Origin of the sequence: Roseospira visakhapatnamensis, from assembly GCF_014197915.1 — a bacterium.
GTDB classification, from domain to species: Bacteria; Pseudomonadota; Alphaproteobacteria; order Rhodospirillales; family Rhodospirillaceae; genus Rhodospira; species Rhodospira visakhapatnamensis.
The window spans coordinates 57,672-115,342 of the sequence record NZ_JACIGK010000002.1 but is presented as its reverse complement, the minus strand read 5'-3'; the positions used below and the strand labels follow the sequence as shown (position 1 = coordinate 115,342).

The window sequence follows — 57,671 nt, the reverse complement described above, 5'->3', positions numbered from 1 at the left end:
ATCGCCCCGCCGGGCCGGGAAAACCCATGGCGCCTCGGTGCGCCGCTCCCGCAGGGCGGCCAGCATGTCCACTGCGGGCAACGCCAGCACCACCACCTTCTGTCCGGTCTTTGAATCAGGCAGATTTAAGAGTCCACGTTCAAGGTCAATGTAATCCCACCGCAAAGATGCAATTTCTTCCTTTCGGCAACCTGTTAGCATTAGCATTCGAAAGCAATCTGCGGATGCGGGACGGAGCATGTCCAGGTCATTAACCAGGGATACCATGGCCCGGTTCAGGCGGGAGACTTCCGACTCGGACAGGAAGCGGTCTTTTTTATTTCCCTTGTAGGTCTCCACCCCCCGAACGGGGTTTTCCGCAACATGCTTGCGTTCCACGGCCCATGTCATCATGGCGCCGAACGCGGCCAACGCGCGGGCAGCGGTGCCCTGTCCGCCCCGAACGATGGATCGGGACCGGGGACCGACCATGGCATCAGCCGCCGACTTGCCGGCGGCCACGTCGTTGCGCCAGCGCGCCACCTGGTCCCGGGTCAGGGTGCGGGCCGACTGGTCCCCCAGCAGGGGCACCACATGCCGGCCGAGGTTCGATATGTCCTGTTTCCAGGAGGAGGGCTTCTTGTTCGGTCTGTCGGCCGGCCCCTCGGTCAGATACAGGTCTACCAACTGCCCGATGGTGATGGCGTTCCTTGCCTCTCTCTTCTCTTCCCTGGGGTCCCGACCCTCCGCCACGGCGCGTTGCATTTGCGCGGCCCGATCGCGGGCCATGTCCACCGTCCAGGGTTGCCCAAACTCACCGATGGTCACCCGCTTACTGGCGCCCGTGGCATCTCGGTACTGGAAGACGAAGGCCACCTTGCCGGTTTCGGTCACCCTGATCCCAAACCCCCGGGTTTCCGATTCCCAGATCAGCAACCGCTTGTCCGGCAGCTCCTTCCTCAACGGATCAATTATTGACTTCTTGGTGATTCTCTGAACGCGCATATAGCCGCCTCCCTGCTTTCCGGTAAGCAGATGGTAAACAATCATCATCAATTCAGGGATGCGATCCGCAGGCAAGCGCAAAGCGGAGCAATGGACATATGCTTGGAATAACAGGCTCTTACAGCCTCTCTCAATGAGCGTCAAAATTCGTCAAAGCTATAGAAATACCAATCGCACTGCTGAGGTCAGGGGTTCGATTCCCCTCGGCTCCACCAAACCCCACTCCGTGCCGTTTGGACCGGCTAAGGCCTTGAAGGGTAAGGTCAGAATCGCGGTTCGAAAACCCTCCGAACGGCTGTAGGGCAACGGCCCGCCGAAGACCAGCCGGAGCACCATTCTCTTGTGCTCCAGGCGGTCGGAAAGCCAGAGTTTGCCCAGAGGTTCTTGGGGTTTGCCAGGAACGCGCAGGCGGTTCGAAAGGTCTCATCGAAGCTCCGCTGCGGTTTGCCGCAAGTTCGGTCCTTCTCGATCAGCACCAGCTTCTCCTCCTCCAGCGTGCGCAGGCGAGTCTCGTAGGCGTTGATGAGCGCCGGGCTGTCCGTCTGACGATCCGGTCCATGAGCTGCGCGCTCTGCTGTTCGAGCCGCCTGATCACGCCCTCACTCAAAATCGGGCATAGCTTGATGGTGAGAAGGCGGGTCTCCAACGGAGGCTCCCATGGGCAGTGTTTCCACCCGAAGGTGAATCGACCTCACCATCCACCGCCACACAAAAATGCGCCCAGTCGTGTAGTGTGCGCCATGTCGGTCAGATGGACGAAGAAGTCAGGTCTTTGGGCGAGCGTCCAGGGCCCAATGATGCGGGCGCCTGACCCGTCACTGCCCCAAGGTCAGCGCCCATTATCGTACGAAGCGGCCTATCCGGCGTATCTCGCGATCCGATGCCTGCCCGGGGGGCTCATCCGGCCGGTCCGCGCCGAACCGCGTTGGCGTTGACAGCGTCACAAAACTGATAGACACTCACTTGTCTGATGAGTCGTCAAGTTCGTGATGCCCTGCCCCCAGGCGTTTGTCGGCTCGGGTCCGCGCGATGCAGGATCGCTGAAGGGTCAGTTAGTTGGGGGGGGGCGTGCACGGACCGTCGAACGGGATTGCCCCGGGAGAGACACGGTGGGACCTGTCAGGAAGTCGAGGCTCTCCGAAGGTGTGGTGGATGCGATCCGCCGCATGATTGCCGACGAGGGTTTCGCGCCGGGGGACAAGTTCTATTCCGAAAACAAGCTCACCACCCAATTACAAGTCAGCCGATCATCCTTGCGTGAGGCCATCCGTATTCTGGAGGTCACGGGCATGCTGTCGGTCCGCCACGGCAAGGGGATCTTCGTGGAGGCGCCGAGTATTCGGCCCCAGGACGGTTTCCTGGACTGGCTGAAGCGCAACGATCAGTCGCTTCAGGAGCATTTTGAGGTTCGTCTGATCATCGAGCCTCAGGTCGCGCGGCTGGCCGCCCTCGCCGCAACACCCGATGAAATCGACGCCCTGGCCGATAACCATGAGCGGTTCGCGCGCAATTCGCTGCTCGGCCGGACGACCGAAACGATCGACTGTGACCGCGAATTCCACACGCGCCTGGCCAAAGCCACGCACAACAAGATGCTGTACGCGCTGATCAAGTCCTTGGCCACGTCGTTGTTCGACGACTGGATCTCGAGCTTCCACACCCCCGGTCGAATGGACAAGACAGTGTTTGAACACGGTCAGATCCTGGAGGCGATCCGCAACCGCGATGCCGAGGCGGCCATGGATAGCATGACCACTCATCTGCGCAACGCCATCCGCGAAATCAGCGGCACGTCATCGCCATGACACCCTGTCGCCGTTCCAAGGAAGCACCATGCTGAGAATCACTACGGTGGTGGAGAATTCTCCCGGAGAGTTGAAAAGCCTGCTCCATGAACATGGTCTCTCCTTTCACATCGACACCGGCGCGCACAGCCTGCTGTTCGACACCGGCCAGGGCGACGCCCTCGTCCCTAACGCCCGGCACCTGCGCATCGACCTGAGTTCGGTGACCCGGGTGGTTTTGAGCCATGGGCACTATGACCATACTGGGGGGCTGCGTGCCTTCGCGGCCCAATCGCCGCAGTTTGAACTTGTGACCGGCCCCGGGTGCCTGGACGACAAGTATGCCGAAGTGGGCGCGGCGTGCGAGTTTCTCGGCAATGACTTCGATGCCGACTGGTTGGCCGAAAACGGCATCGACCATGTCACGCTGAACGAACCGATACGGGAATTGGTGCCGGGGGTCCATGCCCTGACGGATTTCCCGCGGGTCCACCCGGACGAGGTCATCAACCCGCGTTTCAAGGTTCTGAGGGACGGGAAGCTCGTCACAGACGACTTCGCCGACGAGGTGATGCTGGCCGTCGACATGCCCGAGGGATTGATCGCGATCCTCGGCTGCTCGCATCCCGGCGTGAAGAACATGCTGGACGCCGCCACCCAGCGACTGGGCAAACCGATCCATACCGTTATCGGCGGCACGCATATGGTCGAGGCAAGTCCCGAAAGTATCGCCCTGACCGCGGCGTACCTGCGGGAGAAAGAGATCAGCGTGATTGGCATGTCGCACTGCACCGGCAAGGCGGCCATGGAAACGCTGTCGGCCATGGACAGCGGCTATTACCACAACAGAACCGGAACCGCCCTGTTCATCAACTAGGCCGTAAAAGGCGGGTTACCCCGGGGATCGCCGGTCCCGGGTCTCAACAAGAATTTGTTCCTGCAACGGAGGACTTGGAAAATGCTGACGCGAAAGAGGTTTCTGGGACTGATGGGAGCCAGCGTGGCAGCCCCTGTCGCCGCGACGATGCCCTCGGCGGCGCGCGCCTCCGACAGACCCATTGTCTGGAAGTCTTCGGGCCACGGGCCGGCGTCCGACCCGTCGCAGATCTATCACGACATGCTCTGCAACGCGATCACCAAGGCCAGCGGTGGTCGGCTGGAGGTCAAGCCCTTCGTCGGTGGCTCCATCGTTCCCGCCTACAAGGAACTGGATGCCGTTGACCAGAACGTGCTTCAGATGGCCTACACCTGCCCGATGTACAACCTGGACAAGTGGTCGGCCGCGGGTCTCGTCAGCTCGCGCCCCGGGGGCCTGCCGGGCGAAGCCCTGCGCAGTTGGTTCAATTTCGGCGGCGGCGCCGAACTGCTGAACAAGATGATGGAAGGCTACAACGTCGTGACCTTCCCGGGCGCGCTGTCGCCCCTGCCGCAGGAAGTCTTCTTCCATTCCAAGGTCCGGCTCGACAGCCTGGACGACATCAAGGGACTGAAGGCCCGTTGCATGGGCGACGGCGGCGAGATCCTGAAGCGCATGGGCGCGGCCACCGTCATCATCCCGGGCGGCGAGTTGTACGAGGCGATGCAGCGCGGCACGATCGACGCCTTCGAATACTCGACGCTGGCGTCCAACTGGAGGATGCACTTCAACGAAGTGGCGAAGTATGTCTACATCTCGCCCACCCGCGCGCCCAGCGATCCGCAGGTGTTCTTCTTCAACAAGGATGCCTGGGACGAACTGCCCGAAGATCTCCAGACCATCGTGCAGGGGCAGGTCGCCAAGTTCACCCAGGATCAGCATGAATACCTGGTGGTCGAGTCCATCAAGGCCATGGATGAGTTCCGCAAGGCCGGCAACGAGGTTCTGCGCGTGCCCAAGGACATCGAGGTCGCGCTCAACGAAGAGGCGGACAAGTTCTACGCCGAGAAATCGGAATTCGAACCCCCGATCTTCGCGGAGATTTATGACTCCATGCGCAAGTTCGGACATGACTACGCCGAGAGCATGTAGTTCGTAGCACCTGCAGGATGGGGAGAAAGGCATGACCGCGCTGAAAAAAATCCTCAGCTTCGTTGACAGTCTGAGCGAATGGTCAGGCGCCATCGGCAAGTGGTTCGCCTTTCTTCTCGTCCTGGTCGGGACCTTCGAGACCGTGTCCCGGCACTTCTTCGACGCACCCACCATCTGGGCCTACGATACACTGTGCATGGCCGGCGGCGTGACATACCTGCTGGGCGCCTCCTATGTCTACCGGCACGACGCCCACACCCGGGTGGACATCTTCTACAGTCGGTGTTCTCCGCGGAGGAAGGCGCTGCTGGATGTCATTTGCGCGCTGATCTTCTTCTTCCCGTTGATGACCGTCATGTTCGAAATGGCCGTCTCCTGGGCGCTCCGCGCCTGGCGGATCAACGAGGTGATGTTCAACAGCTTCTGGTATCCGCCCGCCGCGCCCTACCGCACCATCTTTGCCTTGGGACTATTCCTGCTCCTGCTTCAAGCCCTGGCCAAGCTGATCAGGGACGTCCACCTCGTGCTGCGGGGGAAAGACCTTGATTGACCTCAGTCCGGAAGCCGTCGCCCTGCTCATGCTGGGTGGAGTCCTGTTCCTCGTCCTAACCGGCTATCCGATCGCCTTCGTCATCGGCTCGGTGGCGTTCTTCGTCGGCCTCATGGAATTCGGCGCCAATACCACCTTCCACATCCTGTACAGCCGGTTCTATGACCTGTCCCTGAACTACCCCTACCTGGCGGTGCCCCTGTTCACCTTCATGGGGGTTGTCCTCCAGCATTCGGGTATTACCAAGGATCTCTACCAGAACCTCTATGAGGTCTTGGGCAAGGTGCGCGGCGGTTTGCTGGTGGTGACCATCCTGTTCGGCACCGTTCTGGCCGCCTGCCTGGGAGTCATCGCGGCCTCGGTGACCATCCTGTCACTGATCGCCCTGGGTCCGATGGTCAGCCGCGGATATGACAAGTCCATGGCAGCCGGCACGATCGTTGCGACGGGAACCCTGGGCATCCTGGTTCCGCCCAGCATCATGCTTGTGGTTTATGCGCCGCAGGCCGGCCTGTCCATCGGCCAGATGTTCATGGGCGCCGTGTTCCCCGGCCTTATCCTGTCGTCGCTGTACATCGCCTACGTCGTTGTCCGCTGCAACCTGCGCCCGGAACTCGGCCCGCCCATTCCCGCCGACCAGATGCCAGCGTTCACGCCCCGCAAGCTGGTCCGCCTGCTGGCTTCGCTGCTGCCGCCGGTGTTGCTGATCGTCGCCGTGCTGGGCACCATCTTCGCTGGCATCTCGCCGCCGACCGAGGCGGCAGCGGTGGGATGTTTCGCCGCCATCCTGCTTGCGGTCGTCTATGGCAAATTCTCCTGGGGCTTGATCGGCAAGGCGTCCATCGAGACCCTGCGCGTGTCCACCTTCGTGGTGATGATCGCCGCCCTTTGCTATGCGTATGTCGGCATCTTCATGAACGCGGGGGCGGGCGACGTCGTGACGGAGATGATCCAGTCTGTGCCGGGCGGTCGCTGGGGCGCGTTCGCCACCATCATGCTGATCGTCTTCCTGCTCGGCCTGTTCATCGAGTGGATCGGCATCGTGTTCATCATCGTGCCCATCTTCTCGCCGATCCTGGCCGACCTGGGCTTCAACCCGCTCTGGGCCGGCATGATGATCTGCATCAATCTTCAAATGGCCTTCCAAACCCCGCCCATGGCGATGTCCATCTTCGTCCTCAAGGGCACCGCGTCGGCGGAGATCGGACTGACCATGGGCGAGATCATCCGGGGCGTCATTCCGTTCGTCTGCATCGTCATCCTGACCCTTGTCCTATGCACCGTCTTTCCAGAGATCATCACCTGGCTGCCGGAGAAGATGATCGGTCCGTCGATCTAGCCGGGATCATTCATGACGGGCCCGAGGCGGTCTGAAGTTGAACGTTGGCTCAACCGGGGCGAGTCCGGGCGCGGCCAAGGGCGCGTCGCCCTTGGCGGGGCGGCGTGATCGGGGGGCGGAGGTTTGCGGTTGAGGACTTTGGGCGGGCGGGCACGTCTGTTGGGACGATGGCCTATCCCGGTGCGAGGCTGGGCAGACGGTCGAGCGCGAGGCGCATCAGGGTCTCGGCCGGCGATCTCGCGGCCCTTCGGGCGCTTCGCCGGGCGCAGCACCGCGCCGACAAGGTGCCCGTCGCCGTCGAAGACGACGATGGACTGGAAGCCATAGTCGTCGTCATGGGCGTTGAACAGCCGCGGTTGCTGGCCGCCGTGGACGGCGTCGAAGGTGTCGTCGATGTCCAGCACGATGCGCCTCGGCGCATCAGCGTCACCACCGTGTCGCGGCCGACCATGAAGCCCTCCGCCACCAGCATGTCCCGATGCGGCGCGTCGATCCGGTGCATCAGCGCCAGATCCGCCTCCGAAACCGGCCGAGGGCGATAGCACAGGCCACTCCGGCTGATCCCCAGCATCTCGGCCTGGCGCATCACCGGCAGAGTATGGTCGCGGTCCATCATCGCCTTGCGCTCGGCAGATCGGCCTTGCCGAGCGCATCCGACAAAAAGTCCCGCTCCAGCATCAACGGGCCGATCTTCGCGTGCAGCTCCTTGACGTCCACGGCCGGGCCGGAGCCGCCCGGCGCCGGGTCACCGAACACCCCCGTGGCCCCTTCCAGAAGCTGGGCGCGCCACGCCGTGATCTGGTTCGGGTGAACGTCGAACCGCGGCGCCAACTCGGCCAGCGTCTTCTCACCCTTGATGGCTGCAAGAGCCACTGTCGCCTTGAAGGCCGGTGCGCCCCGGCACCGCTCCGCAGTGCCGCATGTATTCAAGGCGGCGGCGCGGTCGTCTCGCCATAAAAGGCCCTCCTGTCTCGGCATCCTCGCCGGTCTCAGGCAGGAGATCCCCTTATCGCCCTGTCCAGATTTCCCCGGCCGGCTCTCTCGCCCGCCTGAACGAAAAGCTGGCATTGACCAACCGGTCTGAAAGGTTAGTCACGTTCCCGAACAAAGCTTTGAGATGATTGCCAAATTTCGAGAAGGTGGTGACCCCGGCAGGGCTTGAACCTGCAACCCCCGGTTTAGGAAACCGGTGCTCTATCCAGTTGAGCTACGGGGCCGTCGCAAGCGGCTCTCGATCACGGGCCACGGGCCTGATTAGCAGATCCGCGCGCACCTGACCACCCCGGCCGCCCGGCGTCACTCCGGCGGCGGGTGAAAGCTGACCGCGCCGCGCCGCAGACCCTGGACGATGTCGCAGTACTCGGGCTCGGCATCGGCGGTCAGCAGCCCGTGGCGGATCGCGAAGTCCAGGATCACCAGCGGTACGTTGAACTTGAACGCCTCGGTGACGCGCACGGTCTCCAGCACCTTGTCCACCGACCACAGCATGAAGTCACTGATTTCCCCGTCGGTGTTGCGCGGCTCGACGTCGGCCGGCACCTCCAGGTCGAACACGAACAGGGTGTCGGGCCGCAATCCCGGACTGGTCTCCCGGCAGTAGGAGACCAGTCCGGCCGGTCGCGCCCGGCGGACCAGGGCCGGGCCGATGCCGGCCTCCTCGGCGCACTCCTTCTCCAGGGTCCGCCACAGGGTCAGGCCGGCCGCATGGCCGCCGGCGACCATGTTGTCGAGCTTGCCGGGCGCCACCCCACGGCCGGCGGCCCGTCGCGCCACCCACAGAAACAGGCCGTCCGGCCGCCGCACATACCCGTTGAGGTGCACCCCGTAGGCCCGAACCCCCAGGGCCGCCACATGCGCGCGATCGAGGGTGAACAGCGCCGGCTCGCCCCAGGAGGCGGCGACGGTATAGGACTCGCCGTTGCAGGGGGGCAGCACACCGTCGTCCACCAGGGGCGCCAGCGCGGCGGCGATGGCCTGGGTGCGGGCCTCGGCGTCGCCCAGGTCGGCCCGCAAGGCCACCCCGAACGGCCCCACCTCGAACACCGTCGCCGCCTCCGCCAGGCGCTCGGCCAGCGCGTGACGCACCCACCCCACCTCGCGTCCGGCCACGAAGAACGGCCGGAACCCGCCCATGTCGTGACGGTTCAGGGCATGGATGTGATTCATGTAACTCACGCGTGATCTCCCGGTCTGGCCCCCGCGCGCCGCGTCAACGCGGGGCGATGGACTCGATGACGGCGGCGTAGTGGCAGCCCGCCGCCACCAGCACGCAGCCATGCCAGATGGCGTTGTGGAACCGCAGGCTCCGCCACAGGTGAAACGCGACCCCGGTGGTGTAGATCAGCCCGCCCACCAGAATCAGCACCAGCGCCGAAAGCGGTAGCGCGGTGACCATCGACCCCACCACGGCCAGACCCGCCCATCCCAGCGCCAGATACAGCACCAGGGCCAGGCGCTCGAACCGGCGGGGCCAGGTCACCTTGAGGACCAGGCCAACCAGCGCCAGCGTCCAGACCACCGCCAGCAGGCCATAGCCGACGGTCCCCCCCATGGCGATGGCCGCGAACGGCGTGTAGGTCCCGGCGATCAGGAGGTAGATCGCCGCGTGGTCGAAGCGCCGCAGCACCGCCTTCACCCGAACCGCCCGCGTCATGTTGTAGGCCGCCGAAAACCCGAACGACGCCAGCAGACCCAGGCCGTAAATGGCGGCCGCCAGCACCCGGGGACCGTCGCCATCAATCAGGACCCACGCCAGCAGGGCGAGAACAGCCACCCCCACCACGGCCACGCCCAGGACGTGAACCACACCATCGATGCGTTGTTCCAGATGTGTGTACTGCATGTTGTAAACCGTGCCTCCGGGTTCGCGGTCTCCATCGCCGGCTTGCCGAGCCCGCATACTCTAGGCCGTCCGTCCGGACAGGGAAAGCCCACCCCGAGGCGAGACCGGCGAAGTCGGCGAGACCGGCCGTGCCCAGACCTTGCGCCCGCCCCGCGACACGCTACAGTCGGATGATCCACGACCGCGCGGCCCCCGTTGGAGGCCGCCCCCTCATCCGGATTCAGGATCGTGACCCTGCCCGACACGCCCTCACCGTTGCCCTCGCCCGATGACACACCGGCCAGTCCCGCCGATGGGCCGCATGACGACCGCCCCGGCCCGGGGGATCTGGCCGGCCTGGAAGCCTGGGTCCGCACCCGCGGCATCACCGAGGTGGAGTGCATGGTCTCCGACCTGTCTGGCGTGCCGCGCGGCAAGATCCTGCCGGCGCGCAAGTTCCTGAGCAGCCTGCGAAACAAGGGCCTGCGGCTGCCGGAATCGGTGTTCACGCAAACGGTCACCGGCGGCTATCCCGACGACGACCCGATCGGCATCGAGGACCAGGACGTACTGCTGGTGCCGGACCCGACCACCGTGCGCATGGTGCCCTGGTACGACGAGCCGACCGCCCAGGTCATCAGCGACTGCGTGTACCATGCCGGCGCGCCGGTCACCGTGGCGCCGCGCCATGTTCTCCAGCGGGTGCTGGCGCTGTACGCCGCGCGGGGCTGGCATCCGATCGTCGCCCCGGAACTGGAGTTCTTCCTGGTCAAGATCAACGACGACCCCGACTATCCCCTGGAGCCCCCGCCGGGGCGCTCGGGGCGGGCCGAGACCGGCAGTCAGGCCTACGGCATCGACGCGGTCAACGAGTTCGATCCGCTGTTCGAGGACATCTACGACCATTGCGAGGCCCAGGGCCTGGACGTGGACACGCTGCATCACGAGGCCGGCGCCGCGCAGATGGAGATCAACTTCAATCACGGCGATTCCCTGGCCCTGGCCGACCAAGTGTTCCTGTTCAAGCGCACGGTGCGCCAGGTGGCGCTATCCCACAAGGTCTACGCGACCTTCATGGCCAAGCCCCTGGAGGGGCAGCCGGGGTCGTCGATGCATCTCCACCAGTCGATCATCGGGGCGGAGGACGGGCGGAACCTGTTCGCCGACGCCGACGGCGCCGACAGCGACCTGTTCCGCTGGCACATCGCCGGCCTGCAACGCCACCTGCCGGAAGCCATGCTGCTGCTGGCGCCCAACGTGAACAGCTATCGCCGCCTGGTGCCCGACTGGGGCGCGCCCATCAACATGCACTGGGGCTACGACAACCGCACCGTCAGCCTGCGCGTGCCCTACTCCGACGCCGCCAGCCGGCGGGTGGAGAACCGCCTGTCCGGGGCCGACGCCAACCCCTATCTGGCCATCGCCGCGTCGCTGGCCTGCGGATACCTGGGCATGGTGGAGCAGACGGACCCCAGCCGCCCCATCAAGGGCAGCGCCTATTCCCGCGCCCATGCCCTGCCCCGCCACCTGCCGGACGCCGTGGAGCGGTTCAGCCGCGCGCGGGCGCTTCAGGACGTGCTGGGCGAGGACTTCGCCCGTGTGCTGATCAGCGTCAAGTGGGCGGAGTGGGACGCCTACCAGCACGTTATTTCAAGCTGGGAGCGAGAGTATCTGTTGCTGAATGTCTAGTGCAGCGACGCATTCAAGGGATTCGCCGTTGAAGGCGTCGCGGCACGGCGCGACGTCCCGTCGTCCCTTGAGCCGAATGCCCATGGACGGCCGTCCCCGTGTGGCGGCGCTGGGCTCGCCCCGGCGCGCAGGATCCGTCGGGAGCGTCTCGAAAAACAATTTTAAGTGTTTATTTTCCAAAAAAACTATCTAACATAGCAAATGCTTTGACAATCCAGGGAGACGATCACAGCGGATCGCCGAACGTCGTGTCGTCGCACTCCCAGCCCGGCGTGTCGTCCTCCGGCCTGGAAAACGGCGGGCCAAGGTGGGCACGCACGGCGTCCAGGTCACTCAGGTCCCCGATGATCCGTACCGACACGGCATCGGTCCGAATCAGGGTTGGCGTGGCGATGATGCGATCGGCCTCCGCCAGGTGAGGGTGTTCCCGCACGTCGATGATGTCGACCTCTCCCAGGGTCCGGGCATTGGCGACCGCCCGACGCGTCGCCGCCGTTCGTCCGACGACGAACAGCCGCAGCGTCGCGCGAAATCCTTGCGAGCGGCCATCGGTTGTCATTGACCATGCCCCCCCCTGATTCGACGGATCTGATCGGCGTGGCTGGCCATCCCGGCGATGCGGCGTTCCAGATGAGCGATATCGGCCCGCACGCGCTCCATGGCCTCGTCCCGTTCCATTTCGGTCTGCGCGACGCGGGCATCGAACGCAATGGGCACGTGGGTGAGTTGCCGTTTCAGGTGGGCCATCTGCAGCCGCAGTTCACCGTACTCAAACGCCTCCTGCTGCTCGCGCACAAGCTTTTCCGTGCCGAACACGAAGGTGCCCGCGCCCAGGTAGGGATCCTCGATCACGATACCCTCGCTGGTGATGTGAAATTCCTTGAGCTGTGAGGATGTGCGCGCGCCTCGTCCCTTCAGGACGCGAATCAGGCGCACGTATTCGCCCGACTGGCGATGCAGTTCCACGCGGATCCAGGTGTCCAGCAGCGACGACAGCCCAAGCGTGCTACCGCTGAGGGCCGCATCCGTCAGCAACTCGGTCAGAATGATGGTGGTGCCCTGGGCCTTGCAGAAGTCGATCAGGCGCACGAGCATGCCCTTGACCGACAACGTCGCGCCCAGGTCCATCAAGGCGGTCACGGCATCGATGATCAGGAAGTCCGGCTTCTCGTCGATCAAGGTGCGGGTGATGCGGATCAGGTGTTCTTCCAGACCGTAGTCGACCGAGCGGATCAGCCGGATGTCCAGTTTGTTGTCGTCGATCAACGAGCCCACGTCGATTCCCACGCCGTCGAGGTCGTGGCGCAGTTCGCTCTGATCCTGCTCGTAACTCAGATAGATCCCGGTCATGCCCTCGGTGCACAGGCCGACGGACAAAAGCCCCAGAAGGGTGCTTTTCCCGGTGCCCGAGGTCCCGGTGATCATCACGGCACCGCCCCGGTACACACCACCGCCCAGCAGGCGGTCCAGGCCGTCATGTCCGGTCCTCACCATCCCCTGGCGCGACCGGTAGACGCCATCCAGGCCGGTGATGGGGATCAGGCGCGGTCCCGACCCGTCGATCAGGAACGGGTACATATTGGTTCCATGCCCCACGCCGCGCATCTTCGAGATGCGCAGCGTGCGGGTCATCAACCGGTTCTCCACCGTCTGGTTCAGTTCGATGATGGCATCGACGGCGTAGTCCACCGGCGTGATGCGGCGCTGATCGTCGTCCCCCATGGCGATCAGGGTGGTGGCCCGGGTATCGCGCAGCAGCTTCAGCAAGGACAGGGTGGTTTCATAGGCGACGCCCGAGGCGTCGAAGGCATAGGCTAGACGGTTCAGATCGTCGATACACAGGCGGGCATCCGCCGGCACCGTGCCTTCCACGGCCAGGGCGGCATCGACCCGAACCTTCACGACATCCAGGTTGTAGGGTCCGGCGACCATCTCGGAATGAATCGGGCGCAGGTCGACGAAGGTCAGGAGTCCGTCGGTCAGCCACTGATCCACCGGATGGTTCAGGGCCCGCATGTAGGAGACCAGCCGCTCCGGCGCCTCGGAGCAGGTGGCGCAGACCACGCGCTGGCCCTGGTGCGCCCCCGACGCCAGGAACTGAAGCAGGAACAGGGTCTTGCCACACCCGGGCGGGCCAACGATCAGGGTGGGACTGTGGGCCACGTATCCGCCGGCCAGGACCCGGTCAAGGCCGGTCACGCCGGTGCTGATCTGCTCAACGTTCATGGGGGTATCCTGACCTCCGTTAGAGTCCTGGCGGAATGCGCCGTGTCGGTCCGGGGATCCCCTCAACACGCCATCGCCCCTGGAAACACGCCTTCGTGAACCGTCACCGTATCATATCGCCGCACGTGTCTTCCACTAACATAACGAGCGGGAACCCCCGCGATCTCGCTAAGATGTACACGAACCTGTCACCCGGCGGTTTCGATTCCCCACGCTCGGGGCCTGTCATCGCCCTCCAGTGGAGCCAAACCCACCCGAACCGCGCGCGGACTCCGGCAAGACGTCCAGCGGAGCCCAGGCCACCCGGGTCACGGGCGCCACGACCAGTTGCGCGATTCGCATCCCCCGGGTCACCGCGAAGGGCTCGGCCCCCAGGTTGATGAGGATGACCCCGACCTCGCCGCGATAGTCCGCGTCGATGGTGCCCGGCGTGTTCAGCACCGTGACGCCATGCCGGAGGGCCAGGCCGGAGCGGGGGCGCACCTGGGCCTCGTATCCCGCCGGCAGGGCGATCCGCAGACCGGCAGGAATCAATTGGCGATCTCCCGGCCTCAATTCAACCCGCGCGGAAACCGCCGCCAGCAGATCAAGGCCGGCCGCCCCCGGGGTCGCGTAGGCGGGCAACGGCAGGTCGACGCCGGATTCGGTGCGAACCACCGGGATCGGCAGGGGCGCGGCCGGAGCGGTCACGAGGCGTCCTCCGCCAGGGCCTCGGCGATGCGCGCGGCCAGACGCTCGGCCACCGCCGCCTTGGTCAGCGGAGGCCAGGCCTCCACGCCCTCGGTACCGATGACATGCACCGTGTTGCGATCGCCCCCGAAGGTGCCGGTGGCGGCGCCGACATCGTTGGCGACGATCCAGTCGCAGCCCTTGCGCGCGCGCTTCTCGCGGGCGTGCTCCAGAAGGTGCTCGGTCTCGGCGGCGAACCCCACCACCAGGCGGGGACGCGCCGGTCCCGGCGCCGCCACGGTGGCCAGGATGTCCGGATTGCGGGTCAGGGTCAGGGTCAGGGTCTCCTGCCCCGGCGCCTTCTTCAGCTTCTGCGGCGCACGGTCGGCCACGCCCCAGTCGGCCACGGCGGCCGCGCACACCGCCACGTCGACCGGCAACACCGCCTGGCAGGCGGCCAGCATGGCCCGGGCGCTGTCCACCGCCACCACCGTCACCCCGGGCGGGTCGGGCACGCGCACCGGCCCCGACACCAGGGTCACCGCCGCCCCCAGACGCGCCAGCGCGGCGGCGATGGCGTGGCCCTGCTTGCCCGAACTGTGATTGGCGATGTAGCGCACCGGGTCGATGGCCTCGTGCGTGGGACCACTGGTGACCAGGGCGCGGCGCCCCGCAAGGGGACCCGGCCCCGAGACGGCGTCGGGACCGGCCCCGGCCTTGCGCGGATGGCCGGCGATGGCCGCCAGGATGGCTTGCGGCTCGGCCATGCGCCCCGGCCCGTACTCGCCACAGGCCATGTCGCCCTCGTCCGGCCCCACCACGGCCACGCCCCGGTCCCGCAGCACGGCCATGTTGGCCCGGGTCGCCGGATGGTCCCACATGCGCACGTTCATGGCCGGCGCGACCAGCACCGGCGCGTCGGTCGCCAGCAGCACCGTGGTGGCCAGGTCATCGGCCAGGCCGTGGGCCATGCGCGCCAGGATATTGGCGGTGGCCGGGGCCACCACCAGCAGGTCGGCATCGCGGGACAACTGGATGTGCCCCATCTCCGCCTCGTCGGTCAGCGAGAACAGGTCGTCGTAGACCTTGTCGCCGGTGAGGGCGGACAGCGACAGCGGCGTGACGAACTGCCGGGCAGCGGCGGTCATCACGCAGCGGACCCGGGCGCCGCGCTCGCGCAGCCGACGGATCAGGTCCAGGGTCTTGTAGGCGGCGATGCCGCCGGCGACGATCAGCAGGACGCGGCGATCCTCAAGCATGCGCGGGGTTCCTCTGGTCGGGGTGAACGGGCGCCGGGGTCAACCGGGGTCGGGGACGACAGTAGGCGGCCCGTCCCGTGGACCGCAAGGCGCCGGCCCTCCCGCCCGGGATCCCGGGGTCAGGGCGCGCGGCGCGGCAGTTCCAGGATCACCAGCGTGCCCCGTCCGATCGCGGAATCCAGGCTGATGCGCCCCCCCAGCACCTCGGTCACGGTGCTGAACACGATGTGCAGGCCCAGTCCGTTGCGCCCCTGGCCGCGCCGCGTGCTGAAGAACGGCTCGAACACCCGCGTCAGGCTGTCGTGGGCGATGCCGGCGCCGTCGTCGCCGATACGCACGACCACCTCGGTCTCGGAGTGGTAGGCCACGGTCACCCAAGCCGCGCCGTCCCGCCCGTCCGGCAGGCCATGGATCAGCGCGTTGTCCAGCAGCATCTCCAGCACGCGGCCGAGGGCCGTGGGATAGCCCTCCATGTCCATGTCCGGGGGAACGTCCACGTCGATGCGGGCCGGGTGCGCCGCATGCGTGGCGCGCACCGTGGCGACGGCCCCGTCGACCACCGCCCGCAGGTCGAACACGGCCCGGTCGCCCGCCTCGGGCATCACCGACATCCGCTGGAAGCCGCTGACCAGATCGGCGGCCCGCCGCAGGTTGGACCGGACCAGCGCGGCGGTCCCATCGGCCACGTCGGCGAAACGCGCGAACCGCCGCCGGTCCACCTTGCGGTCCTCCACGTCCTGGCGCAGGCGGGCCAGTTCATCCGTCAGGTGGGTGATCGCCGTCAGCGCGGTCCCCACGGGCGTGTTGATCTCGTGCGCCACGCCGGACACCAGATGCCCCAGGGCGGCCGCCTTTTCCACCTGGACCAGGTGCGCCTGGGTCTCCCGCAACTGGGCAAGGGTCCGCTCGGCCTCCGTCTTCCGGACCTCCGCCTCGCCCCGCGCCACGTCCAGGCTTTCGGCCAGACGGGCCAGTTCGGTGGTGCGCCGGCGCAGATTCTCGCGGCTGGCCCGCAGATCGGCGTTGGCGTCCTGCACGGCCCGGGAGCGATCGGCGAGGGCCTGCTCCGCCGCGCGGAAGGGGGTGATGTCGCGCGTGAACCAGACGTGGCCGAAGGCGGTGCCATCCTCCGCCCGCAGCGGCCGACACAGCACCTCCAGGACATGGCCATGGACCGTGGCCACCTCCAGCTCCGCGCCGCGCGCCTCCGGGTGTTCGGGGGGCCGTTCCACCAGGGCCAGCACCTCACGGCCCGCCGGGCCGTCTGGGTCGGCCAGCCGGTCGCGCAACAGCGCCCGCAGGCGGGTCCGGTCGGCCCCGTCCAGCGTCGCCGCGCCCAGCCCCCACAGGTCGAGCATACGCCGGTTCCAGGACCGCACGACGCCGTCCATGTCCACCCAGTGAATGCCCTCGGGCGACGCGTCGAGCTGCGTGCCGAGCAACGCATTGCGGATGCGCAGGTCCTCCATGACCCGCCGCCGCTCGGTGACGTCGGAAAAGGTGATGACGGCCACCTCGGCCGTGGCCGATGTCTCGACCAGGGGCGCCCGCGTGACCTGCGCCGTGAACCGGCGACCGTCGGCGCGGGTGAAGATCACGTCCCGGGGGCCCTCCACCGCCGTCGGCGCGGCATCGGCCGCCCCCTCGGTCACGCGGGCCTGCGGGCCGCTCCGATCGTCGTCGGCGACGCGCCAGGCGATGGCCGTCGGGTTGGCCGCGTCCGCCACCGCAGCGGCCTCGGCGGGCGGCACGAACAGCGCGGCCGGCGGTCGCCCGAGGATCTCCGGCCGAGTCCAGCCCAGCAGCCGTTCCGCCGCCTGGTTGACGAACGCGATCCGGCCCCGCCGATCGAGCGCATAAAGGCCCTCGGCCATGGTGTCCGCCACGGCCAGCAGTCGGCGCCGCTCCACCAGGGCGCGACGCCGGCTGTCCACGGTCACCCCCAGAAGAGCCACCACCAGGCCCATGACCAGCAGCATCACGGCCGCCTCCACGAGCCGTCCGTTGCGCAGCGCCACCATATCCGGCACGGCCGTCACGGCGATCACGTAGGCGGCGACCTCCCCCGTTACGTTGGGCACCGGCAGGAAGCTCACGGCGCAGGGCTGCCGCGCCACGGTCACCGGCAGGGCAAACGCCGCGCCCTGGCGCAGCCGGTCCGGAAGATCATCCCAGCGCGCCAGGTGCCGCGTCACCGGGTCCGTCGGCGTCCCGAACCCCTGCGTCGGCGCGCCGGTCTCGGCGTTGCCCTCCAGCAGGAAATCCGGGGCGAAGGTAACCGGGGCGTACAGCGCCAGCCGATCCGGGTCCACCCGGTCCCGCACCGTCGCCGCGTTCAGGATGAGGCGGAACGAGGTCCGGGGAATGAGCGGCGCCATCTCCGCGCTCAGGGCATCGAAGCCAACGCTGGCCTCGACCGTTCCCAGGGTGTCGTGCTCGTCGCCCAGCGGAAACACGAACCGGAAGCCGTGATACAGCCTGCCGATCTCGAAGGCGGTGACCCGGCGCCGCTCGGTGTTGGCCAGGCGCACCGAGGGGCGGACCTGGGTCAGGGAATCGCCGTACCGGGACGGCATATGCACACGCAGGAAGCTTTCGGCGGTCGGCAGGTGAAAGTGGAGCTGCCGCAGCCGGCGTTGCGTCAGACGCTCGTAGACGGGGAGCATCAGCCGGCGCAACTGGGCGCGGGCGAGGTCTCGCTGGTCGCCCTCCCGCTGGACCGCCCGGCGCATGATCGACCAGACCTCGGGCGTGTTCACCGATTCGGCGATGATGCTCTCCGCCACCAGCCGGTAGACACGCGTGACCGCCCCCCAGGTGGCGCGCACCTCCACCAGGTGTTCGTGCAGCAGCCGGTCACGATCGACCATGAACCGATGGGCCATGTACCCCGACGCGGCCACCGCGACGACCAGAAACACCGCCAACCAGCGCACGCCTGCTCATCCTCCCAGACGGGTCATCGCCGCGTCACGGGCCAGCGATCCACCGCGGCGCGCCGGGCCATGGCTGGCCCCCTCGCCCCCCTCGACTCCGAGGATCCCGGATGAGCCGAAAAAAAGCGAGCCTTCCCGTGAGTCCCCTCGACCGGGACCCGGACGCGTCGAGGTCAACGACGGGTGGTCTCAAAGATAGCCCTCGATGATGGCCCGCAGGTCGACGCGCGCCTTCAGCCGGCTCGCCAGCAGGTAGAAGCCGCCGAACTTGCGCTGCATGAACAGCGTGTCGATCGGCGGGATATGCCAGAACTCGCGGTCGGCGCCCAGCGCCATCCCCACGTCCCGCATCCGCACCGCCAGATCGTTGTCGGCGAAGTCGAAGGCGCCGGGGCGCTTCAGGGGCTCCATGGACATCTCGAACATGTCGACCATGAGCTGCTGGTGGTGCGTGGCCGTATGCTCGGCGAAAAAGCCGATGTCGAGGATTGCTTGCCGCACCGCCGCGCGGTCCCCATCGATACCCGCCGTCATCAGGCGGCGGAACTGCTCGGCCATCTCGGGGCGGAACGCGCGCGAGGCGCCGAAGTCCAGCAGCACCACCCGGCCCGTCGCCGGCTGATAGCGGTAGTTCGCGAAGTTCGGGTCGGTCTGCATCAGCTGGAACTCGAAGAACTCGCGGAACAGCAACCCAATCAGCAGCGCCATCACCCGGTCGCGCATCTCCTGCGGCGCGTCGGCCAGGGTCTCGATGCCCACACCCTCGACGTAGTCCATCGCCAGCACGTCCCGCGTGGTCAGGTCCGCGTGCAGGCTGGGCACCACGAAGTCCGGGGCACCGGCCAGAAGCTCGGCGAACCGCGTGAGATACCGACCCTCGCGCTCGTAGTCGGCCTCTTCGTGGAGCTGCCGCTTGGCTTCCTCCAGCATCGGCGTGATGTCGAGGTCCTTGGACATGACCCCGGACATCCGCATCAGGGCGGCCACGTTGTTCACGTCGCTGTTGATGCTGCGGCGAACGCCCGGGTACTGCACCTTGATCGCCAGGTCGCGTCCGTCCAGCGTATGGGCCCGGTGCACCTGCCCGATGGAGGCCGCCGCGATGGGCCGCACGGTGAACTTGGCGAACCGCCTTTGCCAGCCCTGGCCCCAGGCGTCGTCCAGCACCCTCTTGAGCTGCGCGCCCGGCATGTAATGGGCATCGGCCCTGAGCCGGGCCATGATCTGGGCCAGTTCGGGCGGCAGCATGTCGCCCGCGTCCATGGAGATGAGCTGGCCCACCTTCATCGCCGCGCCCCGCATGTGGGCCATCTGATCGGCCACCTTGCGGGCGTTGGCGGGCGTCAGCAGCAGGTCGCTCGCGCGGGGCCGCTTGCCCTGGACCACCTGGCGCGCGCCGTGCAGCGCCGCCGTGCCGGCGATGTTGGAGGCAAGGCCGCCGAAACGGGCGAGGCGGGTCAGACGGCCGCTGGGCACCGCCAGGGCACGGGAGTCGGGTTTATGCTCGGTCATCGGGGTGTCCTTCGGGGGATTGGGCACCGATCCTACCCAAGCCCGAGCGGTGAGGCTGTGACTAAGTCACGCACCCCGGCACACGGTTATCCCCGACACGGCGCCCGGATCAGGCGCCGCCTCCATCCCCCACACGCCCACGTCCGACCGATACCGGACACGCGTGCGGCGCCCGTCAAAGGCGCCGCCGGGGTCCCTTGGACCCGCATCACGCATCGTGATCAAGCATCACCGGGTCGGTGGCGGCGCATGGTCACCGCCCACGACCGGCCGCGCGCCCGTTTGTCCCGGCGCGCAACCCGGACACATCCCGCAGGCTGGTTCTAGAGCGTCGTCTTGGCGCGGATGTCCTCCAGGCGTTGCTCCAGCACGGCGTTCAAGCCGGCCACGGTGCCTTCCTTCTTCAACACCGAGGCATACTCGGATCGCCAGGTCTGCGACATCCAGATGCCTTCCACCGACAGGTCGACGATGCGCAAGCCCCCGGCCCGCTGCCGGACCCGCCAGGTGACGACGAACGGGTTGCCTTCCTTGGCGCCGATCTCGGTCTCGATGAAGTGGCCCTTGTCCCCATCCGGCACCACGTTGCGCACGTGCAACTGCTGGCCCCCGTATTCGTCGAACCGGCTGCCCCAGTTGTAGACGTTGAACTCCTTGAACAGCCGCAGGAACTCGGTGCGTTCCTCCTCGCTGGCCGTGCGCCACGCGCGGCCGACCACGAACCGGCCCACGGCCTCCAGGTCGAAGGCTTCATCCAGAAGGGTCTCGAAGCGGCCGATCCGCTCCTTCTGCGAGATGTCCGGGGTCAGGATGTTGTCGATGGCATGGGAGGCGACGGCCTGGATGAAGGCGGCGGGCTCGTTGGGCAGATCGGCGGCGCGGGCGCCCATGGGGGCGGCGACCAGCAGCGACAGGGCCACCAGAACGGCCGGGATCCAGCGCGGGCGGACCGACGAAAAGCGGGGGATCAGGGTCATGGGGCCCTCGTATGAGTCAAGCGGATGGGAATGAAGGCGGTCGGGATGCCGCATGGGGTTCGCCTCGGCGAGTCCGCGAACCGGCCTTCCGTTGGCATCATGGCTAACATGGATTGCCGGGACCGTCCACGGCCTGGACGGCCTCAGCCGCCCTTCAGCAGGGCCTCGACCTCGTCCTGCGACAGGCCGGTCTCCTGCGCCTCCTTGGCGCGGGCGGCCGCCTCGCGGTTGGCCTTGCGGCGCTCCGGCCCCTTCCACTCCATCTGCCGGCGGCGGCGGTCGGGGCCGAAGTAGGTCTTGGTGCGCACGAAGGGACGGGGCCGATCGATGATCGCCTTGACCCGCGAGTACAGTGACTTGGCCGAAATCGGCTTGGCCAGGAACTCGTGCACGCCGGCGTCGCGGGCCTCGACGACCCGGTGCATCTCGGTGTGGCCGGTCAGCATGATGATCGGCACGAAGGGGTTGGGGCTGTCCTTGCCGGTTCGCACCAGCCGCACGAAGTCCAGACCGTCAAGCGGCGACATGTTCCAGTCGCAAATGATGATGTCGGCCGGAAAATGGCGAAGTTCCTTGAAGGCATCGGCGCCGTCAGCGGCCTCATGAACGCTTTTCGCCCCCAGCGCATGCAGGATGGTCTTGACCAACGCGCGCATGTGCTTGTTGTCGTCCACGATCAGGAAGTTCAGGCGTTCCAGGTTGTATCCGGCCATCCTCGCCTCTATTGCCTCCCGTTGCCCTATGCTTCGTGGCGACGATGGCCGTGGTCCTTGCCTCTGGACCCTCGTCCGCCCCAGAGACTGTCGGGATCGAGGGGCAAGTCAAGCGGAAAAACCCTCGGACCGCCAACCAGCCATGACGACTCAGACGACGGTCACCCCGGGGTGACGGCGGGACCAAGCCGAAACGCAAACAATTGTTTACATTTCAATATTGTATCGCAGAGGGCGGAAGGTCGTCAAAGGTCGCGCCGCGCCGTTGTAAGGACACGGTCATACCAACGGTCATGGAGAATGACCGTTGGTATGACCGTTGCCGGCCCACTCCCCCGCCCACGACAGTATATGCTTGGGATGGCCGGGTGGGGGAGTGGGCTGGGACCGCCCTGGCACCGCGTCGCGGTGCCAGGATCTTGACCATCCGGGCGCCAGCAAGGCGCCCGGCGGCGAATGTGTCACACTCATCCGCCGCTGGTATCAGACATCAAAGCACGGTTCTGGTGCACGCCTGTCGGCGGCGATGCGACCCCCGAGGACACCCGGATGTCGCACCCCGGCGCCGGAAACGGCCCGGCCAGATCGGCGACCACCCCGACGACCGGTGGGATCGGCCATCCCGTCACGCGGCGGAGAGAACGGCGGCCTGGTCAGGCCAGGCCGTCGATGGCCGCGTCCGACAGGTCCCCGGGGACGATGGTCATGGGCACCCGCAGGCGATGGGCCTGCTTGCCGGTCAGGGCGGTGATCAACGGCCCCGGCCCGTCCTTGCCCGACCCGCTGGCCAGCACGACGACGGAGATCTCCGGCTCCTCGTCCAGCAGCGCCAGCAGTTCCTCGGTGGGCGTCCCCTCCCGAACAAACAGGGCCGGCATGCGCCCGGTCATCCGCCCGACCAGCGATGCCTGGCGCTGAAGCAGGCTCTCCGCATCCTCGCGGGCCTCGTCGCGCATGCGTTTGCCGACGAACCCCCAGTGGGCGAACTCGGCCGGTTCGGTGACATAAAGCAAGGCCACATGGCCGCCGGTGTTGCCGGCGCGCCGGCAGGCGAAGCGCAGGGCCGCGCGCTGTTCGACACTGCCGTCGACCACCACCAGAAAGGTGCGGTCCTCCGGCCCCAGGGACGCGCCCGGATCGGTCCGGGACACAGGTGTGACGGGATCATGCATCGCTCGGGTCCTCCCTCCCGACCACCCCTCCCGATGGCACGTCCCGTCGCCCGGCAAGCCGGACGTGGAGCGACCCCACCGTGGACGGCGTGGTCCGACGACGGACTTTGGTCCTGCCCCAGACGTCCCCCGGCGCCCGGCGCGGCCTCCGCCACCGAAGTGTCATCTTTCCCAGGATTGTCACGGGAACGCAATCGCGATCGGTGTCGGGGCGATCCGGCAGCCGCCGTCCCACCGCCATGCCACAAAATATGGCCCACGCGACTGCGTCCGGTCAGGGATCGGACGGCCCCTGAAGCGGGCCGCCGGCGGCCTCCCACGCCGCGATGCCCCCGTCGAGTCGGTGGACAAGATCCGGATAGCCGAACTGCACCAATGCCTTGGCGGCATGCCCACAGCGAATGCCAACGGCACAGTGAACCAGCAGCCGACGATCCCCGGGATCGGGCATGAAACGCGGATCGAACCCCGACAGCGGCATCAAATAGGCACCGGGAATATGCCCCTGGTCGAACTCGAACGGTTCGCGGACGTCCAGGACAAACACCGTGCCATGGGCATGCCAGGCGATGGCCTGAGCGGCCGGCACACGCTGAACCTGCGCGCGCACGCGCGACTCGGCTTCGTCGTCGTCGGGGATGCGGAACATGCGATCGATCCACCGGTGTGTGCTACGATCGAACGAGGGCCGGACGCTCACAGGATCCGTTCGCACTTTCGTAGGGGTCGAATACTCGATCTTTAGCAGGATTTTCATCGACAATGCAAGATAACCCCCGCGACCCCTCCGAGGTCATGATGGCCCCCGAGGCCTCACCCCCGCGCGCGGATCGCGTTCTTGACGTCCGCGACCTGCGCTGCCCGCTTCCGGTCCTGCGCTCGGTCAAGGCCCTGCGGTCGCTGGCCCCCGGGGCCGTGCTGGAGGTCTGGACCACCGACCCCGCCAGCGTCGAGGACATGCGCGCCCTGGCCGCGCGCGGCGCCGCCGACCTGCTGGCGCAACATCGGGATGGGGAAACCATCCACCATTGGCTGCGGCAACCGACACCTCCGGAGTCGTCGCGCCCGGGGGACGAGACGCCGCCGCGATGACACCGATCCCCGCGCGGCGACCGATCCCCTTTCTCGGCCGTCGCCAAACGGTTTTTCATTTTATCTTGCGGGGTTGCAACGATTCGCGTATACGAAACTACAAGATCTGTGGTCGGTAGGATGAGCCAGAGATCCGCCCGTGACCCGTCCCCGCGCCACCCCGGTCATACGCTCTTAACGGCTTGCGTGTGACACTGGGACCGAAGACGGGGAGATTGAAGACGGGAAGATTGACTGAGGGGGCCCCCGGGAGGGGGCTCCGGCAATGCCGCCGCGGTCGTCGCCTCGGCGAGCGGGACGCGATGGGGTGTGACCTGTCCGGTTTCCGGACACCGCCCGGATAAAGGAATACCCTTGATGGCGGTCGAAGCCGACCCGACCCAACCCGCCTCCCAGGTCGCCCCGGCGTCGTCCGGGGCGCCGGTCGTGGTGCCGTCGGACGCGCCCGGGCAGACCCCGGCGGGCCTGATCGACCTGTCGCGCCGGGGCCTGCTGGTCGCGGGGGCCGGGGCCTGCGGGTTGGCGACAGCCAGCGGCTGGACCGGTACCGCGCTGGCTCAGACCCTGGCCACCGGGTTCCGCCTGGGCCTGCATGCCAGCAGCACCCGCGTGGTGGTGGATGTATCGGCCCGCCCCGCCTATCGGCTGTTCACCCTCGTCGATCCGCCGCGTCTGGTGCTGGACCTGCGACAGGCGGACTGGCTGGTGCCGGCCGGCGCCCTGCCCGCGTCCAAGGGCCATGTGCGCGGCGTGCGCCATGGCCTGCTTCCCGACGGCCTGACCCGGGTTGTCCTGGACCTCGACGGACCGACGCAGGTCGCCAACGCCTTCGTGCTGTCGCCGCGCGACGGGCGGGACTGGCGCCTGGTGATCGACCTGACGACCACCACGCCGTCGGCCTTCCGCGCCGCCGCCGGCGTGGAGCGCGCCATCCAGGCCGATCCGGCGCCGATGCCAGCGCCGGCGCTGGCGTCCACGGCACCCGGCGCGGAAGAGCCGCCGCCGTTGCCCTCCCTGCTGGACCCCGTGGTGGCGGCTGCGACGCCGCCGGCGCCCACGCCGCTGACTCCGGTGGCCACCGCCATCCCGGCGGTGGCGGCGGCCCCGGCATTGACACCGGCCCCCTTGCCGTCGGCGGCGCCAGCGGCCTTCGTGCCGATCCCGGCCCGCAAGCCGACGCTGCCGCGCAAACCGGTGATCGCCCTCGACCCGGGACACGGCGGCCGCGATCCCGGCGCCATCAGCGTCAATGGCGTCTACGAGAAGGACATCGTGCTGTCGATGGCGCAGGAGGTGCGCCAGGTGCTGATGGGCACCGGCCGCTACCGGGTGTTCATGACGCGGGACCGCGACGTCTCGGTCCGCCTGCGCGAGCGGGTGCGCCGCGCGCGCCAGGCCGAGGCCGACCTGTTCCTGTCCATTCACGCCGACGCCTTGCGCAATCCGGGCGTCCGGGGTCTTTCGGTGTACACCCTGTCGGAAAAGGCGTCCGATGCCGAGGCCGCCGCCCTGGCGGACCGCGAGAACAAGGCCGACATCATCCTCGGCATGGATTTCAGCGCGGAATCGGCGGATGTCACCAACATCCTCATCGATCTCGCCCAGCGCGAGACCATGAACCGCTCGGTCCGCTTCGCCAACACCCTGCTCGCGGAACTGCCCCGGGAGGTCCGCACCCTCAACCACAGCCGCCGCTACGCCGGCTTCGCCGTGCTGAAGGCGCCGGATGTACCGTCGGTGCTGCTGGAAATGGGCTATCTGTCCAATCGCACGGACGAAAAACTGTTGCGCCAGCGGGCCTATCGGGTGAAGTTGGCGCATGCCGTGGTGCGGTCCCTGGACCGGTTCTTCACCGTCGTCCAGGGCGCCCAGCGGCCTTGACCACGCCACATTCGCAACCTACGACGGATGCTGACGTCCCCCGTGGATGCCCGGGTTAAGCCCGCGTGGTCCCGCCCGGGTCGTCGCCGTGAGATCCGAGTCGGTTCCGGCGTGTCCCGGGGACCATCCACCCTTTCCAAGTTGGCGTCCGCATGTTGAAGGTTTTTCGCCTGTTCGTGGCCGGTTCCCTCGTCATGGGCGTGGTCGGCGTCGCCTGTGTGGCATACGTGCTGTACCACTTTGGCCGCGACCTGCCGGCCTATGACCACCTGAAGACCTACGAACCCCCTGTCACCACGCGGGTCTATGCCTCGGACGGGCGCCTGATGGCCGAATACGCCATCGAGAAGCGCATCTACCTGCCGATCGAGGCCATCCCGGAACGACTGCGCAACGCCTTCCTCTCGGCCGAGGACAAGAGCTTCTACAGCCACCCGGGCATCGACGTTCAGGGCCTCGTCCGCGCCGTCATCACCAACCTGCGCAACGTCAACACCGGACGGCGGCCGGTGGGCGCCTCGACCATCACCCAGCAGGTGGCCAAGAACTTCCTGCTGTCCAACGAGGTCTCCATAGAACGCAAGATCAAGGAAGCGCTGCTGGCCTTCCGGATCGAACAGGCGTTCACCAAGGATCACATCCTTGAATTGTATATGAACGAAATCTACCTCGGCCATCAGAGCTACGGGGTCGGCGCCGCCGCGTTGAATTACTTCAACAAGTCGGTGGACGAACTGACCATCGCCGAGGCCGCCTATCTGGCCGCCGTGCCGAAGGCCCCGAACAACTACCACCCGGTCAGGAACCCGGACGCCGCCTATGGCCGCCGCGACTGGGTCATCGGCCGCATGCTAGAGGATGGCCACATCACCCCGGCGGAGGCGGCGCAGGCGCGCTCCGAGGCCATCCAGATGCGCAGGCGCGACGAGACCCAGGCGGTCTACGGCGCCGGCTTCTTCGCCGAGGAAATCCGCCGCACCCTGGCCACGCAGTATGGCGAGGACGCGCTGTACAAGGGCGGCCTGGCGGTGCGCTCGACCCTGGATCCGGCGCTTCAGACGATCGCCGGCAAGGTGTTGCGCGACGGCTTGATCGCCTACGACCGCCGTCATGGCTGGCGGGGCCCGGTGGCCACCATTCCCGTTTCCGAGGCCACCGATGCCTGGCGCCAGGACCTGGCCGGGATCGCCCGGCCGGCGGGCACGCCCGAGACCTGGACCCTGGCGGTGGCCCTGGGCGTGGACGCCCGGTCCGTGCGCCTGGGCTTCGTCGACGGCCGCACCGGCACCATGGCCTTCGACACCATGACCTGGGCGCGGCCCTGGCGGGAGGATCAGCGCGTGGGTGCCGCGCCGCGATCCGCCGGCGACGTGCTCTCGCCGGGTGACGTGGTGCTGGTCGAGGCGGTGGATGCCGATGGCGACCCGCTGCCCCCCACCCCGGTCGCCTCGGACGGCGGCGGCGAGGGCCAGGAGACCGACGCCACGCCCCCCGCCACCTTCGCGCTGCGCCAGCTTCCCGATATCGAGGGTGCGCTGGTGGCCATCGATCCCCGCACCGGGCGCGTGCTGGCCATGATGGGCGGCTTCTCCGCCGAACGCTCGGAGTTCAACCGCGCCACCCAGGCGTTGCGGCAGCCGGGATCGTCATTCAAGCCCTTCGTGTACATGGCGGCGCTGGAGAACGACTACACGCCCGCGTCGATCATCCTGGATGCCCCCTTCGTCTACGACCAGGGACCGGGCATGCCCAAGTGGAAGCCCAAGAACTACTCCCACAGGTTCTACGGCCCGTCCACCCTGCGCATGGGCGTCGAGAAGTCCCGGAACCTGATGACGGTGCGGCTGGCCCAGGCGGTGGGCATGGAGAACGTGGCCGACGTGGCCGAGCGCTTCGGCGTGGTGGACGACATGCCGGAGTACCTGGCCGCCTCGCTGGGGTCCATCGAGACCACGGTGCTCGACCTGACCACGGCCTACGCGCGCATCGTCAACGGCGGCAAGGACATCCAGGCGACCCTGATCGACCGCATTCAGGATCGCCACGGCCGCACCGTCTATCGTCACGACGCCCGCGCCTGCGAGGTTTGCCAGCAGGTGCAGTGGGCCGCTCAGCCGGTGCCCTTCGTGCCCGACGACCGGTCGCAGGTGACCGATCCCCTGACCGCGTACCAGATGGTCTCCATTCTCCAGGGCGTGGTGCAGCGGGGGACGGGCGGTCGCGTCGGCGCCGCCCTGCGCCGGCCCTTGGCCGGCAAGACCGGCACCTCCAACGACTCCTTCGATACCTGGTTCGTCGGCTTCTCCCCCGACCTGGCCGTGGGTGTGTTCGTCGGCTTCGACGAGCCGCGCACGCTGGGCGGACGGGAGGCCGGCTCCACCGCCGCCGCGCCGATCTTCCGCGATTTCATGCTGGCCGCCCTTGCCGATACCCCCGCGCGACCGTTCCCGGTGCCGCCGGGCATCCAGTTCATCACCGTCGACCGCCATACCGGCCAGCGCGCCAGCGGCGGCGGCGACGTGATCGCCGAGGCATTCAAGCCGGGCGAGGGGCCGGTCCGCAATCCCGTGGTCCTGGATGGCTCGGCCCATGGCGCCCATTACGGCTTCCCGTCCACGGCCGGGGTGGGCGTGGTGCCCATGCCCAGCGGCGTGTACGGCTACGGATCCAGCGCCACCCCGGCGATCGGGTCGGGGCCGGTGGGCGGTGGCCAGGTCGGCACCGCGCCTCCCCCGCCGCCCAGCGGCGGCGGGGCCCCACAGGCCGGCGGTCTGTATTGATCACGGGGGGGCCCGGTATCGCGTCCGGCGACTGATACCAGCGGTCATTGAGAATGACCGTTGCGGTCCGTGGCCGCCGCCATCAGCCCGAACCACGGTGGTAGCGCCCGGACGCGCCACCCCCTCGACCCGCACCCGACCGTCCCCCGGGCGCCCCGCCCTGCGGGCGCCCCACGTCGGCGGTCGCGCGGCGGTACAGATCTGGATCGGCCAGGGCGGTCACCGAAATCGTCCGGTACCCATGATCGAAGTCATGGTTGTTGGCCAGCCGGGCATGGGGCGGGATGCCCTCGAAATGCACGATCTGGCGAACCACCCACACCGATTGATACTGGCCGTCGGTCTTGACGTAACGGTCCCCGACCTGAATGCCATGACGGACCTGGGACGCCGCGCCAAGGGCGCCGATCAAGCGTCGGAAGAAACTCATGCCGAATTCCCCGCGCCACGGTCCCCAAAAAAGCGCCCGCAGACCCAGCGCTTTTCGTTACCGGTGGAGTCCTGATGGCAACGGTCATTTGGGAACGACCGTTGAAGCCCGTGACCGGCCCGCGGATGCATCTCGCACGGCCGCCGCCGGTAGGAGGGGGTCTCTTTTCCCTCTTGCATGAGATTTTGCATTGATTGAGTCATCACATCAAGAGTGGACGAACGCCCGCCCGCCCGGGGATCTCCCGCTCAGGAACTCGTTGGCGCCCCGCCACCACGAGCGTATGGTGCGATGAGAGAAGACGCGTCCCCGGGCTAGGGCAGGGTCCGGGGGCCATCGCGCCGCCGTCGTCGGGGTCCCTGTGCGCGACCCCGTGAGGGTCGCCGGAACGGCCCGGCACCGGCGTCATGGGGGGGGTGGTCCACCACCGGGGACTGAGGACAAACGATGGCAGACCAGCAGGGGCAGGACCGTTCCGAACAGGGCCGGGTCTTCCGGCTATTGACGCGCGCCGACTTCGACGGGGTCATCTCGGCCGTGCTGCTGCGCGAACGCGGGCTGATCGACGAGATCGCCTTCGCCCAGCCCAACGACATGCAGGCCGGGCGCGTTCCGGTCACGCCGGACACCATCACCTCCAACCTGCCCTTCGTGGAGGGTGTGCACCTGGCCTTCGATCATCACGTCTCGGAGATCACCCGCGTCGGTCCGCGTCCAAACCTGATCATCGACGGCCGGGCGCCCTCGGCGGCCCGCGTCATCTACGAGCACTACGGCGGCCGCGCCGGCTTTCCCGAGATCGCCGAGGACATGATCGAGGCCGTCGACAAGGCCGACAGCGCCGACTACGACGAAATGGACATCCTGGCGCCCGACCGCTGGACGATGCTCAACTTCGTCATCGATCCCCGCACCGGCCTGCACCGCCTCAAGCACTTCGCGATCTCCAATGACCAGTTGATGGTCGACCTGAGCCATTACTGCCGGCGCCACCCCGTCGACGAGATCATGCACATCCCCGACGTGGAAGAACGCGTCCACCTGTATCTTCAGCACAAGGAACAGGCCGAGCACCAGACCCGCCGCAACGCCCGCCGACGGGACAACCTGATGATCGTGGACTTCCGGCGCGAGCCCATGATCTTCGCGTGCAACCGGTTCATGGTCTACGCGCTGTTTCCCGAGATCAACATCTCGCTCTACCTGTCGCGGGCCAGCCGGCCCGGCGTCATCGAGATCGCCGTCGGCAAGTCGATCCTCAACCGCACCGCGCGCACCGATGTCGGCCATCTGCTGCTGGAGTACGGCGGCGGCGGTCACGAGACCGCCGGCACCTGTCAGGTTCCCGAGGCCGAGGCCGACCGCGTCGCCGCCGAACTGGCCACGCGGATCATCGCCGATGGCTGACGGCCGCCCCCGGATACCATGGCCGGCGTCCCGGCCGCCTCGTCAACCGGGCTTGTCCGGTGCGGGCTTGTCCGGCGGGTGTCTCCCATGACTCCCTCCCGTCCAAAGGCGTCCCCGCCGGCCCGCAAGGGCGCCGGGCGCATGGCCGATGTCCCCGCCACCGTGCTGGCCGACCTGAACGCCGGACACATCGAGACCCGCACGCTGGTCGAGATGTTCGCCATGGACCTGGGCGTCCTGCTGGACCACGTGGCACCCGGCCTGGGCCCCCGCCTGGAGACCCGCGCCGGCGCGGACGCCGGCATCACGCGGCGCATGGCGGCCGCGGCCGATGTGCTGCTGGAGGCCAAGGGGCCGGCGATCATCGATACCCTGGCGGCACATCCCTCGGACATGGCCCGGGGATGGGGTGCCTATGCCGTCGGCGCGCTGGACGACCTGGACCTGCCCGCCCGCCTGGCACGCATCCGACCGTTCGCCGCCGATCCGCATTTCGGCGTGCGGGAGTGGGCCTGGCTGGGCGTGCGCGCGCGCATCGCGGCCGACGTCGACCGGGCCATCGCCCTGCTGGAACCCTGGACCGGCGAGGCGCGGGATACCTTGCGCCGCTTCGCGGTGGAGAGCACGCGGCCACGCGGCGTCTGGTGCCGGCACATCGCGGCCTTGAAGGCCGATCCGGGGCGCGGCCTGCCCGTGCTGGCACCGCTGCGCGCCGACCCGTCGCCCTACGTCCAGGATTCCGTGGCCAACTGGCTGAACGACGCGGCGCGCGGGGATCCGGCGTGGGTACGCGCGCTCTGCGCAAGCTGGCTGGGCGGCGTCGGCGACGACGCCGTGGATCCGGCGACCCGGCGCATCTGCCGACGCGCCCAGCGCAGCCTCAAGGACGCGTAATACCGACGGCCCTTGAGAAGGACCGTTGCCGTCCGTGGCCGGCCCGCGCCTTAGCGCAAGGTGCGTAATCCTGGGCTCACGCACCATACTCTATGACTCTGATATTTAAGCAAATCGTCGTCGCGATCCGGTTCGGATCGCTCGGGATTTGCTCTAGTTGATCATGGTCACGCCGCCCTTGAGGGTCAGCATGCCCTGGCCCTCGACCGTCGTCATGGGGGCCTTGACCGTCGTGGTCGCCTGCCCCTCGACAGTGACCATGGTACCCTTGATGGTCACCCCGCTCTGGTCGATCTTGATGCTGTTGGCGCCCACCTTCAGCTCGATGGACTGCATGGCCTCCAGGGTGATCTTGCCCAGCGAGCACGTGGTGGTGTGATTGCCCTGGCTGAGCGTGTTGGTCTGGTTCCCCTGACCCAGGGTGTTGGTCTGGTCGCCCATGCTGACGGTCGTGGACTGATCGCCCTGCGAAACCGCGATCGTCCGGTCGCCCTGGCTGACGGTCACCGACTGGTTGCCCTCGGACACGGTGATGGTCTGGTTGCCCTTGGCGACGGTGACGCTCTCGTTGCCCTCGCTGACCGTGCGCGTGCGGTTGTTCTTCACCGTCTGGGTCTGGTCGTGCTCCACGGTCAGGGTATCGTCGTTCTCGACGAAGCGGGTGTAGTCCTTCTGGGCGTGGACATACACTTCCTCGCTGCCCTTCTTGTCCTCGAAGCGCAGTTCGTTGAAGTCGGCGGTGCCGCCCTTGGCGCTGCTGCGCGTCTTGATGCCGCTTTGCGTCTTGTTGGCCGGCAGGGTGTAGGGCGGCATGGTCTCGGCGTTGTACACGCAGCCGGTGACCAGGGGCCGGTCGGGGTCACCCTCCAGGAACTCGACCACCACCTCCATGCCGATGCGGGGAATGAAGAGGGTCCCCCACTGGCGCCCAGCCCACATCTGCGCCACCCGGATCCAGCAGGACGACTTCTCGTCGGACTTTCCCAGACGGTCCCAATGGAACTGGCAGCGGACGCGGCCGTAGGTGTCGGTGTGGATCTCCTCGCCGGAGGGGCCGACCACCATGGCCGTCTGCGGCCCGCGCACCACCGCCTTCGGCGTCTTGCGGGCGGGACGGAAGGGCACCGTGGCCGGCAGGCAGGTGAAGCCATTGGCGTAGGATGATCCGCCGCCCCCGGAAAAGTGGCTTTCGTCCGACGCCTGGTGGCGCACGCTCAGCAGCACGTGTTCGGTGTCGGCGACGGTGGGCAGCGGATGCTCCTTAAGGGTGAAGGTCTGCCCCGGCGAGAACATGCGGTAGGCCCCGCTGCCCTCGGCGACCTGATACTCCGCCTCCTCGGCCTCCATGCGCACCCGGGCCAGGGCGGAGCCGCGATCCTTCTTCACGTAGCGGCCGGGATACTCGTAGTGCTCCCACGACTTGAAGTCGGCCGGATCCAGCACGGTGCTGGTCTCGGCCTTCAGGTCGGTGGAGGGCGCCTCGAAATCGTAGTCGTCATGCACCACCTTGCCGGTGCGGAACCAGGCGCCGCCCGTCCACGCGAACACCCCGTCCGCATGGGCACGGCCGCCGGACCGGTAGTAGGCGTCGGCGTCGTCGCAGGGTGCATAGGCGCTGGGCGCGTCGCCCAGCACCATGGTGTGCGTCCCGTCCTCGTGGCGGAAGGTATAGAAGAGTCCCTCTTCCTCCAGAAGACGGGAAACAAAGGCGAAATCGGTCTCGTTGTACTGGACGCAGTAGTCCCGCTGGGCCGGTTGGCTGGTCACGCCCGAGGTCTCCAGGGCGGACACGCCGCCCTCCGACAGCACCGCCTTGATGATGTCCAGCGCGGATTGAGTCTGGAAAATGCGGCAGTCGCTGGTCTTGGTCAGCAACCAGAACGTCGGCACCACCTCCAGGCGATAGGCGCGGTAACCGTGGACCACCAGCGGCCCGCCGGCCATGGACTTGACGATGCCGTTGAACGGCCGTGGGTCGAGATCCTCGCCCCGGCGCACGCGCACGGTGACCGACTTGCCCAGAAGGGTCGCCGGATCGATGGCGTCGTCCGACGACAGCACGTCCACCGTGAAGAGAAACAGGGTGGACAGCCGCTCCTCGCCCGCCAGGCCGGTGGGGATGAGCACATCCGCGCCAAGGGGGCTGTCCATGGTGAGCCAGCGGCCGTCCTGGGTCAGGACCACGTCCGACATGAAGCGTCCTTTCGGACAGACCCGGGCATCCGGTGCGCGCGGGGACCGGGCCGGGTCTCCTCGGTCGACCGCCGATCACAACAGGTCGGAGGGACGCCCTCGTGCAGCGACGCATCCAAGGGATTTCCCTTGATTGCGTCGCTGCACAAAACATTGTTTCCAGTGCACGTTCGATCCAGACAAAAGAATGCAGGCTGCATCTATTGTCTCGATCAGTGCACCAGGACGCCCCTCCCCGCCGCGATCATGCCTCCATCACGCCATGACCCGGGTCGTCACGACTTCTTGGTGGTGGAGAGGTCATAGCCCACCGCGATCGGCGACCCGAGATCGTTACCTTCACCGGACGGAATGTACTTGTACTCGACCTTGGTGAAGTTGAACGAAATGCTCTCCGAGGGACGATCACCGCCGGTGGACATGGAGTAGCCCGACACCAGGGTATTCGTGAGCACGTAGGTCGCGTAGGTGCGGCCCGGGCTGCCCGTGGACACCAGGTGGATCTCGCACTTCTTGCCCTTGTCGCCGACGCAGGCCTCGATCAGGAAGTGCGGCGAGGATCCGTCCATCTGCTTGGTGATGGTCACCTCGCTGATCGAGGGTTCCGAGGCCTCACGATTGGCGGCCGCGCCCGCCGGGGTCGAGATCGCGCGGCCGACCCCCCATTGAAGGGAGCCGATGTCCAACCACTTCTTGTGGTCCTGATGGGTGGCATCGCCGTCAATGCCTTCGTACTTGATGTAGATCGCCACGGTCCGTACCCCCTGTTTCTGTCTCGGTGTTTGTGCCGTGAGGCCTTGTCAAGGATCGTTGCTCATGGATCGGTGAGCGGCCCGGCGACGTCCCCCGGACGGCCGCCAGCGGGCCGGAGCGGTCAGTCCAGCTGGTAGGTGAAGTGCCCCCCGTCGTCCAGGTCCACATGAACCCTGGAGACCGAAAGGCCATCGGCCAGGCGGCCGAGGATGCGGGACGACAGCTCCGGCAGCATGCCCCGCGACAGGATGTGTTCGATGTTGCGCGCGCCGCTTTCCGACTCCGTGCAGCGGCTGGCGATGGTCTCCACCAGCGCCGGCGCGTAGGTGAAGGACGCCTTGTAGCTGTCCGCGACGCGCTTGCGGATGCGCTCCAGATTGAGCCCCACGATCTCGCGGATGATGGCGTCCGACAACGGGAAATAGGGCACCAGGGTACACCGGCCCAGGAAGGCGGGCTTGAAGGTGTTCAGCAGGTCGGGCCGCAGCGCCTCGGCCAGGCCGGCGGCGTCGGGCATGGTCTCCGGGTCGGCGCACAGGCTTTCGATGGTCTCCGTCCCGGCGTTGGAGGTCATGATGATGATGGTGTTCTTGAAGTCGATGTCCCGGCCCTCGCCGTCCTTCAGCATGCCCTTGTCGAACACTTGATAGAACAGATCCTGGACACCGGGGTGCGCCTTCTCCATCTCGTCCAGCAGCACGATGCTGTAGGGCCGCCGACGCACCGCCTCGGTCAGCACGCCGCCCTCGCCATAGCCCACGTAGCCGGGGGGTGAGCCCATCAGCAGCGAGACCTTATGCTCTTCCTTGTACTCGCTCATGTTGATGGTGGTGACGTTCTGTTCCCCGCCGTAGAGCAACTCGGCCAGGGTCAACGCGGTCTCGGTCTTGCCGACGCCGGAGGTTCCGACCATCAGGAACACGCCGATCGGCTTGCGCGGGTCGGTCAGCTTGGCCCGCGACGTCCAGATGGATTCGGTGATAGCCGCCAGCGCGTGGTCCTGGCCCTTGATGCGCGCCGACATGTGATCCTTCAGCGCCAGCACGGTGCGGATCTCGTCCGACACCATGCGGCCCACCGGCACGCCGGTCCAGTTGGCCACCACCTCGGCCACCGCCTGGGCATCGACGTTGATCTTGACCAGCGGTTCCTCGCCCTGAAGGGCCGCGAGGTCGGCCACCCTGGCGTCACGCTCGGCCTCCAGGGCCGGCACGTCGATGGGCTCGGCGGGCGGATCAGCCGGCGGCGCGCCGGCCCCGTCGTCACCGGCACCGGCGCTGGCGGCGACCGCGGCCACCTCCCGATCATGCGCCTCTTCCAGACGGTCCTGGATGTCGCGGATGGCGCGCACCAGGTCCCGTTCCTTCTCCCAGCGCTCGGTCAGCGCCGCCAGTTCGGTCTCGGCCGTCGTTCGGGCCTCGCGGGCGTGGGTGAGGTCCTCCTCGAAGTCGCCCTGGCCGATGGCCTTCTCGCGCTCCAGGATGTCGATCTCGGTGGTCAGCAGGCTGATGGAGCGTTGCCGATCCTCCACCGGCGCCGGGGTGGCGCTCTGGCTCATGGCCACGCGGGCGCAGGCGGTGTCCAGCAGGCTCACCGACTTGTCGGGCAACTGGCGGGCCGGAATGTAGCGCGACGACAAACGCACCGCCTCCACCACGCCATCGGTGGTGACGCGCACGCCATGGTGCTTCTGGAGCGGCCGGACCATGCCGCGCATCATGTCGATGGCCACCTTCTCGGAGGGCTCGTCGATCTTGACCACCTGGAAGCGCCGGGTCAGCGCCGGGTCCTTCTCGAAGTACTTCTTGTATTCGGCCCAGGTGGTGGCGGCGATGGTGCGCAACTCGCCCCGGGCCAGCGCCGGCTTCAGCAGGTTGGCGGCGTCGTTCTGGCCGGCCGCGCCGCCGGCGCCGATCAGGGTATGCGCCTCGTCAATGAACATGATGATGGGGGTTTCGGACGCCTTGACCTCGTCGATCACGCCTTTCAGGCGGTTCTCGAACTCGCCCTTCATGCCGGCGCCGGCCTGCAACAGGCCCAGGTCGAGCGAGCGCACGGCGACCCCGCGCAACGCCGGGGGCACGTCACCGCTGGCGATGCGCTGGGCGAAGCCCTCGACCACCGCCGTCTTGCCGACCCCGGCCTCGCCGGTGAGGATCGGGTTGTTCTGGCGGCGGCGGGTGAGGATGTCGACGATCTGCCGGATTTCGGAATCCCGGCCCAGGATGGGATCGAAACCGCCCCCGGCCGCCGTCGCCGTCAGGTCCACGGTGTACTGATCGAGGGCGCCGCCGGCCTTCGGCCCGCCCGGTCCGGCGCCGGGCGCGGCCCCCGGACCGGCGGCCGCGCGCGCCTGGGCCTGCATGGCCTCCTCGGCGGTCTCCCGGGTGATGCCGACGAAGCTGGCCTTCAGGGCCTCGGGCTGGATGGCGCGGAACTGCGACGACATGCCATGGGCCAGCGGTGCCAGATATTCGTCGGACACCAGCGCCAGCAGCAGATGACCGGAGCGCACCTGCGCCTCGCCATACTGCAACGAGCCGATGACCCACGCCTCGCGCACCATCTTCACCACGTCGGGCGACAGCGACGGCGCGCGGGAATTCCCGGTCTTCAGCTTCTCCAGCACGCGGTTCAGGTCGGCCGCCACCCGGGCGGGGTCGATCTCGAAATGCCGCAGGATGGCGGCGACGTCACCATCGGCGGACTCCACCAGCTTGGACAGCCAGTGTTCGATCTCGACGTTGTAATGGGTGCGGCTGGCGGTCATGCCCACCGCCGCCTCCAGGGCGCTCCGGCAGGATTGGTTGATTTTCCCGATCAGGGATTGCAGGTCCACGGCCACCATGGTGCTGTGCGTCCTCCTCGATCAGGTCCAACCCGGAACGATCCTAGCGACTGGCGCACGGCCATACCAGTACCATCGCGCCGCCGGCCGCCCCGCCGGCGTGGTTTTCGGGGGGCGGACGGCGAGGAGTCCGCATGCGGCGCGGGGCTGGGCAACCTGGGCAGGAAGACCAACCCACCTCGTCCGCCTGCGGTGATACCCGCCCCGGTCCTAGGCCCGATCGCCCGGTTGACCACCGGGCCGCCGCATCACCCCGTCGCGCAGCACCACCAGCAAACGTTGACGAATCGCGCCCCACCCGAAGGCGTCGGTCATCTCCAGCAGGACGGCGACGATCTCCAGTGCCGCCGCCTCGCCGGCCCCGGCGCGCCGCAACAGGCCCTCGGTGATCTCGGCCACCAGCCCATGGACGGTCTCGGCCAGGGTGGACAGCGCCGGCGCGATGTCCGCGCCGTGCACCCGGCTGGCGAACACGTAGAGATGCCCCAGCCGCCGCAGGCGCGGACCGAACCCGGCGGTGTCCAGCGCCGGCGCGGCCATGGCGGCGCGCAAGTCGCTGCCGTACAGCGCGGCCACGGCGGCGGCGTTGTCGATGAAGTCGGCCACCACGGCCCGCGCCATGCGGGCGGCGCGTCCGCTCTGGCGCGCGCCGCCCTCGCCGCCCTCCAGCAGCCGCTGGGCCAGCGCGATCAGGTCCTCCACCTCGCCCAGCATGGTCGCCATGCCGAACCGCGCCAGCGCATCCCCCTCCTGGGTGGCGTGGCGGATGACGGCGTTGACCTTGCGCATGACCTGGGTGGCGAGGGCGGCCATCTGTGCCTCGGCCGAGGCGCGTTCGGTGTCGGCGCCGATCTCCTCCAGGGCCAGGCACAGCACGTCCAGCCGCATGAAGTCGGCCGAGACCATGGCCAGGTCGGGTCCGTCCTCCTCGCCCAGGGAGGCATTCAGGCGCGCGGCGTGGTCCATGACGGCGTCGGCGATCTCGCCGGCCACCCGGTCCAGCGCCATGTCGCCCGCCGGACTGTCGCCCACCCGGTCGAGGGCGTCGCTGAGCAGCACCAGCAACCGCACCGCGCCCATCCAGTCGCGCCGCGTCTCGCGCACAGGACGCCCCGGCAGCGGCGCGCCGGACAGCGCGATCTCCAGCGCCGGCTTGACGCCTCGGGTCTCGATCAGCGCGACCAGATCGGCGGACACCGCCTGGCGAACGTCCGGATCCAGCCGCCCCAGGGACTCCCCGGCCGCCTCCAGCAGCACGCCGATGTCCCGCAACTGACGCTGCCCCAAGCGCTTGGCCAGGGCCTGGTCGAGGGCGTGCGCCAGCGCCTCGCGCAGCCGCGACAACCGGGCGCTGTCGTCCACCGCCGCCAGATCGCGGGCCTGGCGCGCCGCATGGGCCCGATCGGCGGCGACGCCGGCGCCGGCCGGCGGCATGACCGAGGCCAGCATCGTCGCCAGACTGGACAGCGCCCGCACCAGCCCCAGGGCATCCGGCCGGCGCGCCGGATCCTTGGTCAAGGCGGCGGCGATCACGGCGTCCAGGTCCGCCGGCAGCCACGCGGCCGTCCGCGAGGGCGGAGGCGGCTCCTCGAACAGGATCCCTTGCATGATGGACGCCAGGGTTCCGGAGAAGGCGCGCTCGCCGGTCAGCATGGCATACAGAACCACGCCCACGGCGAACACGTCGGCGCGATCCGACACCGCCAGGCCCTGCAACTGCTCGGGCGCCATGTAGGCGGGTGTTCCCAGCATGTCGCCCACCTGGGTCAGGTCCGCCGTCGCGCCGTCGCGCGCGGCGGCAATGCCGAAGTCCATCAGGATCGGGCGGCTCTCGTTATCCAGCAGCAGCACATTGGCCGGCTTGACGTCGCGATGGACGACCCCTCGGGCGTGGGCGTGGGCCAACCCGTCAAGCACCGGCAGCACCAGATCCAGCACCCGGGCCGGCGGCAGCGGCGCGTCGCGCTCGATGACGTCCTTCAGGGTCGGTCCCGTCAGGATGTCCATGACCATGAAGGGACCGTCGGGTCCCTCGCCGTGGTCGCGCACGCGCACCAGATGGGGGTGCACCAGCTTCCGGCCCAGGTCGGCCTCGCGCTGGAAGCGCCCCATCATCAGCGCGCGCTCGCCGGCGGTCAGCAGCTCCGGGCGCAGGGTCTTGACGGCCACGGCCCGACCGTCGCGGGTGTCCACCGCGCGGTGCACCAGGCTCATGGCGCCCTGACCCAACAGCCCATCCAGGCGATAGGGCCCCAGCGTCGCCGCCCCGTCCTCACCAGCCGACATCACCACCCCTGCCTCCCCCCTGCCCTGCCCTCATCGGTCCGGTCGCGCCCGGCCGGCCCCCTACAGCACGCCGAGCCGCCGCCACATCGGCACCACGCCCTCCAGCACCGGACCAAAGTTCTCGATCAGCGCCGCGCGGTTGGCGGCCTCGCCCTCAAGGGGCTCCCCTTCATGGCGCAGGGCCTCCCCGCGCGCCGACAGACGCGCCCAGGCGGCATCGGCCAACGCCTCCGGGGTTTCGTCGGCGCCGTCCGCCAGGGCCGCGTAGGCCAGCACATCGAACAGGGTGGCGAACACGCCGGTCCGCCCGAGGGCCGAGGCCAGCGCCGTGGAGGGCTTCAGGCGGCCCTGACCCAGGGGCAGGTCGGCGATCTCCCGGTTCAGCCGGCGCACCCGGTCCAGGACCAGCGGCGACGGATCGTCGTAGACCGGCACCGCCAGCCCGGACCCGGCCAGCATGCCGGCGACCTCCACCGGCGAGCGGTCGGCCACCCCCTCGGCCGCCACCCGGGCCAGCAAATCCCCCACGGTCAAGGGCGCCTCGCGCAGCCAGGCCAGCATCGGGCCGTACAGACGCAACTCCAGTTCGGCGGTGCCGACGGGCGTGGTGACCTTCAGGCTTTCCCCGCCCTCGACACGGGGGTTGATGAAGCGAACCCGGCGGAGCCGGTCGACCTGTTGGGGCTCGTCCAGGCGCAGGGCCCCGCGCAAGTACACGTCGCGGCGGAAGCCACGCCCCGCGCAGAAGTCGCCCGCCTGCTGGCGCAGCACCCGATCGGGCAGCATGTCCACCACCGCGCGTTGCTCGGGCGTCATCTGAAACTGCGAGAAATTGTCGAGCAGGCTGGCCGCGCCGGCATAGACCAGCTTGGCCGCCGCCATGTCCGCCACCGCATCGCTGAAGAACAGCGGCCGCCAGTGCGCGTTCAGGTACTCGTGGACCAGATAGGCGTCGTTGCCCCCCTCTAGTTCCCGGTCCAGGGCCTCGAACACCGTCTTGTCGCCCAGGCCCTGAGCATGCGCCGCGTGCAGCGCCTGGGCGACCGCATGAGCGGTCCGGAAGCGGCCGGTGCTCTCGCCTGGCTGACGCGCCGCCACCTCGCGCAACAGCCGCTGCACCGGCATGGCGGTGGTCCATCCCGGATAGCAGTTGTAGCTGAGGTACACCATGCCACCGGGATTCAGGTGCCGGTCGATGAAGCGGACGATGGCCCGCTTCAGGCCCTCGTCCACCCAGCTATAGACGCCATGGAGGGTGATGACATCGAAGCTCGGCAGGCTGTGCCGGGCCGCCTCCGGACCGGTCAGGTCTGCGAAGCTGGCCTCGATCAGGCGCACGTTGGTCAGGCCGGCGCGGGTGATCAGGCGGCGGCCCTGGGCCACGTGGGCGGGATTGAAGTCCACGCCCACGTAGGTTCCGCCGGGATCGGTGGCGCCCATCAGGGTGATCCCGAAGCCGGGACCACAGCCGAGATCGCAGTAGGTGAGGCCATCCAGCCCGGGCGGCTCGAACCCGTTGAGCAGGCAGGCCAGCGCCATGAATCCCGGCGTCTGGTGGTGATAGAAGCCCGGCATGTACGCGACATCGGTCACGTAGCCGGCGGACCAGTCCTCCCCGGGTCGGGCGCCGCTCATGACCGGGGTGCCCCGCTCAAGCGGCCAGCCAGGGGAACTGCCGGGCGCGCTCGGCCTCGAAGGCGTGGATCGCGTCTTCCCGCTGGAGCGTCAGGCCGATGTCGTCCAGCCCGTTGAGCAGGCAGTGCTTGCGGAAGGGATCGATGTCGAAGCGGATGACGCCGCCGTCCGGGCCGCGGATCTCCTGCGCCTCCAGGTCCACGGTGACGGTGGCGTTGGCGCCGCGACCGGCATCGTCCATCAGCTTGTCCACCTCGGACTGGGGCAGGCGGATGGGCAGAATGCCGTTCTTGAAGCAGTTGTTGTAGAAGATGTCGGCGAAGCTGGTGGCGATGACGCAGCGGATGCCGAAGTCCAGCAGCGCCCACGGCGCATGCTCGCGCGACGAACCGCAGCCGAAGTTGTCCCCGGCCACCAGGATTTGCGCCCCCCGCCAGGCCGGCTGGTTGAGCACGAAGTCCGGCACCTCGGCGCCGGCGTCGTCGTAGCGCATCTCGAAAAACAGGCTTTTTCCCAAACCGGTCCGCTTGATGGTTTTCAGGAACTGCTTGGGGATGATCATGTCCGTGTCGATGTTGACGATCGGCAACGGCGCGGCGACCCCGGTCAAGGCGGTGAACTTTTCCATGACGACCCTTCGTGTGGCGTTCGGGAGTCCCCCTTTGTAGCGGCCATGCGCCGGCCCGCAAAGACCCCATGGTTGGACGACGGTCACCGGCGCGCTCACGGACCGCGCCGGAGCCGCCCACGCGCGCCCCGCGCGCGTCACGCGCCCACCGACTCATCGTGTCTGGAGACGCCTACTCCGCCGCGACCCAGTTGGCGCCCGGCTCGGCATGGAGGAACCCGTTGGCGACGGCGCGATCCTCCAGCAGGTCCAGCAAGCGGTCCTCGGCGGCGTCGACGGAGCACGCCCCCGCGATCAGGTCCGCGTAAACTTGCCCCGCCGCCACCATGTCCAGGTCCAGCGGCGCGAGGCGGATGGCGGTGACCCCGGCCTTGATCAGGTCCGGGATCTCGCGCACCAGCAGGGTGACGGTACGCGCCTGGGTCTGCAGGCCGTTGACGATCAGGAACTCGTCGCCCTCCAGGGTGTCCACCTCCAGGCCCTCGGGGTCCTGGTCGCAGATCAGGCGGCAGGTGGCCTTGGTCAGGCCATGGGCGCGGGCATGGTAGCAGCGCGCCGAAATGGCCAGGGGCGCCCGCCCGAACACGTTCAGCCCGCACTCGACGCCCAGGCGCCCGGCCTCGGCGGCCAGCACCTCAACACTGCGGCGCGGCAGTTCCCAGGGCAGCGTCACGGCGGTGGCACCGCGCCCGGCCAGGGCGCGCAAGGTGCCCTCGTTGTAGACGTTGACCATCGGCCCGATGTGATGCGGCTTGCCCGACAGCAGGGCGAGCGCGCCGGTGTCGTTGGCCTCGATCAGGGCGCCGGCATTGGCGGTCTTGGACACCGCCTCCAGCACCCGCACGTCCTCCTCGTCCACGGCCAGGGTGATGGTCGGGCGCACCACCTCGCGGCCGGCGGCCTTCAGCGCCACCTCGGCCTCGGCCATGGCCTCGGCGACGGGCGTCTCGCGCTTGGAGCAGACCGTCTCGCCCAGAACCACGCGGTCGTAGGGGCCCTGCTCGGCGATGGCGCGGTAGAAGTCCCGCCGCCGCGCGGCCGGCCACTGGTAGGGCAAGGGGCCGAGAACAAGCTTCACGGAATGGGTCATGGTCTCTCTCTGGTCCTCAGTGCCAGGTGCCGGCATAGACGCCCGTGGTGCCGCCGCCGCCCTCCATGAAGGCCGCCGCCTGGCCGGCCGGCGGCGCGGCGCCGGCGATCGCCGCCTTCAGCGAGCGCACCACCTGCGACACATAGGCCTTGCCACGCTGGCGCCCCTCCACCTTCAGGGCGGTAACCCCGGCCTTGGCGAAGGCCGGCACCAGGGAGGTGGCGTCCAGGCTCAGCGGATCCTCGAACAGGTGCATCTCGCGGCCCAGCACCTGATAGCGGCCCTTGCAGATGGTGGGATAGCCGGCCTGCTCGCCCGCCCCGAAGCGGTTGACCACGAACTCGCCCAGGCGGGAGATCATGGTCTCGCCCTGCTGCTCGTAGCGGACATGGCTGGCGGGCGAACAGGCGCCGTCCTTGTTCGGCGAGATGCCCGTGGCATAGGACGACAGGCAGCAGCGTCCCTCGGCCATCACGCACAGGCCGCCGAACACGAACACCTCGGTCTCGACGTCGGGCACGGCGGCGGTCAGGGCGGCGATCTGCTCCACGGTCATGACGCGCGGCAACACCACGCGATGGATACCGAACGCCTCGCGATAGAACCGCACCGACGGCACGTTGGACGCCGACGCCTGCACCGACAGATGCAGGCGCAGGCTGGGGTGCCGCTGGGCGGCGTAAGCGGCCAGCCCCATGTCGCAGAGGATCACCGCGCCCGCTCCGGCCTCGGCGGCGCAGTCCACGGCGCGGCGCCACAGCGAGTCGTCACCCGCGTCCGGATAGGTGTTGATGGCGATCATCGGCCGCACCTTGGCCCGGTCACAGGCCGCCACGCCCTCGGCCAGTTCCTTTTCCGAGAAATTCAGGCCCGGGAAATTGCGCGCGTTGGTGCGGTTGCGGAAGCCGAAGTAGACGGCGTCGGCGCCGGCCTCGATGGCCGCGTCAAGCGCCGCCGGCGTCCCGGCCGGACACACCAGTTCCATGGGAGCAGTCATCGCCAGATCCTCTTGGGCAAGGGACGTCGGCCAGCCGACCGGCGCGACATCAAGGGTCCATACGGCATCGTGCGTGCGATGAAGCGCCGCCCGGACCGACGAAGGGACGCGGATCAGACGGCGGTACGGCGCCGTGGGGTCCGTTGCAAACCGGCCTCCAGCTTGGCCAAGCGGCCTTCCTGACGCGCCAGATCGGTGCGTAGCGGGGCCAGCACGGCATCCTGGACGGTGGCCAGATCGCGGCTGGCGGCGGCATGCACCCGCCGCCCGACCCGCAGCATGTGGGGCAACGCCCGGCCCAGCGGCCAGGGCATGGCGCGGCTGACGTCGTCCATGCCGGCGTTGGCGTCCTCCAGGGCGTAGCGGAGCGCCATCACCAGGCTGGTATCGCCCTCGATGGTCAGGGCGCGGGCGAAGAACGAGGCATCGCCGTCCATGCCCTCGGTGTCGAGCATGGCGGTCAGGGTCTCCAGCGGCGCGCGCACCACGGCCTCGGCGTGACGCACCTCGTCGGCCTCGGCCTCGGCCACATCCAGGCTCAGCACGCCGTCGGCCATGTCCACCACCACCGCCGCCGGGTGCCCGGCCGGCACGATGGCCAGCCGTCCGGTCAGGCCCGACAGCCGGTCGCCCAGGCGCGGCTCCAGGTCTCGCACCAAGCCCTCCAGCACCGGCCGCGCCAGCGCGCGCATCACCGGCACGGGCACGGGGCGCAGCAGCAGGCCGACCAGCAGGCCCGGCGAGAACGTTCGAACGGCGTGGGACATCGATCCCCCTGGCATCGTGATTCCTTTATGATACCGACCCGCCCCGGTCCCGACATATCGGCATAAGGGCCCGGCGCCGCAGCGCCGGCACGACCACGCCAGCCGCTCAGCGAAAAGGGTCGTCCTTTTTTCGCCGACCGGTTTGACGCGGATGAACCGCTTTTTTACTGCGGACACCGTCCCCGGGCAAGAGCCGGGGTCGATCTTGGGACATCGACGCGCTATACCGGGCGGCGGCGCGACACCCCATCGCCCCCCGCGCGTGCTCGCTCCCGTCCCGCCCGACCGGCCGGCGGCCGTCCGCGCCTTCCGGGGGCTGCCGACGAACAAGGAGGTCCCGCGTGGACACCGAGACGATGATGGCCCTGGGCGGGTTCCTGCTGGCGTGTTTCGCCGCCGCCTCCACCAGCGCGGCCTTCAAGCCGGGGCCGTGGTATCAGTCCCTGCGCAAGCCGTTCTGGACTCCCCCCGACTGGCTGTTCTCGGTCGCCTGGACCATCCTGTACCTGATGATGGCCGTCGCGGGGTGGCTGGTCTGGCGCGATGTCCCGGAAGAAGCGGCCACCCTGCCGCTCATCGCCTTTGCCGTCCAACTGGCGTTGAACGCCTTGTGGGCGCCGGTGTTCTTTGGCGCTCATCGGATGGCGCTCGGATTCGTGGTGATGATGCTGCTGTGGGTGGCGGTGCTGGCGACGATCGTTCTGTTCCTGCGGGTCCAGACCATCGCCGGCCTGCTGCTGATCCCCTACGCGTTCTGGGTTATCTTCGCGGCGTTCCTCAACCTGGGAATCTGGGTCATGAACGCGGATCGCGCGAACGCCGGCGATCCCCTGTCCTGACGGGCGTCCCGACGGTGTGTCCACTGGCGGCCAACACGGCCCGGGGCTCGGCCCGGACGGTCCCCGCGTGACGGGATCGGGAGATCCGCGCGGAACGCATGTGTGCGATTGCGAATTGTTATTCGCCCCACGGTCCGATGGATCTATAGCTGAGGGCCGGGACGCCCTCCGACCCCTCGCGACCGCTCCGTGCCGAGCGGTTGACCGCGCCAGGGTCCGCCGCCCCAAGCCCCCCTTTCCGTGGATCCCAGGTCAAGGACGCCGAAACATGCGCATCGGTTTCACCAGTCAGAACTTCCGAACCATCACCGGCCATGCCGGACGCACGCGGCGCTTCCTGGTCTATGAGCTGGACACCGGCGGCACCGCCACCGAGGTGGAGCGTCTGGACTTTCCCGTCGAGATGACGCTGCATGCGTTTCATGGCGCCGGTCCGCACCCCCTGGATGCCCTGGACGTGCTGGTCACCAAGGAATGCGGCCCGGAGTTCCGCGTGCGCATGGCACGGCGCGGCGTGACGGTGGTGGTCAGCGCCGAGGATACCGATCCGGCCTCGGTGCTGCGCGCCATCGCCGAGAACCGCCTGGATATCAGCCCGCCGGCGATCACGGCCGCCGACGCGGACCACGGCCACCACCACCATCATCATCACGACCATGGCCACGACGACGGCCATCCTCATGACCCACAGGCGGTCGATACGCCCGACGACACCGAGAGTCAGGCCTGTTGCCAGGACGGGTCACACGCGCACGATCCCGCCGCCTGCGGCTGCCAGGACCATGATCACGACCATGCGCACAGCCATGGCCATGGCCATGGGCACGGACGCGGCGGCTGTGGGCATGGCGGCGGACGAGGCCGCCGGCGCCTGGCGACGGCGACCCCCTGAGCCACCGGTTCGCCGACGGTCGGGGCCGCGACCATCGGACAGGACCCCGCATCGGCCCCCGGGGGGACAGGCGCGCGCCGGTATGATATGCCGGGGGTCATTCGGTTTCGTCCGTCCGGCCCCAGCACGAGCGTGCCCGTGACCCCCGCCCCCACATCGCGCGTCCTTGCCATCATCGTCACCTATCATCCCGAGCCGACGCGCCTGACCGCCTTGGTCGCGCGCATCCGGCCGCAGGTAAGCGCGGTGCTGGTGGTGGACAATGGCTCCGCCCTGCCGCCGGGCTGGCTCGAGTCCCTGGGCGTCACGACCCTGGCGCTGGGCCGCAACACCGGCGTCGCCGGAGCCCTCAACCGGGGCATCGCCCATCTGATGGCCGGATCTTGGTCGCACGCGCTGACCCTCGACCAGGACAGCGTGCCCGCCCCGGACATGGTGGCCCGGCTTCTGGAGGCCGAGTCCCGCCTGATGGCCGAGGGCGTGCCCCTGGCGGCGGTGGGCCCCGTGCATGTGGACCCGCGCACCGGCGTCGTGGCTGTCTCCGAGACCTTCCGGGGCTTGCGCCGGGTGTGGGCCATTCCGGAGAGCGACGGTGTCCTGGAGGTCAACCACCTCATCACCTCCGGCATGCTGGTCCACCGGGCGGCGCTGGAGGCCGTGGGTCCCATGCGCGAGGCGCTGTTCATCGACTATGTGGACATCGACTGGTGCGTCCGGGCTCAAGGACTGGGGCGGCGCCTGATAGCGGTGGGGGCGGCCCGCATGGACCACACCATCGGCGACGCGGTCATCCGTGTGCGGTCACTGGGGGGCTTTTCCTTCAAGGCCCACAGCCCGCTTCGAGACTACTTCATCGCCCGGAACGGCGTCGCGATGCTGCGCCATCCGCACGGCCGCCTGGGCTGGAAGCTGGCCATCGCCAAGGACGTGGTCGTGCGCAACGCGGTGTTCTGGGCGTTCCAGGGCCACCGCCTGACGCGCATGGGCCGAATCGCCCAGGGGATCTGGCACGGCCTGATCGGCCGGCTTGGCCCGCCGCCGCCCTGACCCCGCCCCCCCCCGGACACCGGTCCCCGAACGCCATCCCGCAGCCCCCTTCCCTCGGCGCGGGACTCACCCATATCCCCGAGGACCCCGCGCCGCACCGAGAGGGATGCCCCCATGAGCGCCACCCTGCTGGAGCACGAACCCGCCCTGCGCCTGTCCGCGTTCCTGGGCCTGCTCGGGCTCCTGGCGCTTTGGGAGGCCGCCCGGCCGCGCCGGGCGCGGACCCTGCCGCGCTGGCTGCGCTGGGGAAACACGCTGGCCCTGGTGGCGCTGGACACACTGCTGCTGCGCCTCTTGGTGCCGGTGCTGGCGGTCGGTCTGGCGGCGTGGGCCGAGGCCGAGGGCCGGGGCTTGTTCAACGTGTTGGGGGCGCCGGCCTGGGTGGCCGTGATCGCCTCGCTGCTGCTGCTGGACCTGCTGATCTACACCCAGCACCGCGTGTTCCACGCCGTGCCGGTGCTGTGGCGGCTGCACCGGGTGCATCACGCCGACACCGACCTGGACGTGGTCACCGCGCTCCGCTTCCACCCGGTGGAGATCCTCCTGTCCATGGGCATCAAGCTCGCCGCGGTCGCCGCCCTGGGGGCGCCGCCGGTCGCCGTGCTGGTGTTCGAGGTGACGCTGAACGCCTGCGCGCTGTTCAATCACGCCAACCTGCGTCTGCCGGCGCCGGTGGACCGGGTCATCCGCTGGGTGCTGGTCACGCCGGACATGCATCGGGTCCACCACTCGATCCACCGGGAGGAGACCGACAGCAACTTCGGCTTCTCGCTGTCCTGGTGGGATCGCCTGCTGGGCACCTACACGCCCCAGCCCGCCGCCGGCCACGACGCCATGATCCTGGGTCAGACGCGGTTCCGCGCGCCCCGCGATCAATGGCTGGACCGCCTGCTGCTCCAGCCCTGGCGCGGCCCGGACGCGCCCGCCGGACGACCGGTCACGCCCGCAAGCGCCGCAGCGTCACGCAGGTGATATCGTCGGCCTGGGGCTCGTCCTCCGCGAAGGCGGCGACCGCCGCCATGGCCCGGTCGTTCAGCGTTCGCGCGTCCAGGTCGCCGAGCCCGGACAGCAGGGCCGTGAGCCTCTCCTCCCCGAACTCCACGCCGGCGGGATTGAACGCCTCGGTCACGCCGTCGGTGTACAGGAACAGGCTGTCGCCCTCGCCCAGGGTCACCGTCGCCTCGACGTAGGACAGGCCGTCCAGCACCGCCAGCGCCGTCCCCCCGGTCAGCGGCAGCGGCTCCACCCGGCCGTCGGCCCGCAGGCACAGCGGCGGGTTATGCCCACCGTTGGCATACACCATATGCCCGTCGCGTACATGGTAGAGGCCATAGAAGACGGTGACGAACAACTCCTGGTCGTTGGTCTCGCACAGCAGGTCGTTGAGCTTGGCCAGGCAGGTCCCGGGCCGTTCGCCGAACAGCGCCGTGGCCTTGAGCAGCGTGCGGGCGATGGCCATGAAGAAGGCCGCCGGCACGCCCTTGCCCGACACGTCGGCCACCACCACGCCGACGCGGTCGGCGTCGATGGCGAAGAAATCGTAGAAGTCGCCACCCACCTCCTTGGCCGGCCGCATGCTGCCGTGAAGGTCCATCTCCGGCCGGGGCGGGAAGCCCTTGGGCAGGATCGAGAGCTGCATGTCGTGGGCGATGCCTAGCTCTCGTTGCAGCGACAGATAGGCCGTCTTGGTGGCCAGCGCCTCGCGCAACTCGGCGATCACCTCGCGCAGGCGCCCATGCTGCTCGCGCACCCGGCTGGCCATCTTCTGGATCGCCGGCGCCATCATGCCCAGGCCGCTCGTCTCGGCGACGTCCCCGTCCTCGCCGGCGCGCTGGGCGCGGGTCAGAACCCGGCTGGCCTCGGCCTCGATCTCCGCCAGGTCGGCGAGGATGTCCTCGCGGGCCTCGTCCTCCAGGGTCTGGGCGAGGCTCGTCATTTCCTGGCGGATGAAGCGTTCCTGACGGTGGCGCTGGCGCGTGCGCGAGCGCTTCAGGCGTTCCAGCGTCATCTGCCGGCGCCGCAGCACCTCCAGCGCCCGCGCCAGATTGCCGATTTCGTCGGCCCGGTCCACGCCCTCCACCGAGCGCCGCGTGTCGCCCTCGGTCAGCGCCTGAAGCACGCCCAGGGCCGCCTCCAGCGGCAGGAACGAGGTGCGCATGTACCAGCCCAGGGTGGTGATCATGAGCACCAGGAAGGCACCGACCGCGATCAGCGTCACCTGCGCCACCTGGTCCTGGCGCCGCTCGCTTTCGGTCACGTCCTTGACGATCACAAGATTGCCGGCCAGCGCCCCCTGCGCGCCCTGACCGGTGCCCAGCGGCAGGGTGGCCATGGACAGCCGCCGCTCGTTCAGCGGCACGATGCGCAGGCTGTCGACGCCGGGGTCCACGACATGGCCGGCCACCAGCGCATCCCAAAGGGGCGGCGTGGTGCCGGCCAGCATGCGGCCGCGCCGGTTGACGACGAAAACGTCGTCGCCGGTCTCGTGCTGCATGCGCGCCAGCACGGTGTCGACGGCGCGCGCGACGGTCAGGATGCCGACCACCCGCCCGCGATCCTGCAACGGCTGGCTGTCGGCCACGAACACGGTGCGCCCGGCGTCCTGGGCGAGGCCGCGCACGCGCTCCCCGGCCAGCACCCGCTCGGCCTGGGAGCCGTCCAGGATGGGCGACGGGAACAGCGATGCCTGGGAGGTGAACGCCAGCCCGCCGTGCCTGTTCAGCACCTCGAACCGCGAGATGCTGCCGCGCATGATGAGGGCATCGGCGACCGAATTGAACACGGTCGAAATCAAGCCGCTGTCGCCGCTGTCGAGGGCACTGCTGATGACCGGCACGTTGGTGAAGTCCGGCACCTCGGTGTCCATGCGCTCCAGCGTGCTTTCCAGGACCGCCGCCCACAGCGACTGGTAGCCCGACAACACCGCCCGGGCGTAGCGGACGTCGTTGAGGCGCTCGCGTTCGAAGGCCGCCAACACCAGGCCGCCCGTCAGGACCACGGAGAACACCAGGACGATGAGGATCAGACGGGTGCGCAGAAGCATGGGAACCGGACCTCAGCGGGCGGCGGGCATGGGAACGGACGGCGTCACGCGGCCCCCCAGGGATCATCCGGCAGGCCCGCCGGCGGCGCCAGGGGATCGCGCGGCGGGAACCGGCCCTCCAGGGTCAGCCGCAACAACGCCGCCATGTGGGCGCGGATGGCGGCCCCGGTGTAGCCGTCGGGATAGGCGGCGCGGTTCAGGTCGGCGGTGGGTGGAAACGCCTTGGCCGCGAAGTCCGGGCGAATGACCGAATCCCACACGTTCAGGCTCTGCCCCAGATGCGGACAGCGGCCGGAGAAGATGCTGTAGACGGGCAGGCCACGGGGCGACGGCCGCGACAGCACGCCGTTGACGGCGCCGCTGACCCGTTCCAGCACGATGGCCCGGGCGCCGGCGTCCCGCGCCCGGCGCGCCGCCGCGCACAGGGCCAGGGCCTCCTCGGGGGTGGTGCCGTACTTGCGGTTCTCGCGCGACTGCGGGGTGTAGCCCAGATGGGCGATCACCGGCAGGCCGGCGCGTCCCAGTCGCTCCAGGATCGGGAAGCCGCCGTCGTCGCCCACCTCGACCTTCAGGATGTCGGCGCCCAGGGCCAGCATGCCGGCGCCATGGCGTTCCGCGTCGTCGGGCGTGCGCGCGCTGCCGTCCGGCATGTCGGCGATGACATAGGGTGCCTCCGGTCCGGTGCCGAAGGCGGCGCGGGCGGCTGCGGCGACCTCGGCGACCAACCCGCGCATGATGTCCAGGAAGGCCGCTTCCTCGCCGCTGGGCACCCGGGTGCTGGCGCGGCCCATGTGGGTGGTGAGCACGCTGTCGGCCACCATCAGGCTGTCCAGCTGGGTGAACCCGGGCACGGTGCCGCGCAGGTCGGCGGCGGCCTCGGCGACCGCCGCCACCTCGTAGCCCCGGTAGAGGTTGATCTTGAGGCGCGGCACGTCGGGATGCGCCAGGCGGCCGGCCAGATGGGCGGCCAGGCGGTCGTCAAGGCCGGCCGTGTCGGGGGCGCCGGGAACGGCGACGGCGGCAACGGGGGCCTTGGGCAGGGCCGTGTCGGTCAGGGGCATCACGGTCCGGGTCTCCTGATCGGGTGGGCGGACGCTCAGCGAACGCTTCCGCCTGTCTGGGGACGGTCTTGGTCTTGGTCCTCGTCGCCGTCTTCCTCGACGGAGCCGCCCCCATCGGCGCGGCTGTCCTCGATCTCGGAAATCTGCAACAGGCCGATGGGCGGATAGAATTCCAGGGTGCGGATGACATCCATGTTCAGAACCAGCGAGTAGCGCGCCAGGGAACTGATGGGGATGGAGGCCGGATCCTCCCGTCCGACCAGGATGCGGGTGGCCAGATGGGCGGTCAGCTTGCCGATGTTGTAGTAGCGACTGATGAGCCCCATCATCGCCCGGGAGTTCTCCAGCGTGCCCTCGGCGGCGGCGAAGGTCGGCAGGCCCGCGTCCTCGGCCGCCGCCGTCAGCTCCATCTTGTGGCCCGACAGGAAGGAATCCGGCGGGATATAGAGGAAATCGGCGCCCGCCCCGGCCACCTGAGCCACCATGTCGGGCAGCGCCGCCGCGACGGGCTTGCCCGCCTCGTCCAGGGGGATGGGCCGGTCCACCAGGGTAAACCCGTCTTCCTCCGACGCCATGGCGCGCAGCGTGTCCACCACGTTGCGGCTGTTGGACTCGGTGGGATTGTAGATGATGCCCAGCGTCTCGAACGACCGGTAGGAGCGGATCGCCCGGAGTTGCGCCTCCAGCGGCACCAGGTAGGTGGAGCCGGTGATGATCCGCCCGGAGTTGGCCAGCGAGGGCACCAGCCCCGAGACCACCGGATAGGACACGTTGGCGAACACCGCCGGGATGTCGGTGATGTGGGTCCCGGGCGTCTCGGTGTCATGGCGGCCGAGAATGCCGAGGCTGACCGAGGTGCCCCAGGTGTAGACCAGATCGGGCTGGAGCTCGCGGATTTCGGCGACGATCGCGGGCAACCGCGCGCGGTCGCGGCCGGCGTCGCGGACGATCAGGTCCACGGGAATGCGGTGGCTCTCGAAGTAGTCCTTGAAGCCCTGGTCGGTATCCGTCCAGCCGCGCCAGGTGACCATGACGATGCGCAAGGGCTCGCGCATGCCGCGAATGCGGGCGCGCAGCTCGGCCATGGCCCGGTCGCCCAGGTCCTCCCCCCCGGCCCGGGCGACCGCCGCCCCGTCCCCCAGGGTCGATGGCGGGGCCGCCCCGCCGTCCGCGCGGGCCGGTCCCTCGGCGCGGGTGGCGGCATAGGCGCCCGGGGCCGCCGCCTCGCCGCCCGGCCCCGACCCCGAACCCGCCGCCTGTGCCCGGGCGGGCGCGGCTCCGAACAGGCCCGGCGGGGCCGATGGCGGACCGCCCGCCAGCAGCACGACCAGCAGACCCAGCCCCAGCGCCATGAGGGCCGCCCGCGTCCCGCGCGCGGCCCTCATGGCGCCACCGTCCGGTGCCGAGAGTCGTCCGTCATCACACGCAGCCCCAGATAGATTGCGCCCGCCACCATCACGCCAAGGCCGGTGACCGCCATGGCGTCCCCGTAGCCGTACAGGGTGACCAGGGTCCCGACCAGGAACGGGCCGGCGACGTTGCCCAGACGCTCGATCAGGCGGAACACGCTCAGCACCGTGGTCTGCCCCAACTCACGGCACTCGCGGGCGCAGACCTCCTGCACCAGCACCAGCTGCGGCGAGATCGCCAGGGCATGGGCGATGCCCATGGTGAACACCGCCAGCGCCACCATCCAGGCCGACTGGTCCAGGATGATGGCCAGGGTGCCGACCCCGGACAGCACCGCGCCGCCGCCCACCAGCAGCGCCAGATTCCCCACCCGGTCGGCGACGCGCGCGGCCAGCGGCGTGACCAGCACGTTCATCAGGCCATAGACCATGATGATCCGGCCCACCGACGACTGGCTCTCGCCGAGGTCGGTCAGGAACAGCGGCGCCAGGTAGAACAGGAACCCGGTCAGCAGAATCTTGGCCGGAATCGCCGACAGCAGCAGCAGGGCCAGCAGGCGCCCGTTGCGCAGCACCAGGGCCATGTCGCGCAGGCGGAGGGGCGGACGCTCCGTGTCCTGGTGATCGGCGGTCCCCGACAGCAGCCCGTGGATCAGCACCGCCGCGACCAGCACCAGGCCCGCCGAGACCACCAGGGTCGGCGCATAGCCCACCCGATCGGCCAGGATGCCACCGATGGACGGGCCGCAGATGGCGGCGGCGAACACCGCGCCCATGAAGGTGGCCATGCCGCTGACGCGCCGCCCGGGATCGGCATGGATGGCCACATAGCCCTGGCAGGCGATGTAGATCACCGCGTAGCCGAAGCCGGACAGCGCCCGCCACACCAGCAGATCCGGCACCCCCTGGGCCAGCGCCGCGCCCAGGTAGCCGGCGACGCTGGGGATGGCGCCGATCAGGAACACCCGGCGCGTCCCCAGGCGGTCGGTCCAGGCGCCGGCGAAGGGCGTGATGATGGCGATGGCCAGCATGAACACCGAGATCGGCAACGCCAGCACCAGCGCCTCGTCCAGCCACAGGGTGGTGGTGTGCAGCTCCCGCACATACAATGGCAGGAAGGGGCGGGTCATCTCCTCGGCGAAGATGAACAGGAACAGCGGCACCCGGACCCGCAACAGGCTGGAGGGCGCGGCGGCCCGGCGGAACTCTCGGGTGGGAATGGTGAAGCGCCGCCGCAAGCCTCCCAGGATGTCCTCGATGCGCCGGATGGCGCCACTGTCGAACTGGGCGGCGCGCACCTCGTCGGCGTCCTGCAACAGTTCGTGATAGGCGTCGCCGAGACGACGGACGATGGCGTTGTAGGCCCGCCCGAGTTGCTTGACCTCGTCGCCGTGCCCGCCGGTGCTGGCCAGCACCACCGAGAAGTCGCCACCCTGGCCCCGGCGCATCAAGGCCTCGACCTGGCGCATGGGGCTGGTGACGAAGACGACCACCAGAATCAACAGGAACTCGAACGACACCAGCAGCGACACCAGGGCCACCGTCAGGATGTCGTAGATAATAGCCATGAGCTGTGTGGTCACGTAATCCGCGTCGACCCCCACATGCAGGTAGCCGTGCGGCGCCTCGCGGGGGCCGGCGCGAATGGGAATGGCCGTGTCGCGGTAGTCCACCTGCAGCCTGGCGAAGCCCTCGGCGACGGTGACGTCGTTGCCGCCGCTGATGGTGTCGAAGGTGGACAGCACGCCCTCGGGCGTGTCGTCGGTGGCGTAGCGCACCTGATTGTTGGTATCGGTCACCAGCAGATAGGCGAGACCAACGTTGTTGCGCTGCACATCAGTGAGGAACGGCCCCATGCCCACCAGGCGTCCCAGCGGGATCCCGTGGCCGATGGCCTTGCCGATGGTTTCCGAGACCGCCTGTCCCACCGCCTGCGCCTTGGCGTCCACCTCCGGCAGGATCTCGCGCTCGAAGGCATTGACGGCGATGTAGGAGAACGTGGCCAGCGCGCCCAGCAGCAGCACCAGGGTCAAGGGAACCAGCCGCACCAGCAGCATGCGGGAGGCCAGGGTGGTGCGCGCCGCCTTGGCCTTGCCCGGACCGGCGGACGCGCCCGCCTCCGTGCCCGCCCCGCCAGGCGCCAGGGTTGCCGCCCCCCCGCCGGCCTCGGGGATGGCCGACAGGGCACGGACGGGCGCGGGGGCGGACGCGGGTCCGGGCGGTCGCTGTGTCATGGCCGTCGTCCTCGCCTCAGTCCATTTCGTCCAGGCGACGGATCTCCCGCCGGCCGCGCATGATTTCCCCGAACGCTTCCCGGGCCGTGCGGCCGAAGCGTCGGAAATCGGCCTCCAGGGGGCTGGTCTCGACGGACGCGGCTCCGAGCCGGTCCCCGTGCTCGCCGGCATCCCCGGCGGCATGCGCCAGGCCGGGATGGTCGGGACCGGCGCCGGACTCATCGGCCGCGTCCATGTCCGCGGCCAGGGCCTTGGCCTGGTCCTCGATCCGCGCCAGCCGGCGACGGATGTCGGCCATGACGGCGAACACACCCAGCACGATCACGAACCCGACGGCCGCCGAGACCACCGCCGCCTGAATCATCAGTTCCCGCCGGGTGGCGGCCACGGTCCGGTCGATGGCGGCCCGGGCGTAGCGGATGGCGATACCGCCAGCGTTATCGCCGAGGTTGCTGACGATCGGAGTGCCGACCACCAGCGCGTCGTGATCATGGACCAGGAAGGTGCGCCGGCCGCCGGCCGCCCCGTCGCCACCCCCAGGGGTTCCGTTGGCCTCGGTGGCCTGGGAGCGGAAGGCATCCAGCCAGCGGGGCGAGATCAGGTCGCCGATGAAGCTGCGATCGGTACCGAACAGCACCAGGCCATCGGGGTCGAACACCTCAATGGACAGGATGTTGGGATCGTCCAGGCGGCGTTGTTCCAAGGTATCCTGAACGTGGCGCATGGTGTCCAGCGGCAGGCCCAGGTTCAGCCGCGTCTCCAGGTTGGAGCGCAAGTCCTCGACGGTGAACGCCAGGCGATCCCGCAGCACCTGGGTCAACAACTGGTCGAATTTATGGAGATTTAGTAGGGCTGTCAGGCCCATGGCGAACAGGAAGACCACAATAATCGTCAGGGCGATGCGTGCGGTCAGGCTGATGCCCATGACCCCGTCTCCCGTCTAGCCCCCCAGACCGGTCCGCGCCGCATGCGCCCAGCCCGCTCTCGCCCCACGCTCGTCCGGTCCCCGATCCGGGGTTCGCCGCCCTGTCAGGCCGCGGCCGCCGCCACGGCGGCGTCGCGATTGGTCTCGACCGTGAAGATCGAGAGAAATCCGCTGATCTCGAAGACCTCCAGGATGTGCGCCTTGACGGCGCACAAGACCAACCGCCCGTCGGTCTGACGCATGCGCTTGGCGGCCATCAACAACACCCGCAACCCGGCACTGGAGATGTAGTCGAGCCGACCGAAGTCGATCACCGCGCGCGTGCGCCCCTCGCCGATACGGCCCAGCAACACCGTCTCGAATTCCGGCGCCGTGGTGCCGTCCAGGCGTCCCCCGGGCGACAGGACCAGGACGTCACCCTCCTCCTGTTGCAGGATATCCATGCGTCATCCCTTTTCGTCGTCCGTCGTCCAGCCGCGCCAGACCGTGCCATTCGATCCGGCTCCGGACCGCCTTCCGACCCGATCAGTTGGACTACAGGTTCTTGAAAAACTCAAGCTCGTTCCGGTCCCCGCGCCGGCTGTAGCTGCACCCGTCCATCAGCGTCCGCAAAAAGTGCACGCCCAGGCCGCCAATGGCCCGATCGTCGATGCTGGCGTCCAGGTCCGGGGGCGGCACCTCGGTCAGGGGATCGAAGGCCCGGCCGTCGTCGCGCACCATCGCCCGCACCACGCCATTGGTCAGGCTGACGTCCACGTGGATGGCACGCGGCCCCGGGTCGTCCTTCGGGAAGGCATAGGTGATGACATTCGTCAGCACCTCGTCCAGGGCCAGGGTCATGGCGAAGATCACCTTTTCGCCCACGGCATGGGCCTCGCCGAAGCCTTCCACGGCCTCCGTGACGCGCGGAATCTCCGACAGATCGTTGCGCAGGGTGATGCTGAGTTCCGCTGTCATGATCGGCCTGCGTCCCCGTCGCCTGATCGCAGAATCGCGGGACCGGCGACCGCCGCCGCCCCGCCGGTGCTCACGCGCCTGTCCCCCGGGCGTCGCCGGCCGGCCCCATCGCGTCCCCCCCTGGCCGGGCCCACCGCGATCCCCCACGCCTGGGACATCCCGCCTGGGACACCCCGCCTGGCCCGATTGTCAGAGACCCGGAAGAAAAGCGCAATCGTGCCGGTGCCCGCGACGCGGCCGACGTTGCCGGTCCGGATCATTTTTCCACGAGAGCGAAGCAACGCTCCAGAATTCCGGTCACCACGGCATCGATCAGCATGTCCTGGTGAAAGGACTCGCGCAGGCGCGCCTCTTCCGCGCGGTTGACGATGATGCCGGCCTCGAACAGCACGGCGGGCATGGGCGCGGCCTTCAACACCACCAGGTCGGCGAAGTCGTAGATACCCAGGTCCTTGTCCACCAGGGGGCGGTTCTCGCCGGGAATGGGCTCGGCATGGTGCAGGCTGGGCGTCAGGCCCCAGGACCGCAGGGCGCGGCCGATGGCCCGCGCCACGGCCAGGCTTTCGTCGAGGTACAGGTTCTTACGCGACACGAACAGCGAATGCCCCTGGAAGCGGTCGGCGTACCGCCGCTCCCGGCCCTCATGAACCCACGACCGCAAGTACTGAGGCTGCACCGAGTCATGATGAACGGACACGAACAGGTGGGCGCCGCGCGCTCCGGCCCGGCGCGGCCGCGCCCACAGGTCGATCGGTGCGCCGGTCTCCTCCACCAGGAAGGCCCCGGTCACGCCGACCTGATGAAGCTGCGCGAGCAGGCGCCCGGCCAGGTCCCGGTTGAAGGCATATTCCGTCCGTCCGGTCGCGCTGGTGGCACCCGGCGCCGTCAGGTGGTGCCCCACATCCACCGCGACCACAAGGCGGTCCACCGGACACGCCTGGGCC

The 57,671-nt window shown here is 68.7% G+C and carries 46 protein-coding genes, 1 tRNA gene and 2 pseudogenes (2 of these 49 cut by a window edge); 15 read left to right on the top strand and 34 right to left on the bottom strand.

Features of this window, described 5'->3' with window-relative positions; translation table 11 throughout:
- A protein-coding gene (locus GGD89_RS01970) for a site-specific integrase (protein WP_184042424.1) crosses the window boundary here: on the bottom strand, positions 1-984 show its 5' portion. It extends 294 nt beyond the left edge of the window; 984 of the gene's 1,278 nt are visible here — the first part of the coding sequence; its start codon is at positions 982-984; its stop codon lies beyond the left edge, outside the window.
- A gap of 989 nt (positions 985-1,973) precedes the next feature.
- Here GGD89_RS01970 and GGD89_RS01965 point away from each other — a divergent pair.
- From GGD89_RS01965 to GGD89_RS01945, 5 genes are all read left to right on the top strand, one after another.
- The gene (locus tag GGD89_RS01965; protein ID WP_281396650.1) at positions 1,974-2,789 is read left to right on the top strand and encodes a FadR/GntR family transcriptional regulator; all 816 of its coding nucleotides are present in this window, start codon (positions 1,974-1,976) and stop codon (positions 2,787-2,789) included.
- 28 nt (positions 2,790-2,817) lie between these two features.
- Positions 2,818-3,645, top strand: coding sequence for an MBL fold metallo-hydrolase (locus tag GGD89_RS01960; RefSeq protein ID WP_184042422.1), 828 nt, complete (start codon positions 2,818-2,820; stop codon positions 3,643-3,645).
- Between the two features lie 123 nt (positions 3,646-3,768).
- Entirely contained in the window at positions 3,769-4,776 is a 1,008-nt protein-coding gene (locus tag GGD89_RS01955; RefSeq protein WP_221238276.1) for a TRAP transporter substrate-binding protein DctP, read from the top strand.
- 31 nt (positions 4,777-4,807) lie between these two features.
- On the top strand, positions 4,808-5,326 hold the full coding sequence (locus GGD89_RS01950) for a TRAP transporter small permease subunit (RefSeq protein ID WP_184042420.1): 519 nt from the start codon (positions 4,808-4,810) through the stop codon (positions 5,324-5,326).
- Entirely contained in the window at positions 5,319-6,665 is a 1,347-nt protein-coding gene (locus GGD89_RS01945; RefSeq protein ID WP_184042419.1) for a TRAP transporter large permease, read from the top strand. Before GGD89_RS01950 ends, GGD89_RS01945 begins: the two co-directional genes overlap by 8 nt.
- Positions 6,666-6,897: 232 nt before the next feature.
- Here the strand turns inward: GGD89_RS01945 and GGD89_RS01940 are convergent.
- The 5 genes and pseudogenes from GGD89_RS01940 to trhA form a co-directional block, all read right to left on the bottom strand.
- Positions 6,898-7,081, bottom strand: a pseudogene (locus GGD89_RS01940) (transposase); the annotation flags it as partial.
- Positions 7,078-7,643: pseudogene (locus tag GGD89_RS19890) on the bottom strand (transposase family protein); the annotation flags it as partial. The pseudogenes GGD89_RS01940 and GGD89_RS19890, both read right to left, overlap by 4 nt.
- Positions 7,644-7,805: 162 nt before the next feature.
- Positions 7,806-7,882, bottom strand: a tRNA-Arg gene (locus GGD89_RS01930).
- A gap of 79 nt (positions 7,883-7,961) precedes the next feature.
- Entirely contained in the window at positions 7,962-8,831 is an 870-nt protein-coding gene (locus tag GGD89_RS01925) for an NUDIX hydrolase (protein ID WP_246422307.1), read from the bottom strand.
- 43 nt (positions 8,832-8,874) lie between these two features.
- Entirely contained in the window at positions 8,875-9,507 is a 633-nt protein-coding gene (trhA, locus tag GGD89_RS01920) for a PAQR family membrane homeostasis protein TrhA (RefSeq protein WP_184042416.1), read from the bottom strand.
- 381 nt (positions 9,508-9,888) lie between these two features.
- On the opposite strand from trhA, the gene GGD89_RS01915 reads away from it, so the two are divergent.
- The gene (locus tag GGD89_RS01915) at positions 9,889-11,175 is read left to right on the top strand and encodes a glutamine synthetase family protein (protein WP_184042534.1); all 1,287 of its coding nucleotides are present in this window, start codon (positions 9,889-9,891) and stop codon (positions 11,173-11,175) included.
- 226 nt (positions 11,176-11,401) lie between these two features.
- Here the strand turns inward: GGD89_RS01915 and GGD89_RS01910 are convergent, their stop codons facing one another.
- The 10 genes from GGD89_RS01910 to GGD89_RS01865 all read right to left on the bottom strand — a co-directional run bounded on the left by GGD89_RS01910 (position 11,402) and on the right by GGD89_RS01865 (position 23,288).
- On the bottom strand, positions 11,402-11,734 hold the full coding sequence (locus GGD89_RS01910) for a circadian clock KaiB family protein (RefSeq protein WP_184042415.1): 333 nt from the start codon (positions 11,732-11,734) through the stop codon (positions 11,402-11,404).
- The gene (locus GGD89_RS01905) at positions 11,731-13,401 is read right to left on the bottom strand and encodes an ATPase domain-containing protein (RefSeq protein WP_184042414.1); all 1,671 of its coding nucleotides are present in this window, start codon (positions 13,399-13,401) and stop codon (positions 11,731-11,733) included. Before GGD89_RS01905 ends, GGD89_RS01910 begins: the two co-directional genes overlap by 4 nt.
- Positions 13,402-13,626: 225 nt before the next feature.
- Positions 13,627-14,091, bottom strand: coding sequence for a dUTP diphosphatase (gene dut, locus GGD89_RS01900; RefSeq protein ID WP_184042413.1), 465 nt, complete (start codon positions 14,089-14,091; stop codon positions 13,627-13,629).
- Positions 14,088-15,329: a bifunctional phosphopantothenoylcysteine decarboxylase/phosphopantothenate--cysteine ligase CoaBC gene (gene coaBC, locus GGD89_RS01895; RefSeq protein ID WP_184042412.1), complete on the bottom strand. Its 1,242-nt coding sequence runs from the start codon at positions 15,327-15,329 to the stop codon at positions 14,088-14,090. Before coaBC ends, dut begins: the two co-directional genes overlap by 4 nt.
- A 119-nt stretch (positions 15,330-15,448) precedes the next feature.
- Positions 15,449-18,265, bottom strand: a complete 2,817-nt coding sequence (locus GGD89_RS01890) for an ATP-binding protein (protein WP_184042411.1) — start codon at positions 18,263-18,265, stop codon at positions 15,449-15,451.
- 189 nt (positions 18,266-18,454) lie between these two features.
- On the bottom strand, positions 18,455-19,777 hold the full coding sequence (locus GGD89_RS01885) for an ABC1 kinase family protein (protein WP_184042410.1): 1,323 nt from the start codon (positions 19,775-19,777) through the stop codon (positions 18,455-18,457).
- Positions 19,778-20,100: 323 nt separating this feature from the next.
- On the bottom strand, positions 20,101-20,754 hold the full coding sequence (locus tag GGD89_RS01880) for an MlaC/ttg2D family ABC transporter substrate-binding protein (RefSeq protein WP_184042409.1): 654 nt from the start codon (positions 20,752-20,754) through the stop codon (positions 20,101-20,103).
- Positions 20,755-20,897: 143 nt separating this feature from the next.
- The gene (locus GGD89_RS01875; RefSeq protein WP_184042408.1) at positions 20,898-21,467 is read right to left on the bottom strand and encodes a response regulator; all 570 of its coding nucleotides are present in this window, start codon (positions 21,465-21,467) and stop codon (positions 20,898-20,900) included.
- 653 nt (positions 21,468-22,120) lie between these two features.
- Positions 22,121-22,639, bottom strand: a complete 519-nt coding sequence (locus GGD89_RS01870) for a universal stress protein (protein WP_184042407.1) — start codon at positions 22,637-22,639, stop codon at positions 22,121-22,123.
- 274 nt (positions 22,640-22,913) lie between these two features.
- Positions 22,914-23,288 carry a rhodanese-like domain-containing protein gene (locus tag GGD89_RS01865; protein WP_184042406.1) on the bottom strand — a complete coding sequence of 125 codons (375 nt, stop codon included), beginning with the start codon at positions 23,286-23,288 and terminating at the stop codon, positions 22,914-22,916.
- Between the two features lie 113 nt (positions 23,289-23,401).
- On the opposite strand from GGD89_RS01865, the gene GGD89_RS01860 reads away from it, so the two are divergent.
- The 3 genes from GGD89_RS01860 (at position 23,402) to GGD89_RS01850 (ending at position 28,392) form a co-directional block, all read left to right on the top strand.
- Positions 23,402-23,731 (top strand): sulfurtransferase TusA family protein, encoded by a 330-nt coding sequence (locus GGD89_RS01860; protein WP_184042405.1) that lies wholly within the window; start codon positions 23,402-23,404, stop codon positions 23,729-23,731.
- A gap of 357 nt (positions 23,732-24,088) precedes the next feature.
- Positions 24,089-25,612 (top strand): N-acetylmuramoyl-L-alanine amidase, encoded by a 1,524-nt coding sequence (locus GGD89_RS01855; protein ID WP_184042404.1) that lies wholly within the window; start codon positions 24,089-24,091, stop codon positions 25,610-25,612.
- Positions 25,613-25,764: 152 nt separating this feature from the next.
- Entirely contained in the window at positions 25,765-28,392 is a 2,628-nt protein-coding gene (locus tag GGD89_RS01850) for a penicillin-binding protein 1A (RefSeq protein ID WP_184042403.1), read from the top strand.
- 82 nt (positions 28,393-28,474) lie between these two features.
- On the opposite strand, the gene GGD89_RS01845 is transcribed toward GGD89_RS01850, so the two are convergent.
- Positions 28,475-28,822: a hypothetical protein gene (locus GGD89_RS01845; protein WP_184042402.1), complete on the bottom strand. Its 348-nt coding sequence runs from the start codon at positions 28,820-28,822 to the stop codon at positions 28,475-28,477.
- Positions 28,823-29,269: 447 nt separating this feature from the next.
- Between GGD89_RS01845 and GGD89_RS01840 the strand changes: the two genes are divergently transcribed.
- A complete protein-coding gene (locus GGD89_RS01840; protein ID WP_184042401.1) occupies positions 29,270-30,229 on the top strand; it encodes an exopolyphosphatase in 960 nt (319 codons plus the stop codon).
- A 141-nt stretch (positions 30,230-30,370) separates the two neighbouring features.
- The gene (locus GGD89_RS01835) at positions 30,371-31,123 is read left to right on the top strand and encodes a DNA alkylation repair protein (RefSeq protein ID WP_221238274.1); all 753 of its coding nucleotides are present in this window, start codon (positions 30,371-30,373) and stop codon (positions 31,121-31,123) included.
- Positions 31,124-31,276: 153 nt separating this feature from the next.
- Here GGD89_RS01835 and GGD89_RS01830 read toward each other — a convergent pair whose 3' ends face one another.
- The 9 genes from GGD89_RS01830 to GGD89_RS01790 form a co-directional block, all read right to left on the bottom strand.
- Positions 31,277-33,316 carry a type VI secretion system Vgr family protein gene (locus GGD89_RS01830; protein WP_184042399.1) on the bottom strand — a complete coding sequence of 680 codons (2,040 nt, stop codon included), beginning with the start codon at positions 33,314-33,316 and terminating at the stop codon, positions 31,277-31,279.
- Between the two features lie 275 nt (positions 33,317-33,591).
- On the bottom strand, positions 33,592-34,068 hold the full coding sequence (locus tag GGD89_RS01825; protein ID WP_184042398.1) for a type VI secretion system tube protein Hcp: 477 nt from the start codon (positions 34,066-34,068) through the stop codon (positions 33,592-33,594).
- A 122-nt stretch (positions 34,069-34,190) separates the two neighbouring features.
- Positions 34,191-36,917, bottom strand: coding sequence for a type VI secretion system ATPase TssH (gene tssH / locus GGD89_RS01820; protein ID WP_184042397.1), 2,727 nt, complete (start codon positions 36,915-36,917; stop codon positions 34,191-34,193).
- Positions 36,918-37,127: 210 nt separating this feature from the next.
- On the bottom strand, positions 37,128-39,203 hold the full coding sequence (locus GGD89_RS01815; RefSeq protein WP_184042396.1) for a serine/threonine-protein kinase: 2,076 nt from the start codon (positions 39,201-39,203) through the stop codon (positions 37,128-37,130).
- Positions 39,204-39,263: 60 nt separating this feature from the next.
- Positions 39,264-40,838, bottom strand: coding sequence for a class I SAM-dependent methyltransferase (locus tag GGD89_RS01810; protein ID WP_184042395.1), 1,575 nt, complete (start codon positions 40,836-40,838; stop codon positions 39,264-39,266).
- 16 nt (positions 40,839-40,854) lie between these two features.
- Positions 40,855-41,466 carry a 3-isopropylmalate dehydratase small subunit gene (gene leuD / locus GGD89_RS01805; protein WP_184042394.1) on the bottom strand — a complete coding sequence of 204 codons (612 nt, stop codon included), beginning with the start codon at positions 41,464-41,466 and terminating at the stop codon, positions 40,855-40,857.
- A gap of 172 nt (positions 41,467-41,638) precedes the next feature.
- Positions 41,639-42,556 carry a ubiquinone anaerobic biosynthesis protein UbiV gene (ubiV, locus tag GGD89_RS01800; protein WP_184042393.1) on the bottom strand — a complete coding sequence of 306 codons (918 nt, stop codon included), beginning with the start codon at positions 42,554-42,556 and terminating at the stop codon, positions 41,639-41,641.
- 16 nt (positions 42,557-42,572) lie between these two features.
- The gene (gene ubiU / locus GGD89_RS01795; protein ID WP_246422272.1) at positions 42,573-43,553 is read right to left on the bottom strand and encodes a ubiquinone anaerobic biosynthesis protein UbiU; all 981 of its coding nucleotides are present in this window, start codon (positions 43,551-43,553) and stop codon (positions 42,573-42,575) included.
- 113 nt (positions 43,554-43,666) lie between these two features.
- Positions 43,667-44,320 carry an SCP2 sterol-binding domain-containing protein gene (locus tag GGD89_RS01790; RefSeq protein ID WP_184042392.1) on the bottom strand — a complete coding sequence of 218 codons (654 nt, stop codon included), beginning with the start codon at positions 44,318-44,320 and terminating at the stop codon, positions 43,667-43,669.
- Positions 44,321-44,661: 341 nt separating this feature from the next.
- Between GGD89_RS01790 and GGD89_RS01785 the strand changes: the two genes are divergently transcribed.
- The 4 genes from GGD89_RS01785 to GGD89_RS01770 all read left to right on the top strand — a co-directional run bounded on the left by GGD89_RS01785 (position 44,662) and on the right by GGD89_RS01770 (position 48,070).
- Positions 44,662-45,159: a TspO/MBR family protein gene (locus tag GGD89_RS01785; RefSeq protein ID WP_343058500.1), complete on the top strand. Its 498-nt coding sequence runs from the start codon at positions 44,662-44,664 to the stop codon at positions 45,157-45,159.
- Between the two features lie 268 nt (positions 45,160-45,427).
- The gene (locus GGD89_RS01780; RefSeq protein WP_184042391.1) at positions 45,428-46,051 is read left to right on the top strand and encodes a NifB/NifX family molybdenum-iron cluster-binding protein; all 624 of its coding nucleotides are present in this window, start codon (positions 45,428-45,430) and stop codon (positions 46,049-46,051) included.
- A gap of 138 nt (positions 46,052-46,189) precedes the next feature.
- A complete protein-coding gene (locus GGD89_RS01775) occupies positions 46,190-47,098 on the top strand; it encodes a glycosyltransferase (RefSeq protein ID WP_184042390.1) in 909 nt (302 codons plus the stop codon).
- Between the two features lie 114 nt (positions 47,099-47,212).
- On the top strand, positions 47,213-48,070 hold the full coding sequence (locus GGD89_RS01770) for a sterol desaturase family protein (RefSeq protein WP_184042389.1): 858 nt from the start codon (positions 47,213-47,215) through the stop codon (positions 48,068-48,070).
- On the opposite strand, the gene GGD89_RS01765 is transcribed toward GGD89_RS01770, so the two are convergent.
- The 8 genes from GGD89_RS01765 to GGD89_RS01730 form a co-directional block, all read right to left on the bottom strand.
- On the bottom strand, positions 48,036-50,141 hold the full coding sequence (locus GGD89_RS01765; protein WP_184042388.1) for a PP2C family protein-serine/threonine phosphatase: 2,106 nt from the start codon (positions 50,139-50,141) through the stop codon (positions 48,036-48,038). The two genes, GGD89_RS01770 and GGD89_RS01765, sit on opposite strands and share 35 nt — an antisense overlap.
- Before the next feature lie 44 nt (positions 50,142-50,185).
- Positions 50,186-51,202 (bottom strand): 3-methyl-2-oxobutanoate hydroxymethyltransferase, encoded by a 1,017-nt coding sequence (locus tag GGD89_RS01760; protein WP_184042387.1) that lies wholly within the window; start codon positions 51,200-51,202, stop codon positions 50,186-50,188.
- 35 nt (positions 51,203-51,237) lie between these two features.
- A complete protein-coding gene (locus tag GGD89_RS01755; protein WP_184042386.1) occupies positions 51,238-52,587 on the bottom strand; it encodes an ABC transporter substrate-binding protein in 1,350 nt (449 codons plus the stop codon).
- Positions 52,584-54,845, bottom strand: a complete 2,262-nt coding sequence (locus GGD89_RS01750) for an MFS transporter (protein ID WP_184042385.1) — start codon at positions 54,843-54,845, stop codon at positions 52,584-52,586. Before GGD89_RS01750 ends, GGD89_RS01755 begins: the two co-directional genes overlap by 4 nt.
- A 16-nt stretch (positions 54,846-54,861) precedes the next feature.
- Complete coding sequence (locus GGD89_RS01745; RefSeq protein WP_184042384.1) at positions 54,862-55,770, bottom strand: hypothetical protein; 909 nt, start codon at positions 55,768-55,770, stop codon at positions 54,862-54,864.
- A gap of 104 nt (positions 55,771-55,874) precedes the next feature.
- Complete coding sequence (locus tag GGD89_RS01740) at positions 55,875-56,213, bottom strand: STAS domain-containing protein (protein ID WP_184042383.1); 339 nt, start codon at positions 56,211-56,213, stop codon at positions 55,875-55,877.
- A gap of 91 nt (positions 56,214-56,304) precedes the next feature.
- The gene (locus GGD89_RS01735) at positions 56,305-56,727 is read right to left on the bottom strand and encodes an ATP-binding protein (RefSeq protein WP_184042382.1); all 423 of its coding nucleotides are present in this window, start codon (positions 56,725-56,727) and stop codon (positions 56,305-56,307) included.
- Between the two features lie 256 nt (positions 56,728-56,983).
- Positions 56,984-57,671, bottom strand: the 3' portion of a protein-coding gene (locus GGD89_RS01730; RefSeq protein WP_184042381.1) for an N-acetylmuramoyl-L-alanine amidase family protein. 62 nt of this gene lie beyond the right edge of the window; the window shows 688 of its 750 coding nt (coding positions 63-750); its start codon lies off the right edge, out of view; it ends in the stop codon at positions 56,984-56,986.

What these genes read in the sequence shown, in the direction of transcription:
- ubiV (WP_184042393.1), bottom strand. Translation starts at nt 42,556, where the DNA reads ATGACCCATTCCGTGAAGCTTGTTCTCGGCCCCTTGCCCTACCAGTGG.
- GGD89_RS01765 (WP_184042388.1), bottom strand. Translation starts at nt 50,141, where the DNA reads ATGCTTCTGCGCACCCGTCTGATCCTCATCGTCCTGGTGTTCTCCGTG.
- GGD89_RS01830 (WP_184042399.1), bottom strand. Translation starts at nt 33,316, where the DNA reads ATGTCGGACGTGGTCCTGACCCAGGACGGCCGCTGGCTCACCATGGAC.
- GGD89_RS01880 (WP_184042409.1), bottom strand. Translation starts at nt 20,754, where the DNA reads ATGACCCTGATCCCCCGCTTTTCGTCGGTCCGCCCGCGCTGGATCCCG.
- GGD89_RS01855 (WP_184042404.1), top strand. Translation starts at nt 24,089, where the DNA reads ATGGCGGTCGAAGCCGACCCGACCCAACCCGCCTCCCAGGTCGCCCCG.
- GGD89_RS01905 (WP_184042414.1), bottom strand. Translation starts at nt 13,401, where the DNA reads ATGAACGTTGAGCAGATCAGCACCGGCGTGACCGGCCTTGACCGGGTC.
- GGD89_RS01810 (WP_184042395.1), bottom strand. Translation starts at nt 40,838, where the DNA reads ATGAGCGGCGCCCGACCCGGGGAGGACTGGTCCGCCGGCTACGTGACC.
- leuD (WP_184042394.1), bottom strand. Translation starts at nt 41,466, where the DNA reads ATGGAAAAGTTCACCGCCTTGACCGGGGTCGCCGCGCCGTTGCCGATC.
- GGD89_RS01915 (WP_184042534.1), top strand. Translation starts at nt 9,889, where the DNA reads ATGGTCTCCGACCTGTCTGGCGTGCCGCGCGGCAAGATCCTGCCGGCG.
- GGD89_RS01950 (WP_184042420.1), top strand. Translation starts at nt 4,808, where the DNA reads ATGACCGCGCTGAAAAAAATCCTCAGCTTCGTTGACAGTCTGAGCGAA.
- GGD89_RS01860 (WP_184042405.1), top strand. Translation starts at nt 23,402, where the DNA reads ATGCAAGATAACCCCCGCGACCCCTCCGAGGTCATGATGGCCCCCGAG.
- GGD89_RS01850 (WP_184042403.1), top strand. Translation starts at nt 25,765, where the DNA reads ATGTTGAAGGTTTTTCGCCTGTTCGTGGCCGGTTCCCTCGTCATGGGC.
- GGD89_RS01755 (WP_184042386.1), bottom strand. Translation starts at nt 52,587, where the DNA reads ATGAGGGCCGCGCGCGGGACGCGGGCGGCCCTCATGGCGCTGGGGCTG.
- GGD89_RS01790 (WP_184042392.1), bottom strand. Translation starts at nt 44,320, where the DNA reads ATGTCCCACGCCGTTCGAACGTTCTCGCCGGGCCTGCTGGTCGGCCTG.
- GGD89_RS01885 (WP_184042410.1), bottom strand. Translation starts at nt 19,777, where the DNA reads ATGACCGAGCATAAACCCGACTCCCGTGCCCTGGCGGTGCCCAGCGGC.
- GGD89_RS01750 (WP_184042385.1), bottom strand. Translation starts at nt 54,845, where the DNA reads ATGACACAGCGACCGCCCGGACCCGCGTCCGCCCCCGCGCCCGTCCGT.
- GGD89_RS01745 (WP_184042384.1), bottom strand. Translation starts at nt 55,770, where the DNA reads ATGGGCATCAGCCTGACCGCACGCATCGCCCTGACGATTATTGTGGTC.
- GGD89_RS01865 (WP_184042406.1), bottom strand. Translation starts at nt 23,288, where the DNA reads ATGTTCCGCATCCCCGACGACGACGAAGCCGAGTCGCGCGTGCGCGCG.
- GGD89_RS01835 (WP_221238274.1), top strand. Translation starts at nt 30,371, where the DNA reads ATGGCCGATGTCCCCGCCACCGTGCTGGCCGACCTGAACGCCGGACAC.
- coaBC (WP_184042412.1), bottom strand. Translation starts at nt 15,329, where the DNA reads ATGCTTGAGGATCGCCGCGTCCTGCTGATCGTCGCCGGCGGCATCGCC.
- GGD89_RS01740 (WP_184042383.1), bottom strand. Translation starts at nt 56,213, where the DNA reads ATGGATATCCTGCAACAGGAGGAGGGTGACGTCCTGGTCCTGTCGCCC.
- ubiU (WP_246422272.1), bottom strand. Translation starts at nt 43,553, where the DNA reads ATGACTGCTCCCATGGAACTGGTGTGTCCGGCCGGGACGCCGGCGGCG.
- tssH (WP_184042397.1), bottom strand. Translation starts at nt 36,917, where the DNA reads ATGGTGGCCGTGGACCTGCAATCCCTGATCGGGAAAATCAACCAATCC.
- GGD89_RS01960 (WP_184042422.1), top strand. Translation starts at nt 2,818, where the DNA reads ATGCTGAGAATCACTACGGTGGTGGAGAATTCTCCCGGAGAGTTGAAA.
- GGD89_RS01925 (WP_246422307.1), bottom strand. Translation starts at nt 8,831, where the DNA reads ATGAATCACATCCATGCCCTGAACCGTCACGACATGGGCGGGTTCCGG.
- GGD89_RS01840 (WP_184042401.1), top strand. Translation starts at nt 29,270, where the DNA reads ATGGCAGACCAGCAGGGGCAGGACCGTTCCGAACAGGGCCGGGTCTTC.
- GGD89_RS01845 (WP_184042402.1), bottom strand. Translation starts at nt 28,822, where the DNA reads ATGAGTTTCTTCCGACGCTTGATCGGCGCCCTTGGCGCGGCGTCCCAG.
- GGD89_RS01780 (WP_184042391.1), top strand. Translation starts at nt 45,428, where the DNA reads ATGCGCATCGGTTTCACCAGTCAGAACTTCCGAACCATCACCGGCCAT.
- GGD89_RS01965 (WP_281396650.1), top strand. Translation starts at nt 1,974, where the DNA reads ATGCCCTGCCCCCAGGCGTTTGTCGGCTCGGGTCCGCGCGATGCAGGA.
- GGD89_RS01875 (WP_184042408.1), bottom strand. Translation starts at nt 21,467, where the DNA reads ATGGCCGGATACAACCTGGAACGCCTGAACTTCCTGATCGTGGACGAC.
- GGD89_RS01735 (WP_184042382.1), bottom strand. Translation starts at nt 56,727, where the DNA reads ATGACAGCGGAACTCAGCATCACCCTGCGCAACGATCTGTCGGAGATT.
- GGD89_RS01870 (WP_184042407.1), bottom strand. Translation starts at nt 22,639, where the DNA reads ATGCATGATCCCGTCACACCTGTGTCCCGGACCGATCCGGGCGCGTCC.
- trhA (WP_184042416.1), bottom strand. Translation starts at nt 9,507, where the DNA reads ATGCAGTACACACATCTGGAACAACGCATCGATGGTGTGGTTCACGTC.
- GGD89_RS01770 (WP_184042389.1), top strand. Translation starts at nt 47,213, where the DNA reads ATGAGCGCCACCCTGCTGGAGCACGAACCCGCCCTGCGCCTGTCCGCG.
- GGD89_RS01760 (WP_184042387.1), bottom strand. Translation starts at nt 51,202, where the DNA reads ATGCCCCTGACCGACACGGCCCTGCCCAAGGCCCCCGTTGCCGCCGTC.
- GGD89_RS01910 (WP_184042415.1), bottom strand. Translation starts at nt 11,734, where the DNA reads ATGACAACCGATGGCCGCTCGCAAGGATTTCGCGCGACGCTGCGGCTG.
- GGD89_RS01815 (WP_184042396.1), bottom strand. Translation starts at nt 39,203, where the DNA reads ATGTCGGCTGGTGAGGACGGGGCGGCGACGCTGGGGCCCTATCGCCTG.